Below are 57,671 nucleotides of genomic sequence, written 5' to 3' on the forward strand. Positions count from 1 at the left end.
AGTCATTCGAACCTTGTCCATCTGGATCATAACTGAATGTCCAAGAATCTCCCGCACAAATTGTGTAAGAATCTGAATAGGTTTGAGTAGAGGGAATAACCGTTAAAGTCCCAACTCCAGGCTCCAAAGGTGAACATCCACTAGGCCCAGAAACAACAACACTATATAAAGTTGTAACGTTAGGACTAGGTGAAATCGATGCTACGTTACCATAATCTACACCATCATCTGGGCTACTACTCCAAACAAAAGAATAACCATCACTCAATGGGTCTAATACAACATCATCTCCTTCTTTAACTTCTATGGATAAACTTCCCGAACCTCCTTCACAAACAATATCATTATTAACCGTAACCGTTGGAGTCAAATTAAATTGCCCTCCAACAAAATCATCTAAAGAAGCCGTTAATGACTGTGAAGATCTGGTTTCCAATAACCAAGTAGCATCACAAATTTGGGTGACATCTTGTAATACATCAGATAGATTTACATATCCTTCATAAAAAGCATTTGTTTCATATTGTGGATCATCATAAGACCAAGTTCCTGGCACTGTTTCAGGACCTCCATTATTTTCTGCAACACCAGCTGGAATATCATTTCTTAAAATAAATTGATTTTCTGGTCCAGAGTCACCTCCTCCATTTAATCCAACCCATTCATATACTGTAACGGTAGCATTCTTTCCTCCTCCTGTAAAATCACTAAGAATAAGTAAATCTCCTATACTATGCGCTGGAGTGAAATATCCATTCTTTTCACCATTTTCAATTGTAGCAGAAGTACCATTTAAATAAAACCAAAACCCAATTTGAGCATCCCCATTATTACTAGTTCTATCACCAGCAAAAAACAAGTAAGTATCATCCGCACCATTATCAACTCCGGCAGGCTTAATAGTTGGACTAGTAATTACAACTGCAGCACCATTTGCAATATCATTTTTTGCCTTGGTTTGCCCAAATGTCCAAACTAAATGCTGAGGCACAATATTACCACATTCAAAAAAATCTTTAGACCCAGTAGTAAATTGATCATCTACTACGCCATTTCCATAAAAATCGACATTATGTTGATGTGTAGGTAAATCAATAACATCTGTGGTACCCCATTCAGTTGGATCTCCATCAATTTCCACTTGGGCTTGTAATGAACCTAACCCAATTATAAGTATCCCAATGAATAAAAAAGACTTCTTAATACCTATCTTTTTTATTCTCGGTTCTAACGCTAAATAATTTTCGAATTTTGATAAAGAAATATTATCAAAAAAAATCTTAATCAACTTTAGTAAAGTAATTGTTTGCATAGCATTTATATTTAAAAAATTAAAATTTTATTCTATAAATGATTCTTTAGCAATTTAAATTGCAAACTATAGTTTGGGCTGATTACAAAAAGGGTTCAATATTTGGCAAAAACCAGTGGAGAAATATTGTTTAAAAAATAAAAGAAGTAACCAAACTGAAATTGTACTAAACGCACTATTAAAATAGCACAATTCTATATTACAAAATAGTTGGGGTAAATTGTTTAGAATTGAATATTTCTAAACTTTGGAAACGACTTTTAATTAAAATCACTCAAATTTAACTGATAATTTCTATAATTCCAAATATTGATACGGAAATTTAAAAAGTTAAATTCCAACAATTTAGGAATACCATAGAAAAATGAACAATCCAAATAATTTGTTAAAGTAAATCGTCAAATTATAGATTTTTGTATAGAAACTCTATATTTACGACCAATTAAACCAAAATTATAAAAAAATGAAAAAAGTTATTGTTGCATTATCTGCATTGCTAGTCATTTCGTGTGCGAATGAACCAAAAGATTATGTTTCTATTTCTGGAAATATAATTGATCAAAATAGCGACTCAGTTGTTGTTAGATCCAGAAGCTATTCTAAAACAATTCCTGTAGCGGCTGATGGAACATTCAGTGATACTTTAAAGGTTGAAACTGGAATCTATAATTTTTATGATGGAGGTGAATCTACTTCGATATTTCTTAAAAACGGATATGACATTAAAATTTCCTTAGACACAAAAGAATTTGATGAGTCTATTGCATTTTCTGGAAATGGAGCAGAAAACAGTACTTTTCTTGCAGAATATTCTCTTTTAAGAGAAGAAATTTTAGATAAACCATTCGACGAAATGGATAAGGCAACATTTACAAAAACCTTTGAAGAGATTGAAACACAATTAAACGATAAAATTTCAAATGCAACAGGTATTGATACTGTAGTAACGAATCATAGTGCAAAAGAAATTACACCAATGCTTAATTCATATAAAGGATATTTTGGTGGGATCATTGAATTAAAGGCAGAACTAAACGGAAAGCCTGCCCCTACTTTTGAAAACTTTCAAAATTTCGATGGTAGTACAACATCTTTATCTGACTTAAAAGGAAAATATGTGTATGTAGATGTTTGGGCTACTTGGTGCGGGCCGTGTAAATATGAGATTCCTTATTTAAAAGAAGTTGAACAAAAATATCACGATAAAAATATTGCATTTGTAAGTATGTCTGTAGATGACGAGAAAAGAAGTGGGACTATGGAAAAAGCTGAACAAGACTGGAAGGCTATGGTTGCAGATAAAGAATTAAAAGGAATTCAAATTATGTCTCCAAATGGATGGAAAAATGACTTCGTAACTGGATTTAAAATTAATGGAATTCCACGCTTTATTTTAATTGGTCCTGATGGCAATACAGTTGATGCAAGTGCACCACGACCATCTGACGAAAGGTTGATTACTCTATTTAACAAACACAATATTTAAATACATGAATAAATTTCTTCTAATAATTGCCGCTTTTGTTCTTTCAGTTGGTTGTAAAAATCCAAAGGGGTTTGTTACCCTGTCTGGAAAAATTGAGAATGCAGAAACAGTAAATATTACAATCTCGTCAAAAACATTTTCAAAGGACATTAAACTTGAAAATGACGGATCATTTAAAGACACACTCAAAGTAGAGACGGGTGTATACACCTTAACTGATGGTAGAAATAAAACTATTTTGTTTTTAACCAATGGTTATGACCTTAAAGTAAATGCAAACATTAGTGACTTTACAAATGCTACTTTTGAAGGTAAAGGAAAAGAGAGCAATAACTATATTAAAAATAGAATCGCTTTTTCTAAAAACGAACTTTCCGACCCAAACACCTATTTTTCTTTAGAGCGGCCAGAATTTGAGCAAAGAATGAAAGCGTTAAAAGAACACCTTTCCTCTATTTCTAAAAATAAAGTAGATACTGTATTAATTAATCAGATCGTATCGGAAGATGAGCGTTTATTTGCTTATTTAGAAAAAAATTATGAAGTAAAATATGTGGCAGCGGTAAAATTCAAAAAAGGAAATCCTTCCCCAAAATTCACCAATTTTGAAAATTATAATGGAGGTAGTACTTCTTTAGATGACTTAAAAGGAAAATTCGTTTACATTGATGTGTGGGCAACTTGGTGTGGTCCATGTAAACAGCAAATACCCTATTTAAAGCAAGTAGAGAAAGAGTATGAGCATAAAAATATTGCATTTGTTAGTATTTCTACCGATAGAGCAAATAAATATGATGCCTGGAGAAAAATGATTGCTGATAAGGAAATGGGAGGTATTCAATTATATGCTGGCACCGATTATTCTTTTTCTCAAGAATATCAAATTAATGCAATACCAAGGTTTATCTTAATTGACCCTGAAGGAAATATAGTAGATGCCAATGCTCCAAGGCCATCTGACCCAAGACTTAAAGAGTTATTCAACTCATTAAATATTTAAAGTTTAAATCCCGATTCTTTCGGGATTTTTTATTGTTTATTAAATAGTACTAATTTTTAACCTCTCGAAATGCATTACTCAAATAGCTAAGAATATCTGATGCAATAAAGGTTTCTTCTGTTAAATTCTCCATTCCAATTTCTGCGGATAATCCATGCAGGTAAACACCAAAAATTGCCGCATCAAATGTGTCATACCCTTGCGCAATTAATCCTGTAATAATTCCAGTTAAAACATCTCCACTGCCTCCAGTTGCCAAAGCAGTATTTCCCGTTGGATTAAAATACAGTTGATTTCCGTTAGCAATAACAGAATACTTCCCTTTTAACACAACGATAACCTTATATTCTTTTGAGAAACTTTGAAGTTTTTCCAATTTTTCATAGTCGTTTTTCCAACCGCCCACCAAACGTTCGAATTCCCTTGGGTGCGGTGTTAGAACAGAGTTCTTTGGCAAAGAATTTAAGAATTCCTTATTTAATGCAATTATATTCAAAGCATCAGCATCTACTACCATCGGTGTAGCATTATCTTTTAAAAAATTAATCAACCCCTTTGTTGTTTTCTCTGAAGTCCCGATGCCTGGCCCAATACCAATTACTGTTGGATTGCATTTAAAGTTGAAATGATGTAATTCATTTTCAGAATCCACTTCTACCATAACTTCTGGAATAGAGGCCTGCAATATGTTATACCCGCATTTTGGTATATAAGCACTTACTAATCCGCTACCTGCTTTTAGGGCCGCTCTAGATGCTAATACAGCAGCTCCAATCTTACCATAACTCCCTCCGATAATTAAAGTATGACCAAATGTTCCTTTATGAGAGAATTGGTCCCTCTCCTTGTAAATAGAGCAGATCAAAAACTTAGTTACTACATTATATTCCGTTTTAATAGATTGCAAATATTCTTCATCTAAAGCAATATTTAAAATTTCCCAAGAACTGATAAACGGTGCGTTATTAGGCAATAAAAAACTTAGTTTAGGACCTTGAAATGTTAATGTATGTGTTGCTTCCAAAATTATATCTCCTTCACAATTCGGATTATTTGCGTATAATCCAGAAGGCATATCAATTGCCAAAGAAAATGGACTTATGGCATTAATTTTTTTAATCAATTCACTTGTAAATCCTGATACAGTTCTTTTCAATCCAATTCCAAATATAGCATCGACAATCAAATCATCAGAATCTATTTCGGGAATTTCCTCTGAAGAATTAATCATCGTCGGCCATTCCCCCATTTCCTTTAGTCTATTGTAATTTTCTAAAAATTCCCCTGATCTTTTCTCAGAATAATTTAACACATAGCAAGAAATATTATATCCATGTTGAATCAAATGTCTTGCTATTGCTAAGCCATCTCCTCCATTATTTCCAACACCACAAAAAACAAGAATCCGCCTAGGATCTCCCTTTAGTTTTTCATGAATCCAATTAAAACATAAGGTTGCAGCACGCTCCATCAATTCCAAAGAAGTAATCCCTTGATTTTTCAGTGTGGCTGCATCTGCCGCATACATTTGATCCGAAGAAAGTATTTTCATGGCATAAAAAAACCTCTCAAATGTGAGAGGTTCTAATTTAGTTTTTATTCTTTAAACACACCCATATTGGCATATTTTTCCATTCGTTTTTCAACCAATTTATCAGGAGTCAATTTCTTAAGAGATTTATATGACTTCATAATTGTTTCTTCAATAGTTTTAAAAGTATCTTCCCTATTAAAATGAGCACCTCCAACCGGTTCTTTTACTATAGCGTCTATTACCTTTATCTTTTTACTGTCTTCAGCAGTTAATTTCAACGACTCTGCAGCCTGCTCTTTGTATTCCCAACTACGCCATAAAATAGATGAACAGTTCTCTGGAGAAATAACAGAATACCAAGCATTTTCTAACATCAAAATTTTATCTCCTACACCAATTCCCAGTGCACCACCAGATGCCCCTTCACCTATAATTACACAAATAATTGGAACTTTTAATCGCGTCATTTCTAAGATATTTCTGGCAATAGCCTCTCCTTGTCCACGCTCTTCAGCTTCTAAACCAGGATATGCTCCGGGGGTATCAATAAACGTCACTACCGGTACATTAAACTTTTCGGCCATTTTCATTAACCTTAAGGCTTTTCTATATCCTTCTGGGTTAGACATTCCAAAATTTCTGTATTGCCTTGTTTTAGTATTATATCCTTTTTGTTGACCAATAAACATAAAACTTTGATCACCAATTTTACCAAGACCTCCAATCATGGCTTTATCATCCTTCACAGTTCTATCTCCGTGTAATTCCATAAATGTATCTCCGGCCAATGCCTTTATATAATCCATAGTATACGGTCTATTCGGGTGCCTTGATAATTGAACTCTTTGCCAAGCAGTTAAATTTTTATAAATATCGACTCTTGTTTTATCCAATTTTTTCTGAAGATTATCGCATGTTTCAGAAACATCAACATCGCTTTCTTCACCAATCAGTGTACACTTTTGTAATTGATCTTCAAGGTCTTTTATAGGTAATTCAAAATCTAAATATTCCATTTTTTAGTAGTTAAATAGATTTACAAATATAACAACTTAATAGTACTATACTTATTTATTCTATTTTTTTTGAATCCGTTTTAATAGTTGTTTTCTATTCTTTACAAGCCCATTTAAAATAACAGATAATAAGATAATTAAAGCACCAATGTAAAATTTTGATGACATCTTTTCACTATCCCCAAATATAATCAAGGCTAGAATAATTCCATAAATAGGCTCTAAATTAATACTCAACATTACTGTATAAGGACTTAACACTTTCATTACTTTAACAGAAGATGAAAAAGCATATGCCGTACAAACACTACCTAATATAATCAGGTATATCCAATCATTTGTTGAAACTTTAAAGAATTCTCCTGAAAACTGGTTTGTAAAAAACAAAAGAAGCGTAATGAACAAAGTACCAAAAAACAATTGGTAAAAAGAAATAATTATTGGATTGTTCTTTTTAACGTACAGTCCATTTGCGACAGAAAATACAGCCGATAAAAACGATGAAATTAATCCATAAATAATTCCAAGTAAATAGTCGCCTTCTACTTGGAAAATAATATACAATCCGACGACAACAATTAACCCTAAAAATAATTCTAATTTACTTAGTCTTCTCTTAAAAAATATCGGTTCTATTAACGAAGCAAAAAATGCTCCAGTACTCATTGTAATAAGAGCAATGGAAACATTTGAAGATTTAATAGCAAGAAAAAACGTAATCCAATGCAAGGCAATAACTACACCTCCGAAAATAAATTTTAACAGGGTTCGATTATCAATTTTTAAGTTCTTTTTAGTTAGGAGAATAAATAAGATTAAGAAAAAACTAGCCAACAACATTCTATACCAGACTAATGGAATTGCATCTATAGATATTAAAGCACCCAGAATGGCTGTAAAACCCCAAATGAAAATTATAAAATGAAGGTGTAAATAATTTTTAAGTCTACTTTCTTGCATTTACATATAAATAAATTGCAAGCGCCCCAAAAATCATATTTGGAAACCATACTAAAAATAGTGGTGATGCATCTGGAGAACCTCCAAGAACCTCAACAATTTTAAGCATGAACACATAAACAAACATTAAGGAAACTCCAATTGTCAAATTAATTCCTATTCCACCTCGCCTTTTTACCGCTCCCAATGTTACAGCAATTAAGGTTAAAATGTAAGACGCTAATGGCAAACTAGTACGCTTATGCAACTCAACCAAATAAGTGTTTAAATTTCCTCTACCTCGACTTTTAGATTTAGCGATATAATCTAATAATTCTGGCGTTTGCATTTCTTTCGCTAAAGATTCTACATACAAAAGATCGGAAGGCTCAAAATTAAAAATGGTATCCATTCTTCTACCATACCTCATTACATCCCCTGCTTCTTGCAATTTTCTATTGTAAAAATTATTTAACCTATAGGTACTATCCTTTTCTTTATAAATGATGACATCTGCTGAAAGTCTTTCTTTTAAAATATTTCCTTCATATTTTTCATATGAAAAATCATTTCCTCTATTCCGTTCCATATTAAAGGAACGAATAAAAATATATTCATTCTTAGTTAATTGCAGATTTACATTATTAACACTCTTTAAATTAACCCTCTTATTCTTTATATATGTATTTGAAAATTCTGTAAATATTTTACTACTATTTGGAACAATGAAATGATTTAAACCCAATGCCAATATGGTCACAATGGTTGCTCCTATAAAATATGGTTTTAGAAAACGAGTAAAAGATATCTTGGCATTATTAATGGCAATTATTTCTGTGTTACCCGCCAACTTAGAAGTAAAAAATAACACTGAAATAAATAAAGCCAAAGGCAATATCATATTTCCAATGTTAATGATAAAGTTTACGTAATAATCTGAAATAATAGATCCAATAGTTAAATCGGCATGACGCAAAAACTTGTCAATCTTTTCAGATATATCAACAGCAATAATTACCGGAATAAGAATAATGAGTACAAAAAAGAAGGAGCCTAAGTACTTTTTTAATATGTATTTATCGATTATTCTCAAATCTTACAATCGGTTACTCATTTGATTTACCATTTTATTTTTCCATACTAAAAAGTCTCCTGCTAATATATGTTTTCTTGCTTCACGAACCAACCACATATAAAACCCTAAATTATGGATGGTAGCAATTTGTTTTCCAAGTAATTCTTTTGCTGCAAATAAATGACGTAAATACGCTTTGGAGTAATAGGTATCTACTTCGGTAATACCCATTTCATCAATTGGAGAAAAGTCGTTCTCCCACTTTTTATTTTTAATATTGATACTACCATGCGCCGTAAATAACATCCCATTTCTAGCATTTCTTGTAGGCATTACACAATCAAACATATCTACTCCTAACGCTATATTTTCCAAAATATTGATTGGAGTTCCAACTCCCATTAAATATCGAGGTTTATCTTCTGGTAATATGCTACAAACAACGTCAGTCATTTCGTACATTTCCTCAGCGGGTTCCCCAACTGAAAGCCCCCCAATAGCATTACCTTCTGCTTCTACAGATGCAATAAATTCAGCCGATTGCTTTCTCAAATCAGTATAGGTACTACCTTGAACTATCGGAAAAAATGTTTGATTATAATCGTAAGTCATCGGTGTTTTCTCTAAATGAGTAATACAACGCTTTAACCAACGATGTGTCATATGCATAGAACGTTTAGCGTAATTATAATCGCATGGATATGGAGTGCACTCGTCAAAAGCCATAATAATATCTCCGCCGATATCCCTTTGGATATCCATGGCATATTCAGGAGAGAAAAAGTGATACGAACCATCTATATGACTCTTAAATTTAACCCCTTCTTCTTTAATTTTTCTTCGACCAGATAAAGAATACACTTGATACCCACCACTATCTGTTAAGATAGGTCTATCCCAATTCATAAATTTATGAAGACCTCCTGCTTGCTTTAAAATATCCGTTTTGGGTCTTAAATATAAATGGTACGTATTTCCTAAAATTATATCCGGATTAATCTGTTCTTTTAGTTCGGTTTGATGTACTCCTTTAACCGTACCCACCGTACCAACAGGCATAAAAATAGGGGTTTCAATTTTACCATGATCGGTAGTAACTACTCCTGCTCTTGCCTTACTCTGTGCGTCTTTTCCTTTTAAATCAAATTTCATCGCGGCAAAGATAGAAAATAGAATCTTTAATAAATTGAAAAAGCCTTCCTAAAAAGGAAGGCTTTAAACTATTTATAATTCGAAATTAACTCAAAGTTGAAGGACAAACATAATCTGTCACTTCTACTCCTGCTTCTTTAATTGCTTTGTAACCACCTGCTACATCAACTAAATTATGAATTCCTCTACTTTTAAGAATTGATGCTGCAATAACAGATCTATATCCACCTTGGCAATGGACATAAAATGTTTCGTCTTGTGGATAATCATTCAAATGACTATTCAATGCATCTAAAGAGGTATGTTTTGCATCGGCAACATGCTCTGCTTTAAACTCTCCTTCTTTACGAACATCAAATACAGGGATTTTGTTTTCTAATCGACTCTTAAATTCATCAGCTGAAATTGATGTAATGGTATCATATTCTTTAGATGATTTTTTCCAGTTTTCAAATCCACCTTCTAAATATCCTAAGGTATTATCAAAACCAACACGTGCCAATCTTGTAACAGTTTCTTCTTCTCTCCCCTCTGGAGTAACCAAAAGAATTGGCTGACTAACATCTGCTATCAAAGCCCCTACCCAAGGTGCAAAGCCACCGTCTATTCCAATAAATATAGAATTTGGTATATGCCCTTTAATAAACTCTGATTGATGACGAACATCTAATACAACTGCTCCAGTTTCCGTAGCCATTGCTTCAAAATCTAAAGGTGACAATGGCTGAGATGCTTTTTCCATAACATCATCAAAACTCTTATACCCTTGAATATTCATCATCACGTTTTGTGGAAAATATTTTGGCGGTGCTGTAAGACCGGTAAGCAATTCTTTAATAAACTCCTCTTTGGTCATATCCGCTCTCAAAGCATAGTTTACTGCTTTCTGATTTCCTAAAGTATCCGTAGTTTCCTTACTCATTTTCTTTCCACATGCAGATCCTGCCCCATGATTTGGATATACAATTAAATCATCGCTTAAAGGCATAATTTTAGTACGCAAAGAATCGAATAAATGCCCTGCTAAAATCTCCTCGGTCAAATCAGAAACCACATGCTGTGCTAGATCAGGTCTACCAACATCGCCAATAAATAACGTATCTCCGGTTACAATACCATGTTCTTTACCATTTTCATCGAATAATAAATAAGTCGTACTTTCCATTGTATGACCAGGCGTATGCAATACCTTAATCTGATATTCACCAACTTTAAAAATTTGATTATCCTCTGCTATTAAGGCATCATAATTTGGTTTTGCTGTTGGCCCAAAAACAATAGTTGCCCCTGTTTTATTCTTTAAATCTAAATGACCACTAACAAAATCAGCATGAAAATGTGTTTCAAAAATATATTTGATTTTCGCATTATCCGCTGCTGCTCTATCTAAATAAGGCTGCACCTCTCTTAATGGATCAATAATAACCGCTTCGCCTTTACTCTCGATATAATATGCGGCATGAGCAAGACATCCTGTATAAATTTGTTCTACTTTCATTTTATTTAAATATTTAGCAAAATTACCATAAATGATTTCATTCATAGCAATTCATAATTATTATTTATTGTCTAGAAAATTCTTTGATTAATATATAAATACCCATAGCCAATACGAACCAACCAAATCCTTTTTTCAATTTTTTTCCTTCTATAAAATTGTTCAAATACAAACCAACGTACATACCTACTATTGAAAATGCAGAGAACAGCAACAAAAACACCCAATCAATTTCAATATTCTGAACATCACCTAAAAACCCGATAAGAGAATTTATAGATACAATCAAGAGCGAGGTTGCTACTGCTCTTTTCATAGGTATTTTAACTAGCATAACCAATGCAGGAATAATTAAAAATCCGCCACCTGCACCGATAATACCCGTAATAAATCCAATTAATATAGCCTGAATTATAATTAATGGAATATTAAGATTTATAGCGTAATTTTCATCTTCAACATCACCATTTCTTCCATTTATCATGGCAAATGATGAAAGCAACATAATTATTGCAAACAAAAGCATGATAGCAGTGTGTTTTGATAACGTAAAGTATGTAAACAACACTATTTCCTCTGGAATTGCAGGAACAATATATTTTCTAGATATATAAACGGCTATAAATGCCGGAATTGCAAAAATAAAAGCGGCTTTAAAATCAACTTTTTTCTTTTTAACATTTTTAACCGTTCCTACTAATGCTGAAGACCCCACAACAAATAATGAATATGCTGTTGCTGTTACTGGATGAATATGTAAGAGATAAACCAAAATTGGAACTGTTAGAATTGAACCACCACCTCCAATAAGCCCTAAGACTATTCCAATTAGAAGCGCTCCAAAATATCCGATTATCTCCGTTATACCCATGTACTATTTATTTTTAAACAAATTAACAATCAATTAATTTAGCATACAGTAACATTTGTTACGGAATTATTATTGAGGCAATAATACAATTCTATTACGATGTAGTTCAATTTTTCTTTCTTTCTCCAAAGCCTTTAAAAGCCTAGAAATCACCACCCTAGAAGTATGTAAATCATACGCAATTTCTTGATGTGTAGCACTAATAATATTATCTTTTGTAACCTTTGCTTTTTCGGTTAAATACGTAAACAAGCGTTCATCCATTTTTAAAAATGCTATTTTATCTATGGTGTCTAGCATTTCCATAAAACGATTGTGATAACTATCAAAAACAAAATTTCTCCAAGATTTATATTTAGAGGTCCACTCCTCCATTTTTTGGATAGGAATCATTATCAATTTTGCATCGGTTTCAGAAATCGCTTTTATTTCACTTTTAGATTGCCCTAGGCAGCAAGATAACGTCATTGCACAAGTATCTCCTTTTTCTAAAAAGTAAAGCAGCAATTCATCCCCTTCTTTATCTTCTCTTAAAATTTTAATTACTCCATGAATTAAAAGCGGCATAGATTTCACATACGAACCAACTTCCATTAGGGTAAAGTCTTCTGGAACTTCCTTAAACAGTCCTACTTCATTAATTTCTTGTAGTAATGCATCCTCGAAAAGATGTCCGTAATTAGCTTTTAACTCTTGAATCATTCCGCAAAGATAACACTATTAATGAGGTAATTTATCCTTTAAAACTCCATATAAATAGGTCCCGACAACTGCTGATACTAAAACAACAATAATTGGAACAAACCCAGCACCAACTAATACATACATAGGTCCAGGACATGCACCAGCTAAAGCCCATCCTAAGCCAAATAAAATACCTCCTATTAAATATCTTTTAACTCCTTTATCTTTTGGGTCGATTTTAATTTGCTCGCCATAAAACGACTTTATTTTTTTTGACTTTATAAATTGTGTTACAATAATACCCAGCACCAAAGCAGAGCCAATAATACCATACATATGAAATGCTCTAAACTGAAACATTTCGAAAATTCTAAACCATGATGCAGCTTCAGATTTGAATAAAACAATTCCAAAAAACACTCCTATAACTAAATAAACTATACTTTTCATCTTCTAAAATATTAAGGGGAACAATATATGAACCATTAAGAGTCCTCCAATAAAAAAGCCAATAACTGCTATTAATGATGGTAATTGTAAATTACTTAGCCCTGATATTGCATGTCCTGAGGTACACCCACCAGCATAACGTGCTCCAAAGCCAACTAACAACCCACCTCCTACTAATACAATCAAATTCTTTACATTTCCAAAAACGGACATATCAAACAATTCTGTAGGCATATAGGCAGTTCCTGCACTTTTAAAACCCATCTCGTGTAGGTCATTTACAGTTTCCGGATTTAAATTTACTGCATCTGAAATGGTAAGGTAATTGGCAGCAATATACCCCCCTATCAATGCACCAACGGCTACAATTAAATTCCAGCGTTGTGCTTTCCAATCAAAGTTGAAAAAATTGACTTTTTTACCTGCTCCGCCTATAGCACAAATAGTTCTTAAATTCGATGACATTCCAAATCGTTTTCCTACCATTAATAATAAGAAAAGAGTAAATCCAATTAAGGGGCCAGAAACAAACCATGGCCAAGGGTTAAATAAAAATTCCATATTAAATGTTTTGAATGCAAAATAAGGTAATTAAATAAAAACGCTGCGCAACTTTTGTTACAGAGTAAAAGTTAAACGATTCAGAGCAAACAAATTGTATCAGACACAGTATGTCGTGCATATAAAGTATGTGTGAATATATATTTGTACCATCAATATATAATAAGAATTTTGAATTAATATCATCAGAAATCCCCACTGATTTTTGAGTTTTCCCAGGGCTGAATTGCAAATGTAATTCAGCTCTTTTTGTTAAAGTTTGTATAAATTCAAATATTTATACCCATCTAGTACCTACCAGTTGTAAAAAAAATTTAACTTTACGACATGGGTATAATATCAATTCAAAACAATTCCGGCATTCCTAAGTATCGACAAATTATAACTTCGGTCGAACAAGCAATAGAAACGAATGTTTTAATAAAAGGAGATCAACTACCATCTATTAATACTATTAGAAAAGAGTTCTCGCTTTCTAGAGATACTGTCTTGCTTGCTTTTAATGAATTAAAATTGAGAGGAATTGTAGAGTCGGTTGCTGGTAAAGGCTACTATGTAAAAAGTACAAAAACTAAGACTAAGCAAAAAGTTTTTTTATTGTTTGATGAATTGAATGCCTTTAAAGAAAACCTATATCATTCATTTATTACCAATTTAGATAGCAATATTGATGTGGATATTTACTTCCATCATTTCAATATTGATGTTTTCGAAAGTTTAATAAAAAATAATGCTGGAAATTACAACTACTATATCATTATGCCAGCAAATCTAGAGAATGCTCACTTTGCAATTGACAAACTTCCGAAAGACAAAGTAATCATTTTAGATCAGACAAATCCAAATCTTATTAATTACACATCTATTTATCAAAATTTTGAAAGGGACATTTACAATTCTCTTACGGAAGTATTGTCCAAAATAATCACCTACAATAAACTTGTATTGGTTTTTAAGGAAGACAAACAACCTTTAGGTATGCTAAACGGCTTTCAAAACTTCTGTTCAGAATTCAATTTAAAATCAGAAGTAATTCTAAGAATGAGAAATAGAACTATTCATAAAGGAGATATTTATTTAGTCCCTGATGACCGAAGTCTAATTTTAGCCATTAAAAAAATAAAATCTTCAAAACTTACTTTAGGGAAAGACATCGGAATTATCTCTTACAATGAAACCCTTTTAAAAGAAATTGTTGCAGATGGAATTACTACAATATCGACCGATTTCAACTATATGGGTAAGCGCCTTGCGGAGATAATCACACAAAAGGAAACGATTAAAATTGAAAACCCAACTTCAATTATCATTCGTAATTCAATATAAAATTTGTAATAAACATTTACCAACCAGAACTATGTCAGAAGTATTAACTAAAAATATATACGAGCATTTTATATCATCTCATCAGTATGAACCATTAGTCATATTTTCTCCCGGTAGGATAAACTTGATTGGAGAACATACCGATTACAATAATGGTTACGTACTTCCTGCGGCCATTGATAAAGGTATTGTTGCAGCCATTCAAAAAAACGGAACATTACAACAATGTAACGCTATTGCATATGATTTAAATGAATCTCATCAATTTGAATTAGAATCTATTGAACCCATTGAAAACGGTGGCTGGCGGAATTACATTATAGGTGTAGTTGAGGAAGTTCAAAAATATGGAAAAATGCTTTCTGGTTTCAATATTGTATTTGGTGGAAATATTCCAAACGGGGCAGGAATGTCTTCCTCGGCGGCTGTTGAAAATAGCGTTGTTTTTGGCTTGAATGAAATTTTTGAGTTAGAATTGACAAAAGAAGAAATGATTCGAATATCACAACGAGCGGAACACAACTTTGCCAAAGTAAAATGCGGAATAATGGATCAATTCGCTAGTATGTTTGGTATCGAAAATCATGCCTTAATGCTTGATTGTAAGACCATGGAATCTAAGAGTACTGCCATAGATTTTGGAGACTATCAACTTTTATTAATTAACACAAACGTAAAACATAGTTTAACGGATAGCGCATACAATGACCGTCGTGAAAAATGTGAATCTATTGCAAAACTTTTGAAAAAGGAATCCTTAAGAGAAGTTACAAAAGAATCATTGGATTCCATAAAAGATAGAATTTCAGGTAACACGTATAAAAAAGGGCTGTATGTAATTGAAGAAAACGATAGAGTACTAAATACAGTAAAAGCTCTTGAGAGTAATAATTTAGAAGAAGTTGGAAATTTACTATACCAATCGCATGAAGGGTTACAACATCAATTTGAGGTAAGTTGCGAAGAGTTAGATTTTCTTGTTGACTTTACCAAAAACACGGATGACGTTTTAGGTGCAAGAATGATGGGCGGTGGTTTCGGAGGCTGTACCATTAACTTAATTAAAACCTCAGCGGTTTGTTCTATCTCGGAAAAAGTTGAAAACGCATACAAGCAAAAATTTAAAAAGGATTGCAGCATTTACAATATTGCGCTATCTAACGGAACACACAAAACAACAACATTATGAATACCGAATTACAAGACTATTCTCATAAAAGATTTAATATACTAACAGGTGAATGGGTTTTAGTATCTCCACATAGAGCAAAAAGACCTTGGCAAGGGCAAGAAGAAACACCATCTACTGAAAAAAGACCGACGCATGATGAAAGTTGTTATTTATGTGCTGGAAATACTAGAATTAGTGGAGATGTAAATCCTAATTATACTGGCCCTTTTGTATTTACAAATGACTTTGCAGCGCTACAAAAAGATTCCCCAGATTTTAATTTCAATGATGGTTTATTTAAGGCTGAAAGTGAAAAAGGAATTTGTAGAGTAATTTGTTTTAGTCCAGATCACTCTAAAAGTTTAGCGGAAATGTCTGTTCCTAATATTCAAAAGGTAGTTGATACTTGGATAAAGGAATATAAAAACCTTGGTAATAACGAAGGAATTAATTACGTGCAAATTTTTGAAAACAAAGGCGCTGTAATGGGTTGTAGCAATCCTCATCCTCATGGACAAATTTGGAGTCAATCTAGTTTACCCAATGAAGTTCAAAAAAAGGACACACAACAGAAGAACTATTTTACAGAAAACAAATCATCTTTATTAGAAACATATATTGAAGAAGAATTAAATAAAGATGAGCGCATCATATTTAAAAATGACGACTTTGTTGTATTCGTTCCATTTTGGGCTATTTGGCCATTTGAAGCTATGATTGCACCTATAAATCAACAATCTAGTATTTCTGAAATGAATGCAAATCAACAAAAAAATTATGCTGAAGCTATTTCTGTTCTAACAAAGGCATATGATAAATTGTTTAATTGTTCGTTTCCTTATTCAAGCGGAATTCATCAAGCACCAACAAATAATGAAAACAACGATCATTGGCATTGGCATATGAGTTTTTATCCTCCATTATTGAGAAGTGCCACAGTTAAAAAGTTTATGGTAGGTTATGAAATGTTTGGATCTCCGCAACGCGACATTACAGCCGAAGGGGCCGCTTCAAGAATAAAAAACTGCATTTAGTCTATAAGTTTTTACTTTATAGCGTAGAAACTAAATATAGGTTGTTAGAAACCAAAAAAATGTACTAAATTACGGGTTTAAATTAAAGATAAATCCAGTATAATTATGTCTAAAAACACCACAAATTCACGCAGAAACTTTATTAAAGGAACTGGACTTGCGGCGGCGAGTTTTATGATTGTTCCAAGGCACGTTCTTGGTGGAACAGGGTACGTTCCTCCTAGTGATAAACTAAATATTGCAGGAATTGGAGCCGGCGGTAAAGGTAGAAGTGATATTGCTTCATTTGCAAAAAGCCCTAATGTGAATATCGTTTCTCTCTGTGATGTTGATGATAGACAAGCCGTAAAATCTAGAGAATCTTTTCCAAAAGCAAGTTATTATCACGATTTTAGAGAAATGCTAGAAAAAGAAGGCAAGAATATCGATGCCGTTTCTGTTTCTACTCCAGACCACAACCATGCTGTGGCCGCTTATATGGCTATGCAAATGGGAAAACATGTTTACGTTCAAAAGCCTTTAACTCATGATATTTGGGAGGCGCGTATGCTTACCGAAGCTGCTAAAAAATTTAAAGTAGTTACCCAAATGGGAAATCAAGGTGGATCTGGCGATGGAGTTAGAAGAATGAAAGAAATTTATGATGCTGGTTTAATTGGTGAAGTTACCGAAGTAAAATGCTGGACAAACAGAGCTATTTGGCCTCAAGCCTTAGAAACTCCTACTGTAGAACATAATACGCCTAATGGTTTAAATTGGGATTTATGGTTAGGGACTGCCGAATATAGAGATTATAACGAAGCCTATTTACCATTTGATTGGAGAGGCTGGTCTGATTTTGGCACAGGTGCTCTTGGTGATATGGCATGCCATATCATGGACCCTGTATATAGAATATTACCAATTTTATATCCTGAAACTGTAGAATGCAGTGTTTCCGATGCCTTTAAAGGAAAGTTTGAAACTGCTAATTATCCTAAGAGTTTCCCTAATTCAAGTAAAATACATTTGAGTTATCCAAGAACAGACGGTAAAGGTAATATTAAAGTGTCTTGGATGGATGGAGGCCTTCTACCTGAGAGACCAGAGGAGTTAGGTGATGATGAAGCACTAGGAAACTGGGATGGTGGTGTATTATTTATCGGTACAAAAGGTAAGTTAATAGCTGATTGTTATGCTGAAAACCCTAGACTTTTACCATTAAAGTTAAACGAACAACTAGAATTAGAAAAAACGATTGCACGTGTTCCTGAAGGACATTATTTACAATGGGTAAATGCTTGTATTGCAGGATATGGAAATGCAGAAACTAGTTCATCTTTTGATTATGCTGGGCCCTTTACAGAAAGTATATTAATTGGAAACTTAGCATTAAAATCTTATTTTGAAGTAGATCCAAATGCTAAGAATACTGGATTCTGGGGTGGTTCTAAATATCATGGAAGAAAACGACTACGTTGGGATGCACAGAATATGAAAATCACTAATTTCGACGCTGCAAACAAATATGTGAAACGTGCATACCGTGATGGTTATTCTTTAGGGTAAAATTTAAGAATAAAAAATTATAAAAAAACTGGAACTCCTTGTTCCAGTTTTTTTTGTTAGTACTTAAGACTATTCTCGAATTCTTTGATAAGCTTTTTAAGTTTTTCAACTATTTCAGAGTGTTGCTTGGACACATCAGTCGATTCTGAAATATCAATATCTAAATCATACAATGAAACAGGAAAAGAACCATCTTTCTTTTTATTCCAACCTCTAGCTTTTGCAATATGTAACTTCCATTTTCCATATCTTACGGCTTCCATTTCTCCATTTCTTCCGTAAAAAAATATGGGTTCATCTTGTAATTCTAACTTAGAAGGATTTGACAAAAACTTTTTAATATTTCTACCATCTAAATTTGGCATTTCTCTAATACCTGCGATATCTAATAGTGTAGGAAATAAATCTAATGTAGAAACCACGGCGTTTATTACTTCATTCTTAGGGATATTATTTGGCCAAGAAATTATTCCAGGTACGCGATGACCGCCTTCCCAAGTTTCAGCTTTCATCCCTCTTAATGGTTTTGCAGAACCAATTCTAGGGCCATTATCTGATGTAAAAATAATGATGGTGTTCTCATATATTCCTTCTTCCTTCAAAGCCTTCACAATTTGCCCCATACTCCAATCCAATTCCATAATTACATCTCCATACAAGCCTAAATCGCTTTTACCTTCGAATTTTTCTGAAACATATAAAGGTTCATGTGGCATATTATGAGCAACATACATGAAGAACGATTTCTCTGTGTTTCTTTCTTCAATTTGCTTTACCGCCTCTTCTGTATACATTTTTGTTAAATAACGCTGATCTACTCCTTCTCCAATTATTTTTTCATTTCTGTAAAAGGGTAATGGAGGCGATTGAAAATCATTATGTTTATAGTAATAACTATCCATATCATTTGAATAAGGTACGCCATAAAACTCATCAAACCCCTGATTGTAAGGCATGTACCTTTCTTCATGTCCTAAATGCCATTTGCCTATTATTGAAGTTGCATAACCACCTTCTTTCAATACCTCCGCTAAGGTTATTTCTTCAGGTTCCAATCCATGTGTAGAATAAGGAGAAACAACGCCACTGTGTAAGCCTACTTTAATCGGATATTTCCCTGTAAGTAAGGCCGCCCTAGATGGAGTACATACATTAGCTGGTACGTAAAAGTTCGTGAATTTCAATCCTTCAGATGCTAAATCATCCAAATGCGGTGTTTCAAAACCTTCTGCTCCGTATACTCCAACATCAGCATATCCTTGATCATCTGTAAAAAAGATAAGAATGTTTGGTCTCTCAGAATTCTGACTGAAACCCACGCATTTAATGGCTAAGCAAACACCTAAAATTAGTAGTCTTATATCCATAATTACTTAAATTTAGGATGGTCTTGCAATTCTTTTTTCAATTGGTTCCTAATCTTTTTTTCTTTTCTTGATAGACCAGATTCCAACAATGGTTCTTTTTCCAACACATCGTTTTTCAAATTGTAAAACTTCCCATCTTGATACAACTTATAGTTTTCAGTTCTTGCAAATTGGTTTCTAAACTGATTTACACGTTTTCCCCATTTCGGATCGTAATGAACAAAGGCCGTTTCTCTAGTATCCAAATTATCTTGAGTAAGTACATTGTAAAAACTCTTTCCGTCTGATGTATTTTCTACACCCAAAACCTCGGAAAAAGTTGCGTAGAAATCACTGAATTCTATCAACCCTTTATGAGATTCTTTATTTCTGTTTTTTTCTGGCCAAGAAACTATCATGGGAACATGTGTTCCTCCATTCGTTGTGTTCCCTTTTGCCCCTCTAACGGTTCGCTCTTTGGTAGTTGAATAAATTGTGTAATGCGTCCCATTATCTCCTGTAAAAATTAATAATGTGTTTTCTGAAATATTATGTTCCTCCAATTTTGAAACAATTTGTCCAACAATTTTATCGGTATATGCGACCATATCTTTAAAATAGGTGGTATCATTTTTAAATCGTTTTTCCTTCAATTCCCAATCCTGAGAATCTGGAGTAGGCACAAATGGATCATGAACCAAAACCATAGGATAGTACACAAAAAATGGTTCGTCTTTATTTCTATCTATAAAATCTAAGATATAATTCGAAAAAATATCAGGGCCATAAGCATTCTCCTCTCTAGGTAATAATTCACCATTCTGATCTATTAAAGGATTTGCAAATCGCCCACCATCTTTCGCCGTTTTTGTCAACTGCCATAAACAATACTCATCAAATCCTAATTTATTTGGTTTACTAGAATCGTTCCAATCCTTAATTTCATTTTTATAAGCCAATCCGTTTAATTGCCATTTACCAGCAATACAAGTTTCGTAACCTGCATCCTGAAATAAATTTCCAAAAGTATATTCATTAGATCCTAAGTAGCCAAAATACTCGTAGTTACGATAGTTGTACTTTCCCGTCATTATTTTTACACGAGACGGTGTACAAAGAGGTTGAGACACGCAATTATCAAATCGGATTCCTTCATTTGCCAATTTATCCAAAACAGGAGTTTTGTACTCCGTGCTTCCATAAGTGCTCAAACATTCATAGCCCATATCATCTGCCATGATCAGAATTACATTTGGCTTTTTTACTAGTTGAGCAAAAATGAATTGTAAACAAAAAACAAATAAAAAGAATAAGCGTTTCTCCATTTTAATCTCCTAGTTGCTTTATTTTAAATCTCTCAATTTCTGCAGGAGTGTGCTCTGATTTCATGATTGATTCAATCTTTTTAACAATATCTGGATTTGCATCAGCAACATCATTTAGTTCAACTGGATCTTTTGAAAGATCATACAATTCTAGTTTCATATTTCCTTTAAAAATATTCTTTCTGATTCCTTTCCAATCTCCCATGCGCACTGCTTGTTGACCTTGATATGCCGGAAATTCCCAATATAAAAATTCATGATTTTTTTGGTTTTTTTCACCTAATAAGGTTGGTAAAAAACTGAGGCCATCGATATCTTCAGGTACTCCTTGTTTTACCAACTCACCAAACGTTGGCATTACATCCCAAAATGCAGAAACATGATCACTTTTACTACCTGCTTCAATTTTTCCTGGCCAACTTACAATCATTGGTACCCGAATTCCACCTTCATGCGTAAAACCCTTTGTTCTTCCATAATCGTTCGAAAAAGGTCTAGCGCTGTTAAAATATTCTGCGTCTACACCTCCCAAATAGGTTGGGCCATTATCACTTGTAAACACGATTATTGTGTTATCATATAGATCCAAGTCTTTTAACTTTTGAACAATCTCTCCTACCTGATCATCTAAATAAGAAATCATTCCTGCATAGGCTGCATTTGGATATCTATTAGGAAAATATCCGCGATTACCAACATACGGTTCTTCCTCTCCGAATAATTTCAAATACTTAGCCACATATTCATGTGGCACTTGCAAAGGTAAATGAGGAATTGGCGTAGCATAATACATAAAGAAAGGCGAATCTTTATTTTCTTCTATAAAATTAATTACTTCTTTCTGCATCAATGCCGGTGCATAATCAACCTGATCGTATTTCTTATAACTTGCTAAATCCTTAATATCTGCACCCTCATCTAACTTTGTGTTTGGCGCAATTATATCGTTATTCAACCATACTTTCTCTTCATTTTTCCACAAGTGTTTCGGATACAATTGATGTGCTTGTCGTTGACAATTATAGCCGTAAAAAAAGTCAAATCCATTTTTTGTTGGAATCCCTTCTGTAAGTGGTGCTCCAAGGCCCCATTTACCAACAACACCAGTTTTATAACCTGCATTGTGCATAACTTCTCCAAGAGTAACAGTACTATTTAAAATAGGTCTTTGGCCTTCTAAATTTGGGTCATTAACGGCCTTTTCAAAATCCCAAACATCACCTCTTTCTTTCCATTCGTCATTCCCTCTAATACGAGCATGGCCCGCATGTTTTCCAGTCATTAGCATATATCTTGCAGGCGCACATACCGGCGCACCAGAATAATGTTGCGTAAATAACATCCCCTCTCCCGCCAAAGCATCTATATTCGGTGTTTGAATTTTCTCCTGACCATAAACTCCTAATTCTCCATAGCCTAAATCATCAGCCAAAATATAAATGATATTTGGCTTTTGCTCTTCTTTTTGAGATTGACAACTAAAGGCTAAAAAAGCCAATAATGCAAATACAAAATTTTTATATAATCTTTTCATAATTAATCTATCGATGCTTTTTTACTGTTATTAATTTTATATGTTTTTTCTAAATCATTTGTTCTTACTTCTTGTAATTTCTTCTTTAGTTTTTTCTGAAACTTTTGCACCGTTTTTTGATACTCAGGAAGCATTGCTAGATTCATGTATTGCTTCGGATCTTTTTCCATATCGAATAGTTCTATACCGGCAGAAGCATCTTCATTGTACTGAATATATGCCCATTTCTTATTCCTAAGCAAAAATGTTTTTCCACCCTGAGTAACTGAAAAGGCCATGTCTCTTACCTCATGTTTTGGTTTATCTAGTGTTTTTACTAAACTCTTTCCTTGAATCTCCTCCGGGTACTCTAATCCTGCTAACTCAGATATTGTTGGATATAAATCCAGTAATTCCACAAAAGAATTACACACTGCCGGTTCTTTTCCTGGAACTTTTATAATCATAGGAACACGAACTGATTCTTCATGCAAGCTCACCTTCATCCAAAAGTCGTGTTCACCTAAATGAAAACCATGGTCTGATGTAAAAATTACAATCGTATTATCTTCTAAACCTTCTTCTTTCAAAGTTTTCAAAACTTTTCCAACTTGTGCATCCATAAAAGAAACGGAAGCATAATAAGCTGCCACGGCTTTCTTCTGTTGTTCAATGGACATTTTACCATTTACACTTGTTACATAATTAATCCCTCTTTTAGGAATATCGTCCCAATCTCCATCGACCTTTTTTGGTAAGTTAATTTGATGATGGTCATAAGGATCAAAATAACTCTTCGGTGCAACAAAGGGCACATGTGGGCGTACAAATCCAACTGCTAAAAAGAAAGGCTCATCTTTATGTTCTCTTATTAATTGTGACGCTTTCTCAGTAGTTTTTCCATCAGAATGAACCAAATCATCTCCATCTGCCTTTACAATGGTCATAACATTTCCTCCCTTACGCTCAATAGTTCCATCTGGATTTCCTTGAACCAATTCCGCTTCGCCTTTGGTTTGCCATTCATCACCTTGACTATTGAATTTCTCTGTCCATGAAGCTGGATCATCTTTTCCATCTGAACCTAATTCAATATCAATTGGAACACCCATATGATAAATCTTACTCACTCGTGCAGTATAATATCCATTATCTTTAAATAATTGCGACCATGTTTTTCTGTTTGGCCCAATTTTTTCTCTACCACTCACATAACCATAAGTTTCCGTAGCACTTGGATAATACCCACTCATAAAAGAAGCTCTAGAAGGACCGCAAACCGGATATTGCGTGTATGCTTTTGTATAAAGCACGCCTTCCGATGCCAATTTATCTATATTAGGTGTTTGACATACTTTATTCTCATAAGATGAAACGGCTGTCGCTGTTAAATCGTCAGAAATGATAAATAATACATTTGGCTTTTTTTGTTGAGAAAACGTTGCAAGCCAAGCAAAACCTAGTATGAGTAGTGTGTATTTTTTCATTCTCTAATTTAAAACCTAAATATACTTTAAATGATTTTTACTTATGCTTTAAATAGATGAATGTTGCATAACATTAGATATATGTTAATTGTCAATTCTGAATCCTTTTAATATTCAAATCTTTCGAAAGTTTTTCAACCACTTTAGGATGTACATCAGCGACATTTTCAATTTCATTCGGATCCTTCTTTAAATCATACAAATCGTAAAAATCCTCCCCCTTTATTTTATAATGAGTTAATCTGAACCGTTCGGTTCTTACTGATGCTCCATTACCAAAAAAACTATACACTTTATCATGATGTTTTTTAACCTTCTTAGTAAAAATTGGAGTTAAACTTTTCCCGTCCAATTCATAAGGAATTTCTAATCCAGCAACTTTACAAATGGTTGGGTACAAATCAACTGAAGATACAAGACCATCATAATTAACACCCATATTCTTTGCACCAGGGACTTTTATAATCAAAGCGCTTTTTAGAGCACTCTCAAACAAATTGTGCTTACCCCAAATAGACTGCTCTCCAAGATTCCATCCATGATCTCCCCAAACTATAACGACGGTATTCTCGTCTAATTCTAGAGCCTCAAGTTCCTCTAAAATTTTTCCAATTTGAGCATCTATATAACTCACTGAAGCATAATAGGCATGTTTCAATTTCTTCGCATAATCATTTGATACTGGATTTTTAGCATTCGCCTTTTCCTCACCCAACAGATACTGATTAAATTCACCACTATTATTTGCTCCACCTCTTGAAGAATTCTTTGGTTGTTCTACATTTTTCGCTAACGGAATTTCATTTCTTTCATATAAATCCCAATATTTTTTTGGGGCATTAAAAGGTAAATGAGGTTTAAACAGACCTACTCCCATAAAAAAGGGCTGTTTGCTTCCTTTTAATTCTTTCAACTTTGAGATTGCTAAATCTATTGTTAATCCATCTGGATATCCGTAATCTGAAACATCTCCTTCTTCATACGGTTTTACTTGTTTTTTTCTACTTTGTCTATTCGAACCATCTGCATATGCAAAAAACGCATTCCAACCTGTTTCCCATTTTCCTGAATCAAAAAGAACTTCATCCCAACTATTTGGTAATTCCCTTTTATCGGTAACTTCATCTTCGTACCCATAAACAAATCCGTCCGCGGAGTGGCTAATTTTACCAATGCCAACAGTGTAGTAATTGTTCCTTTTTAAATGCTCGATAAAGGTTTCTGGCTTTTCTCTCTTCTCATTTCCGTCCGCTATATCTTTTTCAATGATATAATTTTTGAGATGTTTCTTTTTCTTAGGAAGCATTCCTGTTAGCATACTATATCTCGATGCACCACAAGTTGGAACTTGCACAAAATGATTATTAAACAATACACTTTCTTCAGCCAGTTTTCGAATATTTGGAATTTGAATAACTTCGTTATCAGGGGAAATTACTTCTGCCCTTAAATCGTCAACAGCAATGAACAAAATATTGGGCATTGCGTTGCTTTGAGCAAATGAAATCATTTGCAAGCAACATAAAACAAAGGTGAAATACCTACTGAGTCTTCTTTTCAAAATAGTTTACAGTTTTTTCCATCCCATTTTCGCCATGAAACTCTTTGAAATTTAAATCAAATGCATAAGGTTTATACAACGTAGCACTTTGTAAATTTGATTCCGTTAAAGCCTTAAATTCCTTCCATAAATTACGATAATTGGCAATATGATCTTTCATTAACTTTAATTGATACAATTGGTTTTTATCTCCCTCAATTCCTTTTAGCATTATTGCCCAACCATTGTATATGATTTCATATTTAATTCGACCATATGCCGATGATACTTTTATATAATCTCTAACTTCTAAGGAGCCTGAAGTAAACGACTTTGACAACCTTTCTAATTCCTTCCAAATAGATACAGCCTCTAACTTTTCTTGAATTACTTCATCTACCAATCCTTTATCTAAAATTGAATAGAAATTTCTATTTAATTTCCCCTTTCCATTAACCGATGGTTTATTTTCACTATCAATTCCTAAGCCACCCATAAACTCATCTCTTATCCATGTAGGATGAATTCCTGCAATTTCACTGTAATGCCCTCTTAACACACCATCTGTTGACAATAATGCTATTTTACGTAACGTTTGTGCATCTTTATCGGACAATTGCAAAACATCTTTGGCGTACTTAAAGAATAATGATTCTTCAGATGTATCAAGATTTAAAGCCCATTGACTCATAACATAAGTATTCAAGTCAATCCAAAGTTCATTGCTAATATATGGGCCTTTCCAACCTCCTCCTCTAGACCAAGTCCAGACACCTTTAAAGTTTTTATTCGATTTTAAATCATTCAAACTTTGCATACCACTTCTTCCCTCGTACTCTTCAAATCCATCAATTACCGCTTTTGCTACATAGTTTGGATGTGCTCCTTTACCTTCATATTCCCTTTGGCATTGTACCTCCACAATTTGCTGATGATTCCCAATTCCTAATGTAGGGTTAAAAGCATGATTTCGTAGAAAATCTCCTTTTGTATGTTTAATCGAAAATACTAAATTTTCATGAGGCTCAAGTTGATTCGTAATTTCTAAATATACGTTGGGTCTTGTGTGCAACCACCCAAAATCCCAAGTTCTATAAAACAATTTCTTATTCCGTTTAACACATATCTCGTCTCTTAAAATATTAAGTAGCAAAACATGGTCTTCAACTCCTCCTTCTCCTTGCCTAACTGGCTTGCCTCCCAAATGATAAGGAGTATCATGTAAATATGTTTCTCCAAATCGTATTACTAATCCATCTAAGGTTGGAAATCTTTCAAATATTCCAGCAATTTGTGCTCGCATTAAATCTTGTACAATTGGGTTTTGAATAGAAGGTCTTCTTAAAACTTCTGTTTTCTCTGAACCCAACACAGAGTGATTCTTCTCTTCTTGACCGATTGCATCCCCAAACTTCTCCCAAATTTCTTTCGGTGCCATAAAAACATCGGTAAATGCATAAACGGGCATTGCTGCTTCTTCACAAGTGGCCAATTTAGCATCAATTACTTTTGCTTTTTCATTTATCCATTTTCTTGTATCACTATCTTTTGGAATAATATTTTCTTGAAAGTTATCATAGGTTATTGCACAATTCACAAACCATTGTGGTACCATTCCGTTAATTCCTCGTGATTTTACAAATTCGGGATTAGTATATTTAGAAAAAGTTTCTGCTTCTCCCGGATTGTTAAATACCATGTCTAACACAAACTGGCTTTCTGATGATTTAACCTGACCAAATACATGTACAGACACACAAACTATAATAAAAACAATATTCTTCTTCATTCTATTTTATAATCTGAACTTCAACATCATTTTTCAATTTTTCACCTTTTGTGCTTCGTCCATTTTCTACATACGAATTCATTAATTTGGTTAATTCTTTTACAACTTTTGGATTGGAATCAGCCAAGTTATTTTCCTCTTTAGAATCTTGTTCTATATTATATAATTGAAGGTTCGGTAAATTTTGCTTCTTGGCAGCCTTATTATTTGGTGCAGTCCAGCCACCTGAACCTTCACAAAAAATTAATTTCCACTTGCCCTTTCTTATTGCAAAGTTTCCATCTACAGAATGATGAACTACTGCTTCTCTAGAACTCTCAATCTCCTCGTTATATAAGGCAGGCAAAAAACTGACTCCATCTTCTGATGTATTCTTCGGTAATCTTTCATCTAAAATTTCAGAGCAAGTCGCCATTAAATCCGTTAGACAAATTAACTGGTCCGATTTTGAATTTGGTTCAATTTTTCCATTTGGCCATCTAACTATAAATGGTACCCTATGACCTCCATCCCAAATATCAGTTTTACTACCTCTACTTTTTGCAGTTGAATAATGCCCTGCCTCTTCTAATTCTTTAAAATTGGCAATTTTAGAGGTACCATTATCACTGCTAAAAATAACGATGGTATTATCTGTTAATCCATTTTTATCAAGTGCTTTTAGAATTTCACCTACGGTCCAATCCGTTTGCATTACAAAATCTCCAAAAATGTTAATTCCACTCTTTCCTTTCCATTCCTTACTAGGAACAATAGGCCCATGAGGGGAACTTAATGGCACATACAAAAAGAATGGTTCTTTATTAGTATTAGAACTACCTCTCTCATTGATATATTCTACCGCCTTTTGAGTTAATAAAGGCAACATTTCAACAGTTTTAATTTCTTTAACAATCCTGTCATTTTCAACAACAGTTTTCATTACCCTTGCATGATGAAAACCATAAAAATAATCAAAGCCCCTGGTAATAGGACCATCAGGAATTTTTGTTCCAATTGGCAATCCCGTAGTACTGTTATTATTTAAAGGGCTTAATTCTTTATTGCTATCCTGATCTAGGTAAGTGTAATTCAAATGCCATTTACCAACCAATGCAGTTTCATATCCCTGATTCTGTAAAAATTCACCAACTGTAAATCTATCGTCATCAATTAACGGTCCATCACCGGCAACTACAACCCCTCTTTGCAAATGAGTTCTCCAAGCGTATCTTCCCGTTAATAACCCATATCTTGTTGGAGTACAAACGGAAGACCCAGAATGAGCATTTGAAAAATGCATTCCCTGTGAAACCAACTTATCCAAATTAGGAGTAGGAATTATACTAGTCATTGGTGATAAGGCCCTAACATCCCCATATCCTAAATCATCACAAAGAATATAAACTATATTAGGTTTTTCCTGAGCATGAATATGCAATCCAAAGAAAAAAACAATAATAAAACCAATATTTACTTTAATCTTCATTGAGCTCAATATTAAAAGTTATTCAAGTATTTTTCATAAACAGAAGATAAATCCAACTGATCTCTTAATTTCTTTTGCTGAGAAAACAACTTTTTAAAATGCTTTTTCACTTCTTTTGAATAACTCGGATTTAATGCTAAGTCACGAATCTCATTTGGATCATTTTTTATATCATAAAATCGAATTTTACCAATGGTTGGATATACAATAAGTTTAAAATCTTTAGACCTCAACATTCTTTGATTATCTAAATATGCACCATATACCTCTTGATTTTTACTTTTTTTATTTGAGTTTTTTGTTAATGGCAATAAACTGTTAAACGCAACATAATTCGGTTTCTTAACCTCGGCAATTTCTAATGATGTAGCCATAGCATCTTGCAAGTAAACCATTTCGTGAATTTGTTTTGACTTAGGAATTCTCGGGCCTGAAATAATCATGGGTACTCGCATACTTTGATCGTACATATTTTGCTTACCAATAAATCCATGATCGCCTACAGCCAGGCCATGATCCGCAGTAAAAATAATATAGGTATTATCTATTTGTCCGGTTTGTTCAAGAGCATCTAGTATTCTTCCAATTTGAGCATCCATATGCGTAATAATGGCATAATACTCTTGCCTGTTCACTTTTACAGAATATTCAGTTCTTGGAAATGGCGCTAACTGCTCATCTCTTAAATCCTTACCTGATGCCGCTTCTTCGGCGTATGGGTATTCTGGTAAAAATGATTCTGGAACTGCAATGTTTTCTATAGGATACATATCCACATATTTCTTTGGAGATTGTCTTGGGTCGTGTGGAGCGTTAAATGCTACGTACATAAAAAATGGGTTTTCACCCTCTTTGGATTTCCTCAAATAATCTAACGTATTGTCGGCAACTACCACACTCCAATGCTTACCGCCTTTCCAATATCCTTTATTAGAGGTGTCATATGGACTCCAAGTATCTGGTTCATTTTCTAAAAATTTTCGAGCATATCTTTTATTTGTTTGATTTGGCATACCAGGCCTAACATGCCTTACCTCATCAAATAACTTATTAGCATCAAGTCTAACATGCCATTTACCCGTCATATAAGTATCGTATCCAGCATTTTTCATCAGTAAAGACCATGGTGTTACTTTATCTTTTCCTTCACTATTAGATAATTTATCAAAATTCTTAGAGTCCCAAACCGACAAACCTGAATTCAACATTGCTCTACTAGCCAAACAAACTGCTGGCGACCAAGACCCTTGATTAAAAGTTTGTGTAAATAAGGTCCCTTGTTCTAAAAGCCTATCCAAATTAGGTGTTTTTATTTCAGGATTATTAATGGCTCCTAATGACTCGAAAGTTTGATCATCTGCAAAGATGAATAATATGTTTGGCTTCTCCTGAGCGTAAAAAACCGAAATATTAATTAATAAAACTATCACAGTCGCAATTCTAATTCGCATAATTCTTATTTTTTTTAATCCTAAAATTAGGTGCAATTTCTTTTTAAATAAATACTATTATTACCCGTGGTTCACTTATTTTAACTTGAATTTTTACAATAATAAAAAAGTGACAACAATTTTTTTCATTACCTCTTTTTAAATATTTGCATTTTATCTTTAGTTTACTTTCTTTTTGCTAAATACTCTTCCAAAAACTGAGTTCTTAATGCATCATTGTCTCCATACTTTTCTTGAACCTCCTTAAGTTTTATATGCATATTTTTTTTTGTTTCTGCATATGATGCATCATCGTAAATATTATTCATTTCAGTAGGGTCTTTTTCCAAATCATACAATTCCCAATAATCTGAATCATAATAAAAATGCATTAATTTATAACGATCCGTTCTTACCCCATAATGCCTTTGCACATTGTGTTCACCTGGATACTCATAGTATGTATAATAAATGGCATCTCTCCAATCTTTCGAATTTCCTTGCACTAATTCTCTAATGGATTCTCCTTGAATTTCTTCAGGGATTTCAACATTTGCATAATCTAAAAACGTAGGTGCGAAATCAAGGTTTTGAATCATTTCATCCACTACAGTTCCCGCTTTAATTTCTTTCGGATACATCATTAAAATCGGAGTTCTAAAGGATTCTTCATACATAAAACGTTTATCGAACCAACCATGTTCTCCTAAATAAAAGCCTTGATCAGATGTATAAACAACTATGGTATTTTCTTCTAATCCATTCTCTTTTAAATAATCTAGCACTTCACCTACTCCATCATCAACAGATTTTATCGTACCAAGATAATCTTTCATATATCTATCATATTTCCATAATGCTAATTCTTTTCCGCTTAATTTATCCTTTTTAAACTTTTCAATAATAGGGTCGTAATAAGCGTCCCAAGCTGCTTTTTGATCATCGTCCATTCGGTTATACATATTTTGGAATGAGCCTCTTAATCTTGTTTTAAATTCTTTTTCATCATCCAACATTTTTAAATCATAGGCTAAATCTAAATGCTCATAAATTCCCATTTCATGTTGCGCTGCCGCAGGTCTTCCTTCATAATCATCAAAGAAATTAGCAGGTGGTGTAAACGTTTTATCATCAAAATAGTCTAAATATTTAGCCTCTGGCATCCATGGCCTATGCGGGGCCTTTTGATGATATAACATTAAAAATGGTTTATCCTGATCTCTTTTATTTTTTAACCAATCCAAAGCAATGTCTGTAGTTATTTGTGTGGCATGCCCATGAATTTGTTTGCGCTCACCGTTTTCAATAAACACTGGATTATAATATTGTCCCTGTCCTGGTAAAACATTTGAATAGTCAAATCCTTGAGGTAAACCATCCATATGAATTTTACCCACCATTGCAGTTTGATAACCCGCACTCTGCAATGATTTTGCAAAATTATCCTGCTCCCAATCAAAACCGTGAATATTATCTACCTTACCATTTACATGACTATGTTTTCCAGTTAGCATAACAGCCCTACTAGGCGCACAGATTGAATTAGTTACAAATCCTTTATTAAACAGAACTCCTTCATCTGCAATCCTATCAATATTCGGGGTTTGAATATGATCATAACCATAAGCACTAATGGCCTGATACGCATGATCATCACTCATAATGAACAAGATGTTTGGCCTAACTTTTTCTTCGTTTTGTTTTACATCAGAACAATTGTACAATGCAATACATATAACAAGTAAAAAAGTAATTTTTAATAATGTTCCTTTTTTTATGGTATTTCTAGAAAACATAGTTTTCATATAATTAAATTTAATTAGTTATGAGAAATAATTTCATTAACGAGCAATATATTCGCCGATCGCTAACTTGTCTCATTTTTTCGATAAACAACAAGGCAAAGCCCCAATTTGACTTTGAAACTCTATTTTTTATCAGCACTAAATCGGATGCCGTCCATTTCAACTGGAATAAAAGTAAACATCCAGTTTTGATAATTTGAACCGTATGGAATTTTAGCAAAAACCTTATTCCACCCTTTTTTTAATTTAATCTTTGAAGGGTTACGTGTCCAATAAAAATCTTGCTTTTCCCAAGGTACTTCTTGGTCTGCTTTTGACCCCCAACCTTTCCTTTTCTCCGATTTCCATCCGGCATCTTTCCAGTCAGGTGGAGTAATTTGCTCATCATTTACCCAAATATTTCCTCCATTTTGATCCCATGTTCCTTTAAACGGAATGCCAGAATGAATTTTGTTTGCTCTTTCTGCTGTTTCAAATCCAATCATAGCATCTATTTCTCTTTCTTTATCAGAATGTATATAAGTTAAAGCATATACAGCAACTCCTTTCTTCTCCCTATCAAAATACCCCATTTTCATGTGACGCTCATTAAAAACCAAGGTATTACCTATTACTTTTTCCCACTTTATGGTCTTACCATTATACTCGTAATTATGCTTTATCTCTCTTAATATTTCATCACCTTCATCTCCGTTAAAAGCACCAATTAAATTCCACTCTTTATCATTTTGTCTAAAATATAGAAATGGTTCTGCCTTAAAAATTGTATGCTTATGCTTTAATAAATAGTCTTCAAATACACTGAAATACTTATACGCTTCACCACCCTTTGGAGGCATTTTCGTATAATATTCAGGAATTCCAACTTCAAAATCGGCTGTCCATGCCTTCCAAGCATAGGTGGCTATAGACGAATAAACTGGGTTTTGCTCAAAAGCATCGCTTTCATGTCTTAAATTTACATCAGGCCAAAAACATAAGGTTCCTCCAATTACTTTATTTGGAGAAGGATAGCCAATTGGCTTAAAGAACAAACGTTGAATTTGCACCATCGGTTCGGCAGTGTTGACATAGTTTAACCATGAATCAATTTCTCTAAAATTTCCTTTTTTAATATCCTTATCTTCCCAGGTTTGACGAACTACATCATCAGTTGCTTCTAAACCTGGATTCCAAATAACCACTTCTCTTCCTCCTTGTTTACAAACATTTACCATATGTTCAATAAACTCCTCTTGGTTTGGAATTTTCACTTCATCTGATCCAATATGAATAATCGGGCAATCTTCTTTTGGTATCTCCTGAAAAAACTCATTTAAGATATTGGTTAGTGCTTTCATTCCTTTTTCCGATTCCATTGTAAAGCCCATCGCTAATTTAAAGGAATCGCTATGGCCAGGCATGTCTATTTCAGGAATTACAGTTATATGTCGTTCCTTAGCGTATGCGATTATATCTCTTATCTCTTCATAGGTATAAAAAACTCCTGGGTCTCTGGTTTGCCAGTGATTAGAAGCGTAAGTTAATTGTGGATACACATTACTTTCAATTCTCCACGCCGGTCTATCTGTTAAATGCCAATGGAATGTATTAAACTTATACATCGCCATAAAGTCCAATTGTTTTTTGAGGCTCTCCATGCTCTGATAATTACGCCCCACATCAATCATATAACCTCTCACCGAATGCTGCGGATAATCACTTATTCTACAATATGGAATAGCAGTTTTATCGTCATTTACCAATACCATCTGCTTTAATGTTTGCAAGGCATAAAACACTCCAGAAGCACTTGATGCTTCAATCTCAATTCCTTTTTTCGACACGTTCAAATTATATGCTTCCGCTTTTAAATCAGGGTCAAATTCAACAACGATATTTACTCCGCTTTTATTTGAAGAATAATTGCTGAAAATTTCTCGAATCTCATTCTCGATAGCAACATGATAACCACTTAATTCAGGATTTATTTGTAATGAACACCCACTTAATTTTAACGATTTAGCACCCCATTTAACTTCCTGTGGATATGGAATTAATTTAACAGGTGCATTTTTAAGTTCTTCCGCTGAAAATTTTGTTATGAAATGATTTTCTTGTGCAATTGAAGAGAGCATTATGCAATTCAAGAAAAGAAATACGTAACGAAGTTTTTGAGTCATTGATTCACGATTAAAGTTGGTTGATTCAAGTAATATTTGTCAAAGCAAATGTATTCAAATAAAAATATAAATTTCACAACAACAACAGACCTTTACTGAACAATACATGTCATTTGTCTAAATTCTTGAAAATATTCCTATCGATTAATGTATTTTTAAAAAATTATTTCATTCTACCTTAAAACTAATCAAGTCCTAATGAGACCACTATTTTTATTTCTTTTAGCATCCATTACATTAGTATCATGTAAGCAAAAATCCTCAACTCCAAACAAACCAAACATTCTTTTTATCATGAGTGATGACCACACCTCGCAAGCATGGGGAATTTACGGTGGAATTTTAGAAGATTATGTTCACACTCCAAACATTTCGCGTTTGGCTGACGAGGGAGCGGTGTTAAATAATTCATTTTGCACCAATTCAATATGCGTTCCCAGTAGGGCCACAATTTTAACAGGTCAATACAGTCATAATAATGGTGTTTACACGCTATCAGATGCTTTAACTCCAGAAAGAAATAATATTGCAAAGGTTTTAAACAACAATGGATACCAAACTGCTATTATTGGAAAGTGGCATCTAAAAAAAGAACCATCGGGATTCGATTACTATAATATTCTTCATGACCAAGGGAGATATTGGGACCCTATTTTAAGAACCAAAGAAAACTTCCATAAAAAATTAAAAGATTGGGATGTTCACAAGGGATTTTCAACAGATGTAATTGCGGATCTATCCATGAATTGGCTGGATACTATCGATTCTTCCAAACCATTTATGTTAATGACTCATTTTAAAGCAACACATGAGCCATTTGATTTTCCAGAGCGTTTTAATGATTTATACAAAAATCAAGAAATTCCGGAACCAGCATCACTTTTAGACTTTTCTCCGGAAACTACAGGTAGAAGTATAAAAGGTCAGAAATTAGAGCAATTGGCATGGCGTTATGAACAAGCCTCTAATGATCCTGACAAATGGTGGTGTAAATATCCAGGATTACCTTTTTACACTAATGAAATGGATAGTGTTTCTGCAAGGAAGGCTGTTTACCAAAAATTTGTAAAAGACTTTATGAGATCTGGAGCGGCTATAGATGACAATATTGGGAAATTACTAGACTATCTTGAAGAAAAGGGAATAGCGGACAATACAATTGTAATTTACACTGCGGATCAAGGCTATTTCTTAGGAGAACATGGTTTTTTTGACAAGCGTTTAATTTATGAAGAATCATTACGAATGCCTTTTGTAATACGTTATCCAAAAGAAATAGAAGGGGGTAAACGCATCGATGACATTATTTTAAATATTGATTTCCCTTCTTTAATGGCCGATTACGCAGGAGTTCAACTACAAGAATCATTTCAAGGAACAAGTTTTAGAGAAAACCTAAAAGGGAATACTCCGAATACATGGAGGAAAAACGCTTATTACAGATATTGGACAAATCACGCCAACAGACCTGCACATTTTGGAATACGAAATGAACGATATAAATTAGCGTTGTTTTACGGTCATTCATTGGATATGACCGGTTCTGCAAAAGAAGCTACCAAACCGGCTTGGGAATTTTATGATTTAGAGAAAGATCCTAAAGAAAACACCAATGCCTACAACAATCCTGAATATGATGAAATTATTAAAGAAATGAAAGTCTCTCTTAAAGAATTAAAATCGGAAATTGGCGATTCTGATTCGCAATATCCAGAAATGCAAACCATTTTCTCAAACTACTGGCATGCTGAATAGTAAATTTATATATGTTATCCTATTTTGCCTTAGCCTAGGCTCTCTTTTAGGGTATTCTCAAAAACCGAACGTTATTATCGTTATGGCTGATGATATGGGTTATGGAGATCTTGGTGCTCATGGTAATCCGTTAATTAAAACTCCAAATTTAGATAACCTCTCAAAGGAAAGTGTTTCATTCGATAATTTTTATGTGAGTCCTGTTTGCGCCCCTACAAGAGCAAGTCTTTTAACAGGACGCTACAATATTAGAACTGGTGTATTCGACACCTATTCAGGCGGAGCAATTATGGCTACCGAAGAAGAAACAATTGCAGAAATATTTAAAGATCATGGCTATGCTACTGGAATTTTTGGAAAATGGCATTTAGGAGACTCCTACCCTTCCAGACCTCAAGATCAAGGATTTGAAGAAAGTGTATGGCATTTGAGCGGAGGAATTGGTCAAGTGGGAGATGTATTTAATTATTACAAAGGCAACACCTCATACTTTGACCCTGTGTTGTTTAGGAACGGTGAGGTCTTTGAAAGTTCAGGTTACTGCTCTGATGTATATACCGATGAATTAATTTCCTTTGTAGAAAATAATGATGATAAACAATTTTTAGCATATCTATCATTTAACGCTCCACACACGCCGTTACAAGTTCCAGAAGTGTACTACGAACAATATAAATCACTTGAATTCGACTCAGATTATTTTGAGAAAAATGGCCAATATGTGCATGAAATGAATGAGAAAAACAAAGAAGATGCTCGGAAGGTTTATGCAATGGTGAGTAATATTGATGATAATGTAGGTCGGCTTATTTCGTCTTTAAAAAAGAAAAATATTTACGACAATACTATTATTATTTTCATGACTGATAATGGACCGCAGCAATATAGATATGTTGGTGGATATAGAGGCCTTAAGGGGCAAGTAAGAGAAGGCGGAATTCATGTTCCATTCTATTTAAAAAATGTAAAGAATCAAAAAAATACAAACGCAATTGAAGCGCCTGCAGCCCATATAGATGTACTACCAACCTTGGCTGAGTTATGTGGAATAGAACTTTCGGAACAATTAAATTTAGATGGAATTAGTTTCGCTAAAAGCTTATCCGAAAATAAACAACTAAAAGAAAGACCTCTTTTCTTTGAATGGCAACGTAGTTACCCAGAAAAATACCGAAACATGGCCGTTTTAGACAATGGCTATAAACTCATAGGTAATACTAAATCTCACAATGAATCAAATCAATTTGAATTATACAATTTGAACATAGACCCCTTCGAATCCAATGATATCAGTGAAGAAAATTCAGAAATCGTCCAAAAACTTCAATCAAAATTAGATGATTGGTATGACGATATTATGAGTAGCGAACATATTAAAAAACCACCAAGAACTATAATTGGATCGCCTAATGAAACACACACAATTCTAAACAGAAATGATGCAAGAGGCATGCAATTAATTTGGGCCGATGAACAAATGTATGTGCGTTGGGATTTAAACATTATTAAAAAAGGTAATTACAAAATAATTTGTCATTTTAGAAAACCTATTCCTGATCCCGGTGAACTTATTATTCGATTAGGAACACAGAATTTTTCAAAAAAAATAACTGCTAATAATATAGAATCTGCAACCTATGAAAACGTCCTACTTAATGAAGGAGAAGTAGCTTTAGAAGGCTGGTATTATAGTGGTTGGGGTCAAAAACATTACACTCCTTTTTATATAGAATTAATTCAATTATAAGTACTTATTAATGACCAAATCAAAAATTACAATTACTGCTTTACTAATTACAATTTTAATTAGTGTAAATATCAAAGCTCAAAACATTTCTATAATTCCGCAACCAAATTTTATTGAAGCAAAAAATTTAGGAACCTTTACTTTAGACAATTCAACAAGTATCGTTGCATCAAGAAACCAACATGAAATTGCGAAAGCCCTTCATCAGGCATTAAAACAAGATATAAATTTAGACCTAGACATTGTTAAAGCAAAGACCGAGCACAGTATCCAATTTAAACAAGATGTTCAAATTACAGATGAAGGCTACACTTTAGATATCTCTAAAAACCAAATTATTATTTCAGCTTCTGGAAGAAAAGGATGGTTTTACGGAATTCAAAGTTTAAGACAACTAGCCATGAATTCGACAGATATTTCAACCGTATTTATTGAAGATGCTCCGCGTTTTGGATGGCGCGCCTATATGTTAGATGAATCGCGTTATTTTCAAGGAGAAGCATTTGTAAAACAACTATTAGATGAAATGGCTTTGTTAAAAATGAATGTTTTTCACTGGCATTTAACGGATGATGCCGGATGGAGAATTGAAATCAAAAAATATCCAAAATTAACAGAAATAGGCTCAAAAAGAAAAGACACGCAAATAGGTCCAAAAAAATGGAAAAGCGAGTTAACTGCAGGTGAACCTCATGGTGGTTTTTACACCCAAGAACAGATTAAAGATATTGTAGCCTATGCTGCTGAAAGAAACATAACAATAGTTCCTGAGCTTGAGATTCCTGGTCATTCAAGCGCAGCAATTGCATCTTATTCGTGGTTAGGAACGGCTGGAAAAGAAATTGAAGTTCCAGTAAAATTTGGAAGACACTATGACAACTATGATTTAACTAATCCAAAGGTTGAAAAATTTATCAAGGATGTTTTAACGGAAATGTTTGAATTATTTCCATCTGAAGTCATACATATTGGCGGAGACGAAGTTGGTTACAAAGTTTGGGAAGAATCTGAACACGTACAACAATACATGAAGGAAAACGGAATCAATTCACCAGCGGATTTACAAGTAGGTTTTACGAATAAAATTTCAAAATTCATTGAGAGTAAAGGCAGAAGAATGATGGGCTGGAATGAAATCATGGGTAAGAATGTTCATTCAGATTTCAGTGAGAAAAAGCTTGATATAGAAGCTGAAACGAAACTTGCCAAAAACGTAGTTGTTCATTTTTGGAAAGGAAATTTAGAATTGGCAACTGAAGCCGCAAGAATGGGTTATGGTATTGTAAACTCATTACACAGTAACACGTACCTAGATTACAGTTACAAACAAATTAGCTTAGAAAAAGCATACAATTTTGATCCAATTCCAAAAGGTTTAGACCAAAAATACCATGATAATATTTACGGGTTAGGTTGCCAAATGTGGACAGAATGGACACCAACAATCAAAGATGTAGAATATCAAACTTTTCCCAGGATTGCTGCATATGCAGAAGTAGGGTGGACACAAAAAAGCAATAAAAATTTCAATGATTTCGAAAAAAACCTTTCTAATATTTTAGCACGTTGGAAAGCAATGGATATCAACTTTGCCACAAACACAAAACAATAAAAAAATGAAACGACTTTGGAGCACTATAACCTGTTTGACATTTATAACTTTTTTTGCCTGTAAAAAAGAGATTAAAGAAGAACAGCCAAATATAATTGTGTTTATGGTAGATGATATGGGGTGGCAAGACACTTCTGTTCCATTTTGGGATAAAGAAACTCCATTTAATAAGTTATACCAAACACCAAGTATGGAACGTCTGGCTGCTGAAGGAATGAAATTTACTCAGGCCTATGCTACACCAGTTTGCACACCAACAAGAGTCAGTTTAATTTCAGGCATGAATGCGGCAAGACATCGTGTAACCAATTGGACTTTAAGACGTGATAGATACATGGTTAAACCACCAAAAGGTTTGAGTATGCCCAAATGGAATTTAAACGGTGCACAGCCAACCGATTCTATTTCTAACGCCGTTCATATAACACCCTTACCTCAAATTTTAAAAGATAATGGCTATAAGACGATCCACGTAGGCAAGGCTCATTTCGGTGCTATTGGTACTCCTGGTGCCGATCCGACAACCTTAGGTTTTGAGGTAAATATTGCGGGGCACGCAGCAGGTGCTCCGGGTAGTTATTACGGACTCAAAAATTATGAGAACACTCGAAGAAATGAAAAGATTTGGGATGTTCCAGGGTTAGAAAAATATCATGGTAAAGACATTTTTCTTACGGAAGCTTTGACGCAAGAAGCAATATTGGCAATGGATACATCTATTAATGAGAAAAAACCTTTCTATTTATATATGGCTCATTATGCGGTTCATACTCCAATTCAAGGAGATCCTAGATTTGAACAAAAATATTTAGACCAAGGTTTATTACCCGTAGAAGCAAAATATGCTTCAATGGTTGAAGGCATGGATAAAAGTTTAGGCGATTTAATGGATCATCTGGATAAAAAAGGTATTGCAGATAATACTGTTATCATGTTTATGTCTGATAATGGTGGTTTAAGTGCAGTTGCAAGAGGAGGCGAAAAACATACGCACAACAAACCACTTTCTAGCGGTAAAGGCTCAGTTCATGAAGGCGGAATTAGAGAACCGATGCTAGTAAAATGGCCTTCTGTTACTAAAGGAAACACCTCTACCAATGCTAAGGTTATTATTGAAGATTTCTTTCCAACTATTTTAGAAATGGCTCGTATACAAAATTCTAAAACCGTTCAAAAAATTGATGGTCAGAGCTTTACCAACATCTTAAAAGGCGGAAAAGAAACTGATTCAGATAGAGCCCTATTTTGGCACTACCCTAACAATTGGGGGCCAACAGGACCCGGAATTGGCGCAACAAGCACCATTAGAAAAGGAGATTGGAAATTGATTTATTATCATTTAGATCAATCTTTTGAACTCTTTAATATTAAAAATGATATAGGAGAATCTAAAAACCTTAAAGAGGACGAAAGTGAAGTTTTAAAAAACTTAGCAAAAGAGTTAGGTAAATACTTAAGAAAAGTTGACGCTCAAATGCCTACACTAACCGAAACCGGAAAAAAAGTTCCGTGGCCAGATTTTAATCTATAAAAAACTATATTTGGAAACTAGTTGATTTCAAATTAGAGATTAATTAAGAGCAACTATTTTTCATTTAATGTGTCGATTAAAACCCTTAATACTACTAAATAATTACAATAGATATATTAGAATAAGTCTATTGTATATGTTTTGCTCTATTCCATTACTTCCAGGGTTAAAAGCGCAAGATATTGATTACTTCCCGAATGTAGAATATATCACATCAAATGAAGGGCTTTCTCAAAGTGAAGTAACATCAATTCTTCAAGATAAAAAAGGCTTTTTATGGATTGGTACGAGAGGAGGATTAAACAGATATGATGGTAAAACAATAAAATCCTTTCAAAATAAAATTGGAGACCCAAATAGTTTAATCAATAACTCTATAGAAAATCTGTTTGAAGACAGTAAAGGAAATATTTGGATTGGGACTAAATCAAATGGTGTTGCCAAATACAATCCACAAATAGATAAATTCGAAGAATTTGGCGAATTCTTTGATGAACTTAAAGACAAAAATGTAATAAGCATTGCGGAAGGAAAGGAAAACGAAATTTGGGTTGGTACAAGAAAAAATGGACTATGGGTCATCAATGAAAAAGACAAATCAATACATAAACTTAATCAAGTTAATGTAGTCTCATCAATTTACAAAACTTCTCAAAATAAAATTTTAGTCGGAACCGCCTTTGGTTTACATATTTATGATTTGAATCAAAACTTAATTGAACAAGTTTCAATTGGAAATATTTCTAGCATTACAGAAGATACAATTTCAGGAAACTATTACTATTCTTCATGGGGCACGGGACTATTTTCTTACAATCCTAGATCTAAAAAATCTACTAAACTCAAACTTTTCGACATTAAAAATTCCGAGGTAAACTCCAACAATCTTCATTACATATATTTAGATACAAAAAGAAATTTATGGGTAGGCTCCTGGGGCACCGGATTATACAAATACAACCTAAATACAAATCAATACGCACATTACAGTTTATTTTCTAATAACGGAAAGGGTAGCAAAGAACTCTATAATGATGTTTTAACCATATATCAAGACGGTTCTGAGAATTTATGGTTTGGCACTAATGGCGGAGGGGTATGCAAGGTTATTGATACAGAACAATTTGGTTTTAAATCTTTTAAAAATTTACCGAACGAACCTGTTTGGTCCGTTATTAAAGATGAAGGCAAAACCCTTTGGGTAGGATTCAAAGGAAATAGTAATATTTATTTCGGAGGAGGTGACGATGATTTCCGAAAAATTAAATTACCCGAATCATTTCCTGGTAACAGTAATCGATCTGTAAAAAGCGGAGCGAAAGTTATTTATCAGGACTCAAAAAAATCAATCTGGGTTGGTGGGAATTACTCTTTATTTCAAATTAATAAAAATGGAAATAGTTATATTCTAAACAACAAGAATATCCCAATAATAAGAGATGACAACACTAAGGAGAATGCAAAAATAACAACCCTAGATGAATCTTCTGACGGTACTTTCTGGATTGGAACCCAACAAAAAGGGCTAAGGAAATCTGTGCAGCCTGGTTCGCCAAAAGATCAAAAATTTGAACATCATTTAGGCAATAATAGAATTAGTGCTTTTTTAGAAGACTCAAATGGTCAAATATGGATTGGAACATACAACGGGCTTTTACAATATAATAAGACAACAAATAATTTTAAAAAATATGCTAAAGTACAATCCAATAAAAATACACTCAGTAGCGATATCATAAATAGTATATGTGAAGATTCGAATGGACAAATATGGATAGGTACTCCCAATGGTCTAAACTTGCTAATTAAAACAGAAAAGGATATTTATTTTAAAGCCTATCAGGTTGAAGATGGTTTACCTAACAATTACATACATTCTGTATTAGAAGACACTTCTAAAAATTTGTGGGTAAGTACAAATAAAGGAATTTCTAAATATAGTTTAAAAGAAAAAATATTTTCCAACTTTGATTTAACAGATGGTTTGTCTTCAAACAATTTTATGGAAGGAGTTGGTTTTAGATCCAATGTTGGAGAACTTTATTTTGGTGGAATTTATGGGTTAAATTCATTTATTGCGGATTCAATAAAACCAAGAGAATTGCCAAATGTTACCATAACCGGGTTTCAAATTGCAGGTGAAGAAATAAAGGCGGGTGAATCATATAACGATCGAACACTTCTCAATAATGCTATTGAATATACCGATGAAATTGTTTTAAATAGCAACGAAAACATCTTTTCTATCGATTATAGTCCTTTGAGTTTTAATACTTCAAATTCTAATTTGGAGTATATGTTACAAGGCCTGGATGATGAATGGCATAATTCAAACTCTCAAACTAGTATTAATTTTTCAAATTTAAAACCAGGCGATTATATTTTTAAAATTAGACCTGTAAGTAAATTAAATTCTGAAAATAATATAACGCAACTTGGTATTAAAATTTTACCACCATTTTGGAAATCTAATAAAGCTTTCGCATTATATATCATTTCGTTTATTGGATTGCTTTTCTTGTACCGATTCTACATCAATAAGCAAAATGAATTAAAGACAAGGTTAGAACTTTCTCGAAATAATAGAAAAAGAGAGGAAGAAATAGCCAAAATGAAAACACAATTCTTTACCAATATTGCGCACGAATTTAGAACACCACTCACATTAATTTCTGGGCCTTTAGAATTTCTTTTAAATAACAATATAGACGCCAATCAAAAAAAAGCACATCTTTCTACCATTCACTATCATACCAATCGTTTACTTGGCTTGGTCAATCAACTTTTAGATTTTAGAAAATCCGATTCTGGAAAAATGAGGTTAAAAGTACATGAGGGCAATTTTAGTTATTTCATAAAAGAAATCTTCTTGTCGTTTAACGATTTAGCAGAAAGTAAAGACATCGATTTTACGTTGCAATTACCTCAAGAAAATATTGCACTTACCTATGACTTTAATAAATTAGAAATTGTGTTTAGTAATTTACTATCTAATGCCTTTAAATATGCAAAATCTAAAGTTTCTGTGGAGGTAGAAATAAACGAAAACAGTTGTCACATTCTCGTTTTTGATGATGGAAAAGGCATGTCTGAAGAAATGCTAGATAGAATCTTTGATAGATTTTATCAAATATCAAATTCAGATTCTTCAGACTTAATTGGCTCCGGAATAGGGCTCTCTTTGGTAAAGAACATTATTGAATTACATAAAGGGTCCGTAAAAGTCGAGAGTAAAATTGATATGGGAAGTACATTTACACTTAGTATTCCACGAGGAGACACTCATTTCACTAAAGATCAATTTGTTCAAAATTTCAAAAAATCAGAAGATTCTTTCTTTTATAAACCAGAAAGAATCCTGAAACCGGAACAAGCTTTAAAAGAAAACAAAGAATTAAATTCTAATCTTCCAAAAATGTTGGTTGTAGATGACAACCCTGAGATTTTGACCTTTATCAGTTCAATATTTAACACATCCTACAATGTAACTGTGGCTAGTAACGGTAAATTGGGGTTTGATCATGCCAAAAATGAAGTACCTGATGTTATAATAAGTGATTTAATGATGCCTGAAATGGACGGATTAGAGTTTACAGACCAAATAAGGTCAGAAAATAAAACCATGCACATTCCAATTATTATGCTTACGGCCAGAACAACAGAAACGTTCCAAGAAAAGAGCTATACTTCGGGTGTCGATTTATACGTGACCAAACCATTTAATCCAAACGTTTTAAAAGCGCAAGTAGTAGCCTTACTTAATAGTAGAAACAAATTAAAAAAGTACTTTGGAAATAAAGTAAACTTACTTCCTACAGAACCTTCTGAAATTGGCTCTATGGACCAAGAGTTTCTTAACAAGGTTATGAGATTAGTAGAAGACAATTTAACAAATGAAAAATTGGGGAGAGAATTTATTGCCAATAAAATGTCAGTGAGTCCTTCCACCCTTTATAGAAAAATTAAAGCAATTACAGATTTAGACATCACCTTATTTATCAGGTCTATTCGATTAAAAAGAGCGGCTCAGATGATTCGAAATAAAGAAGATAATATTTCTGGGATTGCCTACCGAGTAGGATTTAATGATCCAAAATATTTCCGTAAGTGCTTCGTAAAACAATTTGGTGTCAATCCATCACAGTTTAACAAAAAATAAATTCCGTTATTCTTGTAACAATCAGACATAACAATTTACACCTGAGTTGAAATCACCCCGCATTTGAATCCTCACTACCCTTTGTTTTTTCATTTATTCTCGAAATTTGGCTTATATGAAACTAGACCAAAAACAAGAAGAGAAAAGATTTAAAATAATTCAATCTGTAATATTTATTTTACTGGTTACATTGTTTGCTGCGATATTAATAATGCTCATGTTTATGTGATAAAAAATGATTTGAAATTAAGTCCTTTAAATACAACTCTTAGATTTAAAAAAAATAAGATCAAAACTAAAAACAGATGAATCAATCTATAAAATTTTGAATTTGAACTTTAAATACCCTCTAATTAATCTGAAATTACCCTAAAACGAACTGAAAATCCTTGCAAATTTGTATCGACCCTACCACTACCTACCGGAATGATTAAAAATGGTTTTGGCAGGATTCGAAATAAATAAGATATAAAACTGAAAAATTAAACAAATAAACTTAGATGCATAAAAACTACTAAAAACGAAACCCCAAAAATGGAAAACCCTATTCAGTTTTCATTTTTCAAAACCTTAGAATAGAAATTTAACTAATGACAATTAACTCAAGAATTATGAAAAAAAATCTAAACAAGATATTTCTTAGTTGGAATGCGAATCGAAAGAAGGCATCCAAATTAGAACTATCTTTTTATTGTATGATGATTGCACTATTAAGTGTATCTAAAGTGCAGGCTTCAGCCGAATCTAACAGTACAACTTCAGAATCAACCTCAACGATTCAACAAACTATCACAGGAACTGTAACTGATGAGGAGGGAAACCCTCTTCCAGGTGTAGGAATTTTCAAAAAAGGAACTACGGATGGTGTTGAATCTGATTTTGACGGTAACTTCTCAATTCAAGCTTCTAGTGGAGATGTACTTGTATTTTCATTTATTGGAATGACTTCTGTAGAAATGACAATTACATCACAAACTGTTCTAAATGTAACAATGGCAGCCGACTCAGCTGAATTAGAAGAAGTTGTAATTGTAGGTTATGGAGCAAAATTAAAAACAGACCTGACAGGAGCAGTAGGTACAGTAAAATCAGAGTCTTTAGTTCAAGCGCCTACTTCTACCGCAACGGAATTACTTTCTGGGCGTGTTTCAGGTTTAATTACAAAACAAAATACGGGTGTACCAGGTAATGATGCAACAACTATTAATATTAGAGGATTTGGAGCAGCATTAGTATTAGTTGATGGGGTTCAAACTTCTATGGACAGAATAGATCCGAATGATATAGAAAGTGTATCTGTTTTGAAAGATGGTGCTGCGGCAGTATATGGTTCTAGAGCAGGTAACGGAGTTGTTTTAGTTACTACTAAAAGAGGTAAAGAAGGAAAAACCAAAATAACATATCACGGAAATTCAAGTTTTCAATCACCAGTTAAGGAGCGTACCTATGTTAATTCTTGGCAATATGCTACTTTAATTAGAGAGGCAGATTTAAATGGAAATAGTTCAATTGACGACACATATACCGAAGAAGACGTTGACAAGTTTAGGGCGGGTAATGATCCTGCATATCCAAATCAAGATTGGAACGATGCGGTGTTTACAGAAAACGTTCCAATGACACAACACAACTTAAATGTTAGCGGTGGAAGTGAAAATGTAAAATACTTTGCATCTATTGGTTTGTTAGACCAAGAAAGTGCCTACCGTTCAGGAGATTTAAGTTTCCAACGTTACAATTTACGTTCTAACTTAGATGCTAAAATCAGTAAAAAATTGTCTTTTGGTGTAGATCTATCTTACAGACGTGAAGATAGAGATCAACCTGCTACTAACCCAAGTGACATGTACAACAGGTTACAAACAGCACAACCTATTTACCCTGCATTTTTACCAGACCCAACGAGAGCTGCTTTTTCAGGATTTAACACAAGAAGTCCATACGCTGCAACTGATAAAAGTTTTGGTGGATACAATGATGATCTTAGAGAATTCATAAATGCTAGAGTTCAATTAAAATTTAATATTACGGATGATTTAGTTGCTAAAGGTGTTATCATGTATGAATCTTTAAATACTTCAAGAAAAGCGCTAAGAAAACCTTATGACGTTTGGGAATATGATTACGAAAATGATGAGTATTTATACTCAGGTACCGCTCAAGGAAGAAGCAGTATCACTGAAGATTACAGAAAAAGAATTCAGTTCTACCCACAATTCTCTTTGCAATACAAAAAGAATTTCAATGGACACAATATTAATGCTTTAGGATTAGTAGAAACTATTGAGATTAGAGACGATGCAATTCAGGCCAGAAGGTTTGATTTAATTTCTACAGATATTCCTTACTTAAGTTCAGGAGATAAAGAAACGGCTGAAAATAGCGGTAATGCTAGTTCATCCGGACGTATGAGTTATGTTGGTAGGGTAAATTACGACTATAAAGGAAAGTACTTTTTAGAAGCGACTATGAGAGCTGATGCGACAGGAGAAAAATTTCACCCAGATAACAGATGGGGATACTTCCCAAGTGTTTCTGGTGCTTGGAGATTATCTCAGGAAAATTTCTTAGTAGATTCTGAATCTGTTGACAACTTAAAACTTAGAGCTTCATATAGCCAGACAGGTTTGGACAATGTTGGTAATTATAGATTCTTAACAGGATATTCAATTTCAGCAAACGGAACGTACTTAATTGACGATAGAACTGGTCAAATTATTTTCACAAACGGGTTACCAAACGAAGAAGTGACTTGGTTTACAAATACATTGTATAATGTCGGTGTTGATGGAAGTTTTTGGAATGGATTATTCGGATTTGAAGTGGATGTTTTCTATAGACTTACAGAAGGATTGTTCGGAACAAATCAAACAGATATTCCAAGTACATTTGGAGCTACTTTACCTCAAGAAAATATTAATGATAGAGATGATAGAGGATTTGATATCCTTCTAACACATAGAAACACGATTGGAGATGACTTTAGTTATAGTGTTTCTGCAAATGTTGGATGGGCTAGACAAAAATGGGTTAGTGTAGCAGAAGAAGCTGAAACCGATCCTGATAGAATTAGATTATACCAAAGAGAAGGTAACTACACAAATAGATGGCTCGGATTTGTATCTGATGGTCTTTTCGAAACACAAGAAGAAATAGACAATCATGCAACTTATGAATTAGGAAATGCACAACCAGTTATTTCAGATATTAAATATGTAGATTTAAATGGTGATGGCGTAATTGATTGGAGAGATCAAAAAGATATTGGTACTGGTTCTACACCAGATATATCTTATGGATTAGATATATTTATGAAATACAAAAACTTCTCAGTTGCTGCATTATTCCAAGGCGCTGGTTTATTTAATATGAACATTGCAGGTGCTGCTAGAGGAGGATTTTCAAACCAATCAACTCCTTATGATTATATGTTAAAATACTCTTGGAGACCAGATTACAACGATCCAACTGTAAATACAAATCCAATGGCTAGATTGCCGAGGATTACACATAACGGTGTTGCTCCTAATAACAATGTAACTTCAGATTTCTGGTTATTAGATAACACATACGTTAGATTAAAATCTTTAAATTTGAACTATGCTATTGATTCTGATATTGTTAGCAAAATTGGTTTTGACGGTATTGATATTTATGCCGCTGGAACAAACTTATTTAGTTTCAATAGTTTAGGAATTTACAAAGATACATTTGATCCTGAGAGTCCTGCTTCGCAAAATGGACGTCACTACCCTATTATGAAAACATTTACCTTAGGAGTTAAATTAGCATTATAACGAAAAAACGAAATAGAAATGAAAAAATTAATATATATAGTCTTAGGTATTTCATTCGCATTTACAAGTTGTGATGATGTATTAGACCAACAACCATTAGGATTGATTTCCGATGCGAGTGTTTGGCAAGATGAAAATTTAGTGAATACTAAATTAAATGAACTTTACAAAAATTCACTTTTCCTAAATCAAGCGGAACAAGCAGGATTTAACGTTGGATTAGATGGTAATATGGCCGGGGAATTCAGAAATATTGGAGCATGGCAAGCGCCATTTGGCGCTTCTACCGGAGATATTGATGAAACCGGAGCACCTGCAGGAGCGGTTCAGTATTGGGCTTATGGCTTAGTGCGTAGATGTAATGAATTCATCGTTAATATGGAAACTCTTTCAGAATTAGATGCTGATTTTAAAATAGCTAGAATTGCAGAGGCAAAATTCTTAAGAGGATATTTGTTCTTTAACATGGTTAAAAGATATGGAGGAATTCCAATTATTACAGAACCACAAGCAATTGATGCTCCTGCAGAGGAATTATTTGTTTTTAGAGATACTGAAGAAGACGTTTACAATTTCATTATTTCTGAAATGAAGGCTATTGAAGGTATTTTACCAGATAAAACTACAAATGATGGAACTCCTTCTAAATGGGCTGCAATGGCTTTAAGAAGTAGAGCGGCTCTTTATGCTGGTTCTATTGGAGAATATGGTACTGTACAATTAGACGGAGTAGTTGGTATTCCAAATGCTGATCCATTTTGGGAAGAAGCATACAATGCCTCTAAAGCATTAATTGAACAAAGTGGACATTCATTATATATGAAACATTCAGATCCGGCGAGAAATTATCAAGAACTATTTACTGATGAAGCCGCAAACCCAGAGGTTATATTCTCTGAAAAATTTGATGACGAATTAAATGCACATTCATTTAGTTTATTAGCAATGCCTTGGCCTTTCCACGGTGGTTGGGGAGCAAATTTCTTTGTATTTTATGACACTGTGGAATTATTTGATTTTGCTGATGGTTCGACTGGTAAAATAGACCGTTCATTAGTACATAATCAAGAATGGCATGTAGATGATTTCTTTAGAAATCGTGATCCAAGATTCGTTGCTTCTGTGTTCTTCCCAGAAACTGATTGGCAAGGAGGTAAAGTATATTTCCATGACAACACAACCAATGCAGGAAGTGCACCTCCAGGGTGGTCTAAAAGAGCTCCTGGAAAAAACAGAAACCAAGCAAACGGAACAGGTTTATTATTAAGAAAACGTGTTGATGAAGGTACGGAAAAACCAATTGGAGGTACTGATGATACTGATTACATCGTATTCCGTTTAGGTGAGACTTATTTAAACCTTGCAGAAGCAGCTTTTCATTTAGGTAGAACTGGTGAGGCTTTAACCGCTATTAACGCAATTAGATCAAGAGCAGGAATGCCTGCAAGAACTAGTTTAACACTTGATAATATTCAACAAGAAAGACGTGTTGAATTATTTGCAGAAGACCAAGCTTATTGGGATTTACGTAGATGGCGAATTGCAGAAGATGTGTTAGGTGGTACAAACCTTCAAGGGTTAAAATTCACATATAACGGTGCAACAGACAAGTATAAAATCCAAATTAGAAGAGGAGCTTCAACAGGGCCTCGTATTTTTACTGATAGGCATTACTATTTACCTATCACATTAAACAGAATCGCAGATAATCCTAACTTAGTTGAAAACCCAGGATACAGCGACTAAAAGATAATTTTTTAGTTTTCATTTATTCCAAAAAGAGCCATAGACCACTTAATCTGTGGCTCTTTTTACCAATTAGACATAGTTAATTACAGCAACAAATTTTAAACATATATCTTCGTAATATCCATGTCAATTCCTAAAAACATACTTCTTTATATTTTCCTATTTGTAGGAATCAACACCTTGATTGGTCAAACAGAACTACCTAATGTTGTTTATATAAACGTAGACGATTTAGGTTATAAGGATGTTGGTTTTATGGGAAGCACGTATTACGACACACCAAATTTAAATACTTTAGCTACCGAAGGTATGGTGTTTACAAACGGATATGCTGCGGCTGCCAACTGTGCACCAAGTAGAGCCTGTTTTATGACAGGACAAAATACCCCTCGACATGGAGTTTACACGGTTTCACCTTCTGCAAGAGGCCATAAAAAGTCTAGAAAACTGATTCCTACCAAAAACATTATTCATATTACCAGCGAAATTCAAACGTTAGCAGAAATATTTAAATCCAAAGGATATACTACCGGTACTTTTGGGAAATGGCATGTTTCTAACAATCCGTTAAGAGATGGATTTGATGTTAATTTTGGAGGTAATTATAAAGGAAACCCTGGAAAAAACGGATATACTGCTCCTTACAATCAACTTCCAAATTTAGACATCGCACCTGAAGGCGAAAACTTAACAGATCGTTTAACTTCGGAAACAATAAAATTTATTACCCAGAACAAAGACAAACCATTCTTTGCATACATTCCTTTTTATACTGTGCACACCCCACTAATGGGTAAAACCAAACTGGTAAACAAATACAAAAACAAGCAAGGATCTAACGGACAAAACAATCCTGTTTTTGCTGCTATGGTAGAAAACATGGATACCAACGTTGGAAAAATTTTAGCAACCCTCAAAGATTTAGGATTAGAAAAAAACACCCTAGTCGTTTTTACTTCAGACAATGGCGGTATTCGTGCAATTTCTAATCAAACACCTCTTAGAGCAGGAAAAGGTTCTTATTATGAAGGTGGTACAAGAGTTCCATTAATTGTCAAGTATCCAAAGATTATACAAAGTGGCTTAACAAATAATACGCCAGTAATCAATCTAGATTTCTTTCCTACATTTATGGAAGTACTCAACATAAACTCCATAAATCAAGATTTAGATGGCGTAAGCATTTTGCCTTTACTAAAAGGAAAAACAATTAACGAACGACCTTTGTTTTGGCATTTCCCAATATACCTGCAAGCGTACAATCAAAAAGAAGACGATGGTAGAGACCCGCTTTTTAGAACACGACCAGGCTCAACCGTTTTATATAAAAATTGGAAACTTCATCATTACTTCGAAGATGGAGATTTAGAACTATACAATCTTACAACTGACCTGGGCGAGCGTAATGATCTTTCTAAAGTAAACCCAACTAAAACAAAAGAATTATATACCATGTTGAAATCATGGAGAATTGAATTAGCGGCGGAAATTCCAGAAGAATTAAATCCTGAATTCGATTCTAATTACAAACCAAAAAAGAAATAATACCAACTACATTATGAAATTTTATAACTCAATTATTGCAATTTTCACTGCATTTACCATCATAGGATGCGGTGGATCTAAAACTACGGAAAAGACAAAACAAAATTCAAAACCAAACATTGTTGTAATATATGCAGATGATCTAGGTTATGGAGACGTAAGCAGTTATGGTTCAACTGAACTTATCACGCCAAATTTTGATCGTATTGCAAATGAAGGAATTCGTTTTACGAACGGATATGCCTCTTCTCCTACCTGTACTCCAAGTAGATTTGCATTACTATCTGGTAAATACCCATTTAGAACGCAAAGAGCAAGAGTTTTGCCAGGAAACGCACCATTACTATTCGAATTAGGAAATCAGACGTTACCTTCAATGCTGCATGATGCAGGATACTTTACAGGAGTTGTTGGTAAATGGCATTTAGGATTGGGTGGAGAAAATCTAGATTGGAATCAAGAAATAAAACCAGGCCCATTAGAAATCGGGTTCGATTATTCTTATATCATGGCCTCTACTAATGACCGCGTTCCTTCGGTTTATGTTGAGAATCATAATATTGTTGGATTAGACCCAAATGATCCAATTGAAGTTAGTTACAAGAAAAACTTTGAAGGAGAACCTACAGGAAAAGAAAATCCTGAATTGTTAAAAGTACATCCAAGTCATGGACACGACATGAGTATCCACAATGGTATTTCAAGAATCGGATATATGCGCGGAGGTAAAGACGCTTTATTTATCGATGAGGATATGAGCGATGATTTTTTAAGAGAATCTAAAAAATATATCAACGACCATAAGGATGAACCTTTCTTTTTATTTTATAGTCTACATCAACCACACGTACCTAGAATACCACATCCAAGATTTGCAGGTAAATCAGGTTTAGGACCACGTGGCGATGTTATTTTGGAAGCAGATTGGGCTGTAGGTCAATTCTTAGATGAACTAGACAGATTAGGATTAACAGAAAACACAATCATCGTATTTTCTAGTGATAATGGACCTGTTTTAGATGATGGGTATCATGATGATGCAGTTACTAAAAACGGAACACACACCCCTAGAGGAGGTTTAAGAGGTGGAAAATACAGTTTATTTGATGCTGGTACACATGTGCCTTTTATGGTGCGTTGGCCTGGTACAATTAAACCTGGTGTATCTGATGCATTGGTTTGTCAAGTGGATTTTACGGCATCATTTGCTGCTTTAACTGGGCAAGAAAACTCCACTCCTGATAGTGAAAATGTATTAGATGCCTTTTTAGGAAAATCAGATAAAGGAAGAAACAGTTTATTACTTGGACAAAGTAATATTACTTCATTTATAAAAGGTGATTATGTTTTAATTCCGCCACATAAAGGTGGAAAAATGACCAATAAATGGGTGAATATTGAAACAGGCCGCAACAAAAATGTTCAGTTGTATAATTTAAAAACAGATCGCAACCAACAGAATAATATTGCTAAAGACAACCCAGAAATGGTAGAGGCAATGCTTGCTGAAATTGAATCCATAAAAAGTAAATAAGCAATTATTCTAAAATGAGAAACCATTTAGTTAAAATAGCATTCATTTTTATCTTCAGTTTTGGAATTGTACAAGGGCAAAATTCTGAAACCCCTAAAAAACCGAATATCATTTTAATCCTAGCCGACGATTTAGGCTATGGAGATATAGGTTGTTATGGCAGTAAGCGTATAGAAACACCTTTTATTGATACTATGGCAAAAGAGGGCATGAAATTTACAGATTTTTATGCCGCATCTGCGGTATGTACGCCAACAAGAGTTAGCATTCTAACAGGTAACTACCCTATTCGCTACAATGTTTCTCAACATTTTAATGACAGGGAAATGTTCTTAAACAATGACATGCTAACGATTCCAAAATCCTTAAAAAAGGAAGGCTATACTAGTATGCATATTGGTAAATGGCATTTAGGTGGATTGAACGAAGCTCACATTTTAGATAGAGAAAATTCAATACCAGGTCCATTGCAACATGGGTTTGATTCCTATTTAACGATGATTGAAGATCCTTTGTACCGTGCTCCTGCCATGCGAGAAAAACGTTTGTATAAAGATGCTGGAAAACATCTGGCAAAAGACGATAATATTCAACAACCAAATAACACCCATTGGACAACTTTAAAATTCGATGCTGCCAAATCATTTATTAAAGAACAATCAGAATCAGATAAACCTTTTTTCTTAAACCTTTGGTTAGATGCTCCACATGCTCCTTATGAAGCTTCAGAAAAAGGCTTAATGGAAAAATATAAAGATAGAACTACAGGTCAAGATCTTTTGTATAGAGGAATGGTATCTCATCTAGACAAAGGTGTTGGAGAAATTCTGAGTGAACTAAAAAAACTAGGCATTGCTGAAAACACTCTGGTAATTTTTACCAGTGATAACGGGCCTGCATATTTAGGAAGTCCGGCACATTTTAAAGGCAGAAAAACTGATTTCCACGAAGGAGGAATTCGAGTTCCAATGATTGCGTGGTGGCCTGGAAAAATTAATAAAAACACCATAAACAAAAGTTTAACAAGTACTATAGATTTATTACCAACTTTTAACTCCATTGGCTCGGGAGAAATCAATTCTTCTACTCCTATGGATGGAATTGATATTTCAGAAACCTTTTTAAATGGAACTGAAATTCAACGAGAAACCATGTTTTTTGAGATTTCTCCTCGCTACAAAAACAGTGGTAATTACGTAAACACAACAGATATTAGACATAAACCAGTTCCTAATCAAATCGTAAGAAAAGGACCCTGGAAATTGTTGGCTGTGGAAGGAAATCCAACTGAACTTTACAATCTAAATGAAGATCCTTATGAACGTTGGAATCTAATTAAACAATATCCTGAACAAACAAATACATTACTAGCCGAGTTAAAGAATTGGCTAAATGAACCTAGACAAGCAATCCCATATTAATATGAACACCTTCATTAAAATATTTTCTCTTTCTATAATCGCTATTTTATTTGTGAACTGCAAACAAACTAAAGAAGCACCTATTAAGCCAAATATCCTTTGGATTATGGCCGAAGATATGAGTACCGATTTAGAATGTTATGGAATGGAAGCTGTAAAAACTCCTATTTTAAATCAATTGGCTTCAGAAGGCGTTAGGTATACAAATGCTTTTGGAACCAACTCAATTTGTTCTCCTAGTCGATCTAATATGATGACTGGTATTCATCAAAACGTTGCAAATACACAACATCACAGATCTAATAGAGATATTCCATTAATGACCCCGTACAAACCAATTACTTCTTATTTAAGAGAAGCCGGATATACATGTATTCTTGGTAGTCATTTAGCAAAGGGTAAAAGCCAGAAAGTAGATGTTAACTTTAAACATAAGGCTGTTGGAAACTGGAATGGAGAAACTGAATTTGGTTTATTTGATAAACTAGATACGATTAAAAAATCTGATGAACCATTCTTTTCCCAAATTACGTTGAATGTAACTCATAGAGGTGATTGGTGGAAAGATGTAAGTAATGATTCTAAACATAGGGTAAATCCTTCTGACGTCATACTCCCCCCCTATTTTGCAGACACACCATTAATTCGTGAAGATTGGGCTAGATACTTAGACCAAATTGAATATATGGACAATGAAGTTGGTCTTATTTTAGATGATTTAGAACAAAAAGGTTTAAAAGAAAACACAATAGTCGTATTTATTGGAGACAATGGAAGATGTAACATGAGAGGTAAAGGCTATTTATACGATCCAGGATTAAGATTACCTCTTATTGTGAATTGGCCTGCACATATGACAGGTGGGAAAGTTGATGAAAGGTTGGTTTCATCAATAGACGTTGCAGCTTCTATTTTAGATTTTGCAGGAATTGAATTACCATCTTATATGACTGCAAAACCGTTATTAAACAACGTAGAACCTGGCAGAGACTATGTGTATTCTGCTCGCGATTTATGGGATGAAGTTCTAGAACAATCAAGAGCCATATCTACAAAAGAATTCAGATATATAAAAAATAATATCGTAGATCAGCCCTTAGATGCCAAACAAGCGTATTTGGAGTTTTACAGACCTGCGGTGCATACCATGCGTACTTTGAATGAAAATGGTGAATTAAATGAATTGCAATCCAAATTTTTCTCAAAAAAGGAAAGCGAAGAATTATACGATTTGATTAATGACCCATACGAAACGAACAATTTAGCCAATGACCCTGAATATGCAAAGGAATTAGCAAAAATGAAATCTTACTATACCGATTGGCAAGAAAACAACAAAGACTACGGATTAGAAGAAATGAATTGGGATAATGCAGTTATTCCGAGAGCGCCTGGAGTTTTAAAATGGTTGGAGACAGAAAAACCAGAAATCATCACTCAAATGAAACAAGGTATTGAACCTGGTTTTGGAAAACTGGTGAAACAATACAACAAAAAGAATGAAAATTAAAAAACTCATATATATTCTTATTGTATTGTTTTCAATACATCATATTTGTGCACAGCGCAATTATGATACTAAAGAAGTTATTGAACTTTGGCCAAATAAAGTACCTGGAGAAAACGAAGTAAAAAAGGCCTCTACTCAGACAAATAATACTAAGAACAATGTTAAAAGGTTAACAGACGTTACCAATCCTCATTTAACTATATTTCATCCAAATGAATCCAATAAAAATGGAGCGAGTGTCATTATTTGTCCGGGTGGTGGATACCAAATACTCGCCATTGATTTAGAGGGTTACGAAATTGCCGAATGGCTTACAAGTCTAGGATTTACCGCATTTGTGTTAGAATATCGTGTTCCACAAAAACAAGAAGGCGCACTAATGGACATTCAAAGAGCACTTAGAATTGTTCGAAATAATGCAACTGAATGGAAGTTAGATTCAGACCAAATTGGTATACTTGGCTTTTCTGCTGGGGCCAGTTTATCCGCAAGAATAAGTACTAATTTCAACAAAAAATTATATCCATTTGTTGATACTGCTGACAAACATTCAGCAAAACCAAACTTTTCTGTTTTGGTTTACCCAGCCTATTTAGACAAAGGTCCAAACAATACCTTAACTCCTGAATTAACTTTAGATAAAAATACACCTCCAATGTTCATTTTTGCTACAGCAGATGATCCATTTGCAAATAGCGCATTAGTTATGGCGAGTGCTCTTAGAAGTAACAAAACACCTGTAGAGTTACATCTTTACGCTAAAGGTGGACATGGATACGGATTAAGGCC

The 57,671-nt window shown here is 33.7% G+C and carries 39 protein-coding genes (1 of these 39 running past the window's edge); 18 read left to right on the forward strand and 21 right to left on the reverse strand.

The window, feature by feature from the left end:
• Positions 1 to 1,312 (reverse strand): hypothetical protein (locus RM519_RS05305; protein WP_311592570.1); only part of this gene is annotated, 1,312 nt, incomplete at its 3' end.
• 463 nt (positions 1,313 to 1,775) lie between these two features.
• On the opposite strand from RM519_RS05305, the gene RM519_RS05310 reads away from it, so the two are divergent.
• Both RM519_RS05310 and RM519_RS05315 read left to right on the forward strand, forming a co-directional pair.
• The gene (locus tag RM519_RS05310) at positions 1,776 to 2,798 is read left to right on the forward strand and encodes a TlpA family protein disulfide reductase (protein ID WP_311592571.1); all 1,023 of its coding nucleotides are present in this window, start codon (positions 1,776 to 1,778) and stop codon (positions 2,796 to 2,798) included.
• 4 nt (positions 2,799 to 2,802) lie between these two features.
• Positions 2,803 to 3,798: a TlpA family protein disulfide reductase gene (locus RM519_RS05315; RefSeq protein ID WP_311592572.1), complete on the forward strand. Its 996-nt coding sequence runs from the start codon at positions 2,803 to 2,805 to the stop codon at positions 3,796 to 3,798.
• 49 nt (positions 3,799 to 3,847) lie between these two features.
• Here RM519_RS05315 and RM519_RS05320 read toward each other — a convergent pair whose 3' ends face one another.
• The 10 genes from RM519_RS05320 to RM519_RS05365 form a co-directional block, all read right to left on the reverse strand.
• Positions 3,848 to 5,350: an NAD(P)H-hydrate dehydratase gene (locus RM519_RS05320; protein WP_311592573.1), complete on the reverse strand. Its 1,503-nt coding sequence runs from the start codon at positions 5,348 to 5,350 to the stop codon at positions 3,848 to 3,850.
• Between the two features lie 44 nt (positions 5,351 to 5,394).
• The gene (locus RM519_RS05325; RefSeq protein WP_311592575.1) at positions 5,395 to 6,348 is read right to left on the reverse strand and encodes an acetyl-CoA carboxylase carboxyltransferase subunit alpha; all 954 of its coding nucleotides are present in this window, start codon (positions 6,346 to 6,348) and stop codon (positions 5,395 to 5,397) included.
• 60 nt (positions 6,349 to 6,408) lie between these two features.
• Complete coding sequence (locus tag RM519_RS05330) at positions 6,409 to 7,308, reverse strand: DMT family transporter (RefSeq protein WP_311592576.1); 900 nt, start codon at positions 7,306 to 7,308, stop codon at positions 6,409 to 6,411.
• Entirely contained in the window at positions 7,295 to 8,380 is a 1,086-nt protein-coding gene (locus tag RM519_RS05335; protein ID WP_311592577.1) for an LptF/LptG family permease, read from the reverse strand. Before RM519_RS05335 ends, RM519_RS05330 begins: the two co-directional genes overlap by 14 nt.
• Positions 8,381 to 8,383: 3 nt before the next feature.
• Positions 8,384 to 9,514 (reverse strand): tRNA guanosine(34) transglycosylase Tgt, encoded by a 1,131-nt coding sequence (tgt, locus tag RM519_RS05340; RefSeq protein WP_311592578.1) that lies wholly within the window; start codon positions 9,512 to 9,514, stop codon positions 8,384 to 8,386.
• Between the two features lie 85 nt (positions 9,515 to 9,599).
• Positions 9,600 to 11,012 (reverse strand): MBL fold metallo-hydrolase, encoded by a 1,413-nt coding sequence (locus RM519_RS05345; RefSeq protein ID WP_311592579.1) that lies wholly within the window; start codon positions 11,010 to 11,012, stop codon positions 9,600 to 9,602.
• Positions 11,013 to 11,076: 64 nt separating this feature from the next.
• Entirely contained in the window at positions 11,077 to 11,883 is an 807-nt protein-coding gene (locus tag RM519_RS05350) for a sulfite exporter TauE/SafE family protein (protein ID WP_311592580.1), read from the reverse strand.
• A 69-nt stretch (positions 11,884 to 11,952) separates the two neighbouring features.
• Positions 11,953 to 12,585, reverse strand: coding sequence for a Crp/Fnr family transcriptional regulator (locus RM519_RS05355; RefSeq protein ID WP_311592581.1), 633 nt, complete (start codon positions 12,583 to 12,585; stop codon positions 11,953 to 11,955).
• A gap of 18 nt (positions 12,586 to 12,603) precedes the next feature.
• The gene (locus RM519_RS05360) at positions 12,604 to 13,017 is read right to left on the reverse strand and encodes a DUF6691 family protein (protein ID WP_311592582.1); all 414 of its coding nucleotides are present in this window, start codon (positions 13,015 to 13,017) and stop codon (positions 12,604 to 12,606) included.
• 3 nt (positions 13,018 to 13,020) lie between these two features.
• Complete coding sequence (locus RM519_RS05365; RefSeq protein WP_311592583.1) at positions 13,021 to 13,578, reverse strand: YeeE/YedE family protein; 558 nt, start codon at positions 13,576 to 13,578, stop codon at positions 13,021 to 13,023.
• A gap of 327 nt (positions 13,579 to 13,905) precedes the next feature.
• On the opposite strand from RM519_RS05365, the gene RM519_RS05370 reads away from it, so the two are divergent.
• From RM519_RS05370 to RM519_RS05385, 4 genes are all read left to right on the forward strand, one after another.
• Positions 13,906 to 14,904 (forward strand): GntR family transcriptional regulator, encoded by a 999-nt coding sequence (locus RM519_RS05370; RefSeq protein WP_311592585.1) that lies wholly within the window; start codon positions 13,906 to 13,908, stop codon positions 14,902 to 14,904.
• A 31-nt stretch (positions 14,905 to 14,935) separates the two neighbouring features.
• The gene (gene galK / locus RM519_RS05375; RefSeq protein WP_311592586.1) at positions 14,936 to 16,093 is read left to right on the forward strand and encodes a galactokinase; all 1,158 of its coding nucleotides are present in this window, start codon (positions 14,936 to 14,938) and stop codon (positions 16,091 to 16,093) included.
• The gene (locus RM519_RS05380; RefSeq protein WP_311592587.1) at positions 16,090 to 17,109 is read left to right on the forward strand and encodes a UDP-glucose--hexose-1-phosphate uridylyltransferase; all 1,020 of its coding nucleotides are present in this window, start codon (positions 16,090 to 16,092) and stop codon (positions 17,107 to 17,109) included. The genes galK and RM519_RS05380 overlap by 4 nt, the downstream gene beginning before the upstream one ends.
• A 105-nt stretch (positions 17,110 to 17,214) precedes the next feature.
• On the forward strand, positions 17,215 to 18,657 hold the full coding sequence (locus tag RM519_RS05385; RefSeq protein WP_311592589.1) for a Gfo/Idh/MocA family protein: 1,443 nt from the start codon (positions 17,215 to 17,217) through the stop codon (positions 18,655 to 18,657).
• A 56-nt stretch (positions 18,658 to 18,713) separates the two neighbouring features.
• Here the strand turns inward: RM519_RS05385 and RM519_RS05390 are convergent, their stop codons facing one another.
• From RM519_RS05390 to RM519_RS05435, 10 genes are all read right to left on the reverse strand, one after another.
• Positions 18,714 to 20,024, reverse strand: a complete 1,311-nt coding sequence (locus tag RM519_RS05390) for a sulfatase family protein (protein ID WP_311592590.1) — start codon at positions 20,022 to 20,024, stop codon at positions 18,714 to 18,716.
• Between the two features lie 2 nt (positions 20,025 to 20,026).
• A complete protein-coding gene (locus RM519_RS05395; protein ID WP_311592591.1) occupies positions 20,027 to 21,328 on the reverse strand; it encodes a sulfatase family protein in 1,302 nt (433 codons plus the stop codon).
• 1 nt (position 21,329) lies between these two features.
• The gene (locus tag RM519_RS05400; protein ID WP_311592592.1) at positions 21,330 to 22,862 is read right to left on the reverse strand and encodes an arylsulfatase; all 1,533 of its coding nucleotides are present in this window, start codon (positions 22,860 to 22,862) and stop codon (positions 21,330 to 21,332) included.
• 2 nt (positions 22,863 to 22,864) lie between these two features.
• Entirely contained in the window at positions 22,865 to 24,328 is a 1,464-nt protein-coding gene (locus tag RM519_RS05405; protein ID WP_311592593.1) for a sulfatase, read from the reverse strand.
• Positions 24,329 to 24,419: 91 nt separating this feature from the next.
• Positions 24,420 to 25,889 carry a sulfatase gene (locus RM519_RS05410; RefSeq protein WP_311592594.1) on the reverse strand — a complete coding sequence of 490 codons (1,470 nt, stop codon included), beginning with the start codon at positions 25,887 to 25,889 and terminating at the stop codon, positions 24,420 to 24,422.
• Complete coding sequence (locus tag RM519_RS05415; RefSeq protein WP_311592595.1) at positions 25,870 to 27,657, reverse strand: hypothetical protein; 1,788 nt, start codon at positions 27,655 to 27,657, stop codon at positions 25,870 to 25,872. Before RM519_RS05415 ends, RM519_RS05410 begins: the two co-directional genes overlap by 20 nt.
• 1 nt (position 27,658) lies before the next feature.
• Positions 27,659 to 29,125: a sulfatase family protein gene (locus RM519_RS05420; protein WP_311592596.1), complete on the reverse strand. Its 1,467-nt coding sequence runs from the start codon at positions 29,123 to 29,125 to the stop codon at positions 27,659 to 27,661.
• A gap of 11 nt (positions 29,126 to 29,136) precedes the next feature.
• Entirely contained in the window at positions 29,137 to 30,576 is a 1,440-nt protein-coding gene (locus RM519_RS05425) for a sulfatase family protein (protein WP_311592597.1), read from the reverse strand.
• Between the two features lie 164 nt (positions 30,577 to 30,740).
• The gene (locus RM519_RS05430) at positions 30,741 to 32,360 is read right to left on the reverse strand and encodes a sulfatase family protein (protein ID WP_311592598.1); all 1,620 of its coding nucleotides are present in this window, start codon (positions 32,358 to 32,360) and stop codon (positions 30,741 to 30,743) included.
• 122 nt (positions 32,361 to 32,482) lie between these two features.
• A complete protein-coding gene (locus RM519_RS05435) occupies positions 32,483 to 34,522 on the reverse strand; it encodes a family 20 glycosylhydrolase (protein WP_311592600.1) in 2,040 nt (679 codons plus the stop codon).
• A gap of 198 nt (positions 34,523 to 34,720) precedes the next feature.
• On the opposite strand from RM519_RS05435, the gene RM519_RS05440 reads away from it, so the two are divergent.
• The 12 genes from RM519_RS05440 to RM519_RS05495 all read left to right on the forward strand — a co-directional run.
• Positions 34,721 to 36,277: a sulfatase family protein gene (locus tag RM519_RS05440; RefSeq protein WP_311592601.1), complete on the forward strand. Its 1,557-nt coding sequence runs from the start codon at positions 34,721 to 34,723 to the stop codon at positions 36,275 to 36,277.
• Complete coding sequence (locus tag RM519_RS05445) at positions 36,267 to 38,024, forward strand: arylsulfatase (protein ID WP_311592602.1); 1,758 nt, start codon at positions 36,267 to 36,269, stop codon at positions 38,022 to 38,024. The genes RM519_RS05440 and RM519_RS05445 overlap by 11 nt, the downstream gene beginning before the upstream one ends.
• Before the next feature lie 10 nt (positions 38,025 to 38,034).
• A complete protein-coding gene (locus tag RM519_RS05450; protein WP_311592603.1) occupies positions 38,035 to 39,636 on the forward strand; it encodes a beta-N-acetylhexosaminidase in 1,602 nt (533 codons plus the stop codon).
• 4 nt (positions 39,637 to 39,640) lie between these two features.
• Positions 39,641 to 41,167: a sulfatase gene (locus RM519_RS05455; RefSeq protein ID WP_311592604.1), complete on the forward strand. Its 1,527-nt coding sequence runs from the start codon at positions 39,641 to 39,643 to the stop codon at positions 41,165 to 41,167.
• Positions 41,168 to 41,303: 136 nt separating this feature from the next.
• Positions 41,304 to 45,326 (forward strand): two-component regulator propeller domain-containing protein, encoded by a 4,023-nt coding sequence (locus tag RM519_RS05460; RefSeq protein ID WP_311592605.1) that lies wholly within the window; start codon positions 41,304 to 41,306, stop codon positions 45,324 to 45,326.
• Positions 45,327 to 45,937: 611 nt separating this feature from the next.
• Entirely contained in the window at positions 45,938 to 49,123 is a 3,186-nt protein-coding gene (locus RM519_RS05465; protein ID WP_311592606.1) for a SusC/RagA family TonB-linked outer membrane protein, read from the forward strand.
• Between the two features lie 18 nt (positions 49,124 to 49,141).
• Positions 49,142 to 50,869, forward strand: a complete 1,728-nt coding sequence (locus RM519_RS05470) for a RagB/SusD family nutrient uptake outer membrane protein (protein ID WP_311592607.1) — start codon at positions 49,142 to 49,144, stop codon at positions 50,867 to 50,869.
• A 126-nt stretch (positions 50,870 to 50,995) separates the two neighbouring features.
• A complete protein-coding gene (locus tag RM519_RS05475) occupies positions 50,996 to 52,417 on the forward strand; it encodes a sulfatase (protein WP_311592609.1) in 1,422 nt (473 codons plus the stop codon).
• 13 nt (positions 52,418 to 52,430) lie between these two features.
• Complete coding sequence (locus RM519_RS05480) at positions 52,431 to 53,951, forward strand: sulfatase family protein (protein WP_311592612.1); 1,521 nt, start codon at positions 52,431 to 52,433, stop codon at positions 53,949 to 53,951.
• Between the two features lie 14 nt (positions 53,952 to 53,965).
• Positions 53,966 to 55,372, forward strand: coding sequence for a sulfatase-like hydrolase/transferase (locus RM519_RS05485; RefSeq protein WP_311592614.1), 1,407 nt, complete (start codon positions 53,966 to 53,968; stop codon positions 55,370 to 55,372).
• A 1-nt stretch (position 55,373) separates the two neighbouring features.
• Entirely contained in the window at positions 55,374 to 56,882 is a 1,509-nt protein-coding gene (locus tag RM519_RS05490) for a sulfatase family protein (protein ID WP_311592615.1), read from the forward strand.
• Positions 56,872 to 57,671, forward strand: the 5' portion of a protein-coding gene (locus tag RM519_RS05495; RefSeq protein ID WP_311592616.1) for an alpha/beta hydrolase. The gene runs 67 nt beyond the window's last position; the window shows 800 of its 867 coding nt (coding positions 1-800); it begins with the start codon at positions 56,872 to 56,874; the stop codon falls past the right edge of the window. The genes RM519_RS05490 and RM519_RS05495 overlap by 11 nt, the downstream gene beginning before the upstream one ends.

The sequence above is a fragment of the Urechidicola vernalis genome, from assembly GCF_031846385.1.
In the GTDB taxonomy this organism is placed as follows: Bacteria; Bacteroidota; Bacteroidia; order Flavobacteriales; family Flavobacteriaceae; genus Urechidicola; species Urechidicola vernalis.

What these genes read in the sequence shown, in the direction of transcription:
- RM519_RS05310 (WP_311592571.1), top strand. Translation starts at nt 1,776, where the DNA reads ATGAAAAAAGTTATTGTTGCATTATCTGCATTGCTAGTCATTTCGTGT.
- RM519_RS05315 (WP_311592572.1), top strand. Translation starts at nt 2,803, where the DNA reads ATGAATAAATTTCTTCTAATAATTGCCGCTTTTGTTCTTTCAGTTGGT.
- RM519_RS05320 (WP_311592573.1), bottom strand. Translation starts at nt 5,350, where the DNA reads ATGAAAATACTTTCTTCGGATCAAATGTATGCGGCAGATGCAGCCACA.
- RM519_RS05325 (WP_311592575.1), bottom strand. Translation starts at nt 6,348, where the DNA reads ATGGAATATTTAGATTTTGAATTACCTATAAAAGACCTTGAAGATCAA.
- RM519_RS05330 (WP_311592576.1), bottom strand. Translation starts at nt 7,308, where the DNA reads ATGCAAGAAAGTAGACTTAAAAATTATTTACACCTTCATTTTATAATT.
- tgt (WP_311592578.1), bottom strand. Translation starts at nt 9,514, where the DNA reads ATGAAATTTGATTTAAAAGGAAAAGACGCACAGAGTAAGGCAAGAGCA.
- RM519_RS05345 (WP_311592579.1), bottom strand. Translation starts at nt 11,012, where the DNA reads ATGAAAGTAGAACAAATTTATACAGGATGTCTTGCTCATGCCGCATAT.
- RM519_RS05350 (WP_311592580.1), bottom strand. Translation starts at nt 11,883, where the DNA reads ATGGGTATAACGGAGATAATCGGATATTTTGGAGCGCTTCTAATTGGA.
- RM519_RS05355 (WP_311592581.1), bottom strand. Translation starts at nt 12,585, where the DNA reads ATGATTCAAGAGTTAAAAGCTAATTACGGACATCTTTTCGAGGATGCA.
- RM519_RS05360 (WP_311592582.1), bottom strand. Translation starts at nt 13,017, where the DNA reads ATGAAAAGTATAGTTTATTTAGTTATAGGAGTGTTTTTTGGAATTGTT.
- RM519_RS05365 (WP_311592583.1), bottom strand. Translation starts at nt 13,578, where the DNA reads ATGGAATTTTTATTTAACCCTTGGCCATGGTTTGTTTCTGGCCCCTTA.
- RM519_RS05370 (WP_311592585.1), top strand. Translation starts at nt 13,906, where the DNA reads ATGGGTATAATATCAATTCAAAACAATTCCGGCATTCCTAAGTATCGA.
- galK (WP_311592586.1), top strand. Translation starts at nt 14,936, where the DNA reads ATGTCAGAAGTATTAACTAAAAATATATACGAGCATTTTATATCATCT.
- RM519_RS05380 (WP_311592587.1), top strand. Translation starts at nt 16,090, where the DNA reads ATGAATACCGAATTACAAGACTATTCTCATAAAAGATTTAATATACTA.
- RM519_RS05385 (WP_311592589.1), top strand. Translation starts at nt 17,215, where the DNA reads ATGTCTAAAAACACCACAAATTCACGCAGAAACTTTATTAAAGGAACT.
- RM519_RS05390 (WP_311592590.1), bottom strand. Translation starts at nt 20,024, where the DNA reads ATGGATATAAGACTACTAATTTTAGGTGTTTGCTTAGCCATTAAATGC.
- RM519_RS05395 (WP_311592591.1), bottom strand. Translation starts at nt 21,328, where the DNA reads ATGGAGAAACGCTTATTCTTTTTATTTGTTTTTTGTTTACAATTCATT.
- RM519_RS05400 (WP_311592592.1), bottom strand. Translation starts at nt 22,862, where the DNA reads ATGAAAAGATTATATAAAAATTTTGTATTTGCATTATTGGCTTTTTTA.
- RM519_RS05405 (WP_311592593.1), bottom strand. Translation starts at nt 24,328, where the DNA reads ATGAAAAAATACACACTACTCATACTAGGTTTTGCTTGGCTTGCAACG.
- RM519_RS05415 (WP_311592595.1), bottom strand. Translation starts at nt 27,657, where the DNA reads ATGAAGAAGAATATTGTTTTTATTATAGTTTGTGTGTCTGTACATGTA.
- RM519_RS05420 (WP_311592596.1), bottom strand. Translation starts at nt 29,125, where the DNA reads ATGAAGATTAAAGTAAATATTGGTTTTATTATTGTTTTTTTCTTTGGA.
- RM519_RS05425 (WP_311592597.1), bottom strand. Translation starts at nt 30,576, where the DNA reads ATGCGAATTAGAATTGCGACTGTGATAGTTTTATTAATTAATATTTCG.
- RM519_RS05430 (WP_311592598.1), bottom strand. Translation starts at nt 32,360, where the DNA reads ATGAAAACTATGTTTTCTAGAAATACCATAAAAAAAGGAACATTATTA.
- RM519_RS05435 (WP_311592600.1), bottom strand. Translation starts at nt 34,522, where the DNA reads ATGACTCAAAAACTTCGTTACGTATTTCTTTTCTTGAATTGCATAATG.
- RM519_RS05440 (WP_311592601.1), top strand. Translation starts at nt 34,721, where the DNA reads ATGAGACCACTATTTTTATTTCTTTTAGCATCCATTACATTAGTATCA.
- RM519_RS05445 (WP_311592602.1), top strand. Translation starts at nt 36,267, where the DNA reads ATGCTGAATAGTAAATTTATATATGTTATCCTATTTTGCCTTAGCCTA.
- RM519_RS05450 (WP_311592603.1), top strand. Translation starts at nt 38,035, where the DNA reads ATGACCAAATCAAAAATTACAATTACTGCTTTACTAATTACAATTTTA.
- RM519_RS05455 (WP_311592604.1), top strand. Translation starts at nt 39,641, where the DNA reads ATGAAACGACTTTGGAGCACTATAACCTGTTTGACATTTATAACTTTT.
- RM519_RS05460 (WP_311592605.1), top strand. Translation starts at nt 41,304, where the DNA reads ATGTTTTGCTCTATTCCATTACTTCCAGGGTTAAAAGCGCAAGATATT.
- RM519_RS05465 (WP_311592606.1), top strand. Translation starts at nt 45,938, where the DNA reads ATGAAAAAAAATCTAAACAAGATATTTCTTAGTTGGAATGCGAATCGA.
- RM519_RS05470 (WP_311592607.1), top strand. Translation starts at nt 49,142, where the DNA reads ATGAAAAAATTAATATATATAGTCTTAGGTATTTCATTCGCATTTACA.
- RM519_RS05475 (WP_311592609.1), top strand. Translation starts at nt 50,996, where the DNA reads ATGTCAATTCCTAAAAACATACTTCTTTATATTTTCCTATTTGTAGGA.
- RM519_RS05480 (WP_311592612.1), top strand. Translation starts at nt 52,431, where the DNA reads ATGAAATTTTATAACTCAATTATTGCAATTTTCACTGCATTTACCATC.
- RM519_RS05485 (WP_311592614.1), top strand. Translation starts at nt 53,966, where the DNA reads ATGAGAAACCATTTAGTTAAAATAGCATTCATTTTTATCTTCAGTTTT.
- RM519_RS05490 (WP_311592615.1), top strand. Translation starts at nt 55,374, where the DNA reads ATGAACACCTTCATTAAAATATTTTCTCTTTCTATAATCGCTATTTTA.